Annotated in this window: 61 protein-coding genes and 3 pseudogenes (2 of these 64 only partly in view); 36 read left to right on the forward strand and 28 right to left on the reverse strand. The window is 68.9% G+C overall.

The features are described from left to right. From JHY01_RS07705 to JHY01_RS28065, 3 genes and pseudogenes are all read right to left on the reverse strand, one after another. Positions 1–506 carry the 5' portion of an isocitrate lyase/phosphoenolpyruvate mutase family protein gene (locus JHY01_RS07705; RefSeq protein WP_205325034.1) on the reverse strand. 304 nt of this gene lie to the left of the window's left edge, so only the first 506 of its 810 coding nucleotides appear in the window; its start codon is at positions 504–506; its stop codon lies beyond the left edge, outside the window. Between the two features lie 65 nt (positions 507–571). Then, positions 572–1,273, reverse strand: coding sequence for an alpha/beta fold hydrolase (locus JHY01_RS07710; RefSeq protein ID WP_205325035.1), 702 nt, complete (start codon positions 1,271–1,273; stop codon positions 572–574). A gap of 185 nt (positions 1,274–1,458) precedes the next feature. Then, a pseudogene (locus JHY01_RS28065) lies at positions 1,459–2,529 on the reverse strand (metallophosphoesterase); the annotation flags it as partial. Here JHY01_RS28065 and JHY01_RS26495 point away from each other — a divergent pair. Next, positions 2,450–2,638, forward strand: coding sequence for a hypothetical protein (locus JHY01_RS26495; RefSeq protein ID WP_240192508.1), 189 nt, complete (start codon positions 2,450–2,452; stop codon positions 2,636–2,638). The pseudogene JHY01_RS28065 and the gene JHY01_RS26495 sit on opposite strands and share 80 nt — an antisense overlap. 68 nt (positions 2,639–2,706) lie before the next feature. Here the strand turns inward: JHY01_RS26495 and JHY01_RS07720 are convergent, their stop codons facing one another. Next, a complete protein-coding gene (locus JHY01_RS07720; protein WP_205325036.1) occupies positions 2,707–3,432 on the reverse strand; it encodes an SDR family NAD(P)-dependent oxidoreductase in 726 nt (241 codons plus the stop codon). A 303-nt stretch (positions 3,433–3,735) separates the two neighbouring features. Next, positions 3,736–4,173, reverse strand: coding sequence for a VOC family protein (locus JHY01_RS28070; protein WP_205325162.1), 438 nt, complete (start codon positions 4,171–4,173; stop codon positions 3,736–3,738). Positions 4,174–4,769: 596 nt separating this feature from the next. Here JHY01_RS28070 and JHY01_RS07730 point away from each other — a divergent pair. Together JHY01_RS07730 and JHY01_RS07735 are read left to right on the forward strand one after the other, a co-directional pair. Then, positions 4,770–5,633, forward strand: a complete 864-nt coding sequence (locus tag JHY01_RS07730; protein WP_205325037.1) for a LysR family transcriptional regulator — start codon at positions 4,770–4,772, stop codon at positions 5,631–5,633. 129 nt (positions 5,634–5,762) lie between these two features. Continuing rightward, positions 5,763–6,986 carry a glycosyltransferase gene (locus tag JHY01_RS07735; RefSeq protein WP_205325038.1) on the forward strand — a complete coding sequence of 408 codons (1,224 nt, stop codon included), beginning with the start codon at positions 5,763–5,765 and terminating at the stop codon, positions 6,984–6,986. 375 nt (positions 6,987–7,361) lie between these two features. Here the strand turns inward: JHY01_RS07735 and JHY01_RS07740 are convergent, their stop codons facing one another. Then, complete coding sequence (locus JHY01_RS07740; RefSeq protein ID WP_205325039.1) at positions 7,362–7,847, reverse strand: cupin domain-containing protein; 486 nt, start codon at positions 7,845–7,847, stop codon at positions 7,362–7,364. A 96-nt stretch (positions 7,848–7,943) separates the two neighbouring features. On the opposite strand from JHY01_RS07740, the gene JHY01_RS07745 reads away from it, so the two are divergent. The 5 genes from JHY01_RS07745 to JHY01_RS07765 all read left to right on the forward strand — a co-directional run bounded on the left by JHY01_RS07745 (position 7,944) and on the right by JHY01_RS07765 (position 12,263). Beyond that, positions 7,944–8,675, forward strand: a complete 732-nt coding sequence (locus tag JHY01_RS07745; RefSeq protein WP_205325040.1) for a carbon-nitrogen hydrolase family protein — start codon at positions 7,944–7,946, stop codon at positions 8,673–8,675. Positions 8,676–8,834: 159 nt separating this feature from the next. Continuing rightward, positions 8,835–9,131: a hypothetical protein gene (locus JHY01_RS07750; RefSeq protein ID WP_205325041.1), complete on the forward strand. Its 297-nt coding sequence runs from the start codon at positions 8,835–8,837 to the stop codon at positions 9,129–9,131. A gap of 96 nt (positions 9,132–9,227) precedes the next feature. Then, on the forward strand, positions 9,228–10,415 hold the full coding sequence (locus JHY01_RS07755; RefSeq protein ID WP_205325042.1) for an NAD(P)/FAD-dependent oxidoreductase: 1,188 nt from the start codon (positions 9,228–9,230) through the stop codon (positions 10,413–10,415). A gap of 10 nt (positions 10,416–10,425) precedes the next feature. Continuing rightward, the gene (locus tag JHY01_RS07760) at positions 10,426–11,361 is read left to right on the forward strand and encodes a sigma-70 family RNA polymerase sigma factor (RefSeq protein WP_205325043.1); all 936 of its coding nucleotides are present in this window, start codon (positions 10,426–10,428) and stop codon (positions 11,359–11,361) included. A 62-nt stretch (positions 11,362–11,423) separates the two neighbouring features. Next, positions 11,424–12,263: a CPBP family intramembrane glutamic endopeptidase gene (locus tag JHY01_RS07765; RefSeq protein WP_307814308.1), complete on the forward strand. Its 840-nt coding sequence runs from the start codon at positions 11,424–11,426 to the stop codon at positions 12,261–12,263. A gap of 56 nt (positions 12,264–12,319) precedes the next feature. Here the strand turns inward: JHY01_RS07765 and JHY01_RS28075 are convergent. The 5 genes and pseudogenes from JHY01_RS28075 to JHY01_RS07785 form a co-directional block, all read right to left on the reverse strand. Next, positions 12,320–12,532: pseudogene (locus tag JHY01_RS28075) on the reverse strand (NAD(P)-dependent oxidoreductase); the annotation flags it as partial. 99 nt (positions 12,533–12,631) lie between these two features. Continuing rightward, positions 12,632–13,303, reverse strand: coding sequence for an alpha/beta fold hydrolase (locus JHY01_RS07770; RefSeq protein ID WP_205325044.1), 672 nt, complete (start codon positions 13,301–13,303; stop codon positions 12,632–12,634). Next, on the reverse strand, positions 13,296–14,270 hold the full coding sequence (locus JHY01_RS07775; protein WP_205325045.1) for an EamA family transporter: 975 nt from the start codon (positions 14,268–14,270) through the stop codon (positions 13,296–13,298). The genes JHY01_RS07770 and JHY01_RS07775 overlap by 8 nt, the downstream gene beginning before the upstream one ends. A gap of 60 nt (positions 14,271–14,330) precedes the next feature. After that, positions 14,331–14,957 carry a LysE family translocator gene (locus JHY01_RS07780; protein ID WP_205325046.1) on the reverse strand — a complete coding sequence of 209 codons (627 nt, stop codon included), beginning with the start codon at positions 14,955–14,957 and terminating at the stop codon, positions 14,331–14,333. A 47-nt stretch (positions 14,958–15,004) separates the two neighbouring features. Continuing rightward, positions 15,005–16,480 (reverse strand): serine hydrolase, encoded by a 1,476-nt coding sequence (locus tag JHY01_RS07785; RefSeq protein ID WP_205325047.1) that lies wholly within the window; start codon positions 16,478–16,480, stop codon positions 15,005–15,007. Between the two features lie 97 nt (positions 16,481–16,577). Between JHY01_RS07785 and JHY01_RS07790 the strand changes: the two genes are divergently transcribed. Then, positions 16,578–17,222 carry a TetR/AcrR family transcriptional regulator gene (locus tag JHY01_RS07790; protein ID WP_205325048.1) on the forward strand — a complete coding sequence of 215 codons (645 nt, stop codon included), beginning with the start codon at positions 16,578–16,580 and terminating at the stop codon, positions 17,220–17,222. Positions 17,223–17,311: 89 nt separating this feature from the next. Here the strand turns inward: JHY01_RS07790 and JHY01_RS07795 are convergent, their stop codons facing one another. Both JHY01_RS07795 and JHY01_RS07800 read right to left on the reverse strand, forming a co-directional pair. Further along, positions 17,312–17,857, reverse strand: a complete 546-nt coding sequence (locus JHY01_RS07795) for a putative glycolipid-binding domain-containing protein (protein WP_205325049.1) — start codon at positions 17,855–17,857, stop codon at positions 17,312–17,314. After that, positions 17,854–18,132 carry a hypothetical protein gene (locus JHY01_RS07800; RefSeq protein ID WP_205325050.1) on the reverse strand — a complete coding sequence of 93 codons (279 nt, stop codon included), beginning with the start codon at positions 18,130–18,132 and terminating at the stop codon, positions 17,854–17,856. Before JHY01_RS07800 ends, JHY01_RS07795 begins: the two co-directional genes overlap by 4 nt. A 51-nt stretch (positions 18,133–18,183) precedes the next feature. On the opposite strand from JHY01_RS07800, the gene JHY01_RS27665 reads away from it, so the two are divergent. Next, the gene (locus JHY01_RS27665) at positions 18,184–18,702 is read left to right on the forward strand and encodes a CGNR zinc finger domain-containing protein (RefSeq protein ID WP_205325051.1); all 519 of its coding nucleotides are present in this window, start codon (positions 18,184–18,186) and stop codon (positions 18,700–18,702) included. Between the two features lie 122 nt (positions 18,703–18,824). Here the strand turns inward: JHY01_RS27665 and JHY01_RS07810 are convergent, their stop codons facing one another. From JHY01_RS07810 to JHY01_RS07820, 3 genes are all read right to left on the reverse strand, one after another. Then, complete coding sequence (locus JHY01_RS07810) at positions 18,825–20,126, reverse strand: erythromycin esterase family protein (RefSeq protein WP_205325052.1); 1,302 nt, start codon at positions 20,124–20,126, stop codon at positions 18,825–18,827. Between the two features lie 202 nt (positions 20,127–20,328). Then, the gene (locus JHY01_RS07815; RefSeq protein WP_307814309.1) at positions 20,329–20,637 is read right to left on the reverse strand and encodes a DUF397 domain-containing protein; all 309 of its coding nucleotides are present in this window, start codon (positions 20,635–20,637) and stop codon (positions 20,329–20,331) included. After that, positions 20,573–21,496, reverse strand: coding sequence for a Scr1 family TA system antitoxin-like transcriptional regulator (locus JHY01_RS07820; protein ID WP_205325054.1), 924 nt, complete (start codon positions 21,494–21,496; stop codon positions 20,573–20,575). The genes JHY01_RS07815 and JHY01_RS07820 overlap by 65 nt, the downstream gene beginning before the upstream one ends. A 257-nt stretch (positions 21,497–21,753) precedes the next feature. On the opposite strand from JHY01_RS07820, the gene JHY01_RS07825 reads away from it, so the two are divergent. Together JHY01_RS07825 and JHY01_RS07830 are read left to right on the forward strand one after the other, a co-directional pair. Then, on the forward strand, positions 21,754–22,098 hold the full coding sequence (locus JHY01_RS07825) for a hypothetical protein (RefSeq protein WP_205325055.1): 345 nt from the start codon (positions 21,754–21,756) through the stop codon (positions 22,096–22,098). After that, positions 22,091–22,387: a hypothetical protein gene (locus JHY01_RS07830; RefSeq protein WP_205325056.1), complete on the forward strand. Its 297-nt coding sequence runs from the start codon at positions 22,091–22,093 to the stop codon at positions 22,385–22,387. The genes JHY01_RS07825 and JHY01_RS07830 overlap by 8 nt, the downstream gene beginning before the upstream one ends. Positions 22,388–22,492: 105 nt before the next feature. Here the strand turns inward: JHY01_RS07830 and JHY01_RS07835 are convergent, their stop codons facing one another. Together JHY01_RS07835 and JHY01_RS07840 are read right to left on the reverse strand one after the other, a co-directional pair. Beyond that, positions 22,493–23,065 (reverse strand): permease-like cell division protein FtsX, encoded by a 573-nt coding sequence (locus JHY01_RS07835; protein ID WP_205325057.1) that lies wholly within the window; start codon positions 23,063–23,065, stop codon positions 22,493–22,495. 77 nt (positions 23,066–23,142) lie between these two features. Beyond that, positions 23,143–23,385 carry a hypothetical protein gene (locus JHY01_RS07840; protein WP_205325058.1) on the reverse strand — a complete coding sequence of 81 codons (243 nt, stop codon included), beginning with the start codon at positions 23,383–23,385 and terminating at the stop codon, positions 23,143–23,145. Positions 23,386–23,696: 311 nt separating this feature from the next. On the opposite strand from JHY01_RS07840, the gene JHY01_RS07845 reads away from it, so the two are divergent. Together JHY01_RS07845 and JHY01_RS07850 are read left to right on the forward strand one after the other, a co-directional pair. Further along, positions 23,697–24,446: a phosphotransferase gene (locus tag JHY01_RS07845; RefSeq protein WP_205325059.1), complete on the forward strand. Its 750-nt coding sequence runs from the start codon at positions 23,697–23,699 to the stop codon at positions 24,444–24,446. Positions 24,447–24,469: 23 nt separating this feature from the next. After that, positions 24,470–25,249 (forward strand): SDR family NAD(P)-dependent oxidoreductase, encoded by a 780-nt coding sequence (locus JHY01_RS07850; protein ID WP_205325060.1) that lies wholly within the window; start codon positions 24,470–24,472, stop codon positions 25,247–25,249. A 9-nt stretch (positions 25,250–25,258) separates the two neighbouring features. Here JHY01_RS07850 and JHY01_RS07855 read toward each other — a convergent pair whose 3' ends face one another. After that, positions 25,259–25,774 (reverse strand): hypothetical protein, encoded by a 516-nt coding sequence (locus JHY01_RS07855; RefSeq protein WP_205325061.1) that lies wholly within the window; start codon positions 25,772–25,774, stop codon positions 25,259–25,261. A gap of 311 nt (positions 25,775–26,085) precedes the next feature. On the opposite strand from JHY01_RS07855, the pseudogene JHY01_RS07860 reads away from it, so the two are divergent. From JHY01_RS07860 to JHY01_RS07880, 5 genes and pseudogenes are all read left to right on the forward strand, one after another. Then, positions 26,086–26,313 (forward strand): annotated as a pseudogene (locus tag JHY01_RS07860) (transposase family protein); the annotation flags it as partial. Between the two features lie 47 nt (positions 26,314–26,360). Continuing rightward, positions 26,361–26,924 (forward strand): winged helix-turn-helix domain-containing protein, encoded by a 564-nt coding sequence (locus tag JHY01_RS07865; RefSeq protein WP_205325063.1) that lies wholly within the window; start codon positions 26,361–26,363, stop codon positions 26,922–26,924. Between the two features lie 325 nt (positions 26,925–27,249). After that, a complete protein-coding gene (locus JHY01_RS28080; protein WP_374199508.1) occupies positions 27,250–27,612 on the forward strand; it encodes a transposase family protein in 363 nt (120 codons plus the stop codon). Between the two features lie 21 nt (positions 27,613–27,633). Then, positions 27,634–28,152, forward strand: coding sequence for a hypothetical protein (locus JHY01_RS07875; RefSeq protein ID WP_205325065.1), 519 nt, complete (start codon positions 27,634–27,636; stop codon positions 28,150–28,152). A 296-nt stretch (positions 28,153–28,448) separates the two neighbouring features. Next, entirely contained in the window at positions 28,449–29,654 is a 1,206-nt protein-coding gene (locus tag JHY01_RS07880; RefSeq protein WP_205325066.1) for a sulfotransferase, read from the forward strand. Positions 29,655–29,707: 53 nt separating this feature from the next. On the opposite strand, the gene JHY01_RS07885 is transcribed toward JHY01_RS07880, so the two are convergent. Continuing rightward, positions 29,708–29,968 (reverse strand): hypothetical protein, encoded by a 261-nt coding sequence (locus JHY01_RS07885; RefSeq protein WP_205325067.1) that lies wholly within the window; start codon positions 29,966–29,968, stop codon positions 29,708–29,710. A gap of 469 nt (positions 29,969–30,437) precedes the next feature. On the opposite strand from JHY01_RS07885, the gene JHY01_RS07890 reads away from it, so the two are divergent. Continuing rightward, positions 30,438–31,187 (forward strand): SDR family NAD(P)-dependent oxidoreductase, encoded by a 750-nt coding sequence (locus JHY01_RS07890; RefSeq protein ID WP_205325068.1) that lies wholly within the window; start codon positions 30,438–30,440, stop codon positions 31,185–31,187. 38 nt (positions 31,188–31,225) lie between these two features. Here JHY01_RS07890 and JHY01_RS07895 read toward each other — a convergent pair whose 3' ends face one another. Continuing rightward, positions 31,226–32,269, reverse strand: coding sequence for a glycoside hydrolase family 43 protein (locus tag JHY01_RS07895; RefSeq protein ID WP_205325069.1), 1,044 nt, complete (start codon positions 32,267–32,269; stop codon positions 31,226–31,228). 186 nt (positions 32,270–32,455) lie between these two features. Here JHY01_RS07895 and JHY01_RS07900 point away from each other — a divergent pair, with 186 nt between their 5' ends. Further along, entirely contained in the window at positions 32,456–33,202 is a 747-nt protein-coding gene (locus JHY01_RS07900; protein WP_205325070.1) for a methyltransferase domain-containing protein, read from the forward strand. 108 nt (positions 33,203–33,310) lie between these two features. Beyond that, positions 33,311–33,742: a hypothetical protein gene (locus tag JHY01_RS07905; protein WP_205325071.1), complete on the forward strand. Its 432-nt coding sequence runs from the start codon at positions 33,311–33,313 to the stop codon at positions 33,740–33,742. A 129-nt stretch (positions 33,743–33,871) separates the two neighbouring features. On the opposite strand, the gene JHY01_RS07910 is transcribed toward JHY01_RS07905, so the two are convergent. From JHY01_RS07910 to JHY01_RS07925, 4 genes are read right to left on the reverse strand one after another with little or no spacing between them, the layout of a single operon-like run. Further along, on the reverse strand, positions 33,872–34,774 hold the full coding sequence (locus JHY01_RS07910) for an ABC transporter substrate-binding protein (protein ID WP_205325072.1): 903 nt from the start codon (positions 34,772–34,774) through the stop codon (positions 33,872–33,874). After that, entirely contained in the window at positions 34,771–35,487 is a 717-nt protein-coding gene (locus JHY01_RS07915) for an ABC transporter permease (RefSeq protein WP_205325073.1), read from the reverse strand. The genes JHY01_RS07910 and JHY01_RS07915 overlap by 4 nt, the downstream gene beginning before the upstream one ends. After that, entirely contained in the window at positions 35,484–36,152 is a 669-nt protein-coding gene (locus JHY01_RS07920) for an ABC transporter permease (protein ID WP_205325074.1), read from the reverse strand. Before JHY01_RS07920 ends, JHY01_RS07915 begins: the two co-directional genes overlap by 4 nt. After that, positions 36,149–36,961 carry an ABC transporter ATP-binding protein gene (locus JHY01_RS07925; protein ID WP_205325075.1) on the reverse strand — a complete coding sequence of 271 codons (813 nt, stop codon included), beginning with the start codon at positions 36,959–36,961 and terminating at the stop codon, positions 36,149–36,151. Before JHY01_RS07925 ends, JHY01_RS07920 begins: the two co-directional genes overlap by 4 nt. A gap of 76 nt (positions 36,962–37,037) precedes the next feature. Here JHY01_RS07925 and JHY01_RS07930 point away from each other — a divergent pair, with 76 nt between their 5' ends. The 3 genes from JHY01_RS07930 to JHY01_RS07940 all read left to right on the forward strand — a co-directional run bounded on the left by JHY01_RS07930 (position 37,038) and on the right by JHY01_RS07940 (position 40,634). Continuing rightward, positions 37,038–37,568, forward strand: a complete 531-nt coding sequence (locus tag JHY01_RS07930) for a PadR family transcriptional regulator (RefSeq protein WP_205325076.1) — start codon at positions 37,038–37,040, stop codon at positions 37,566–37,568. A gap of 123 nt (positions 37,569–37,691) precedes the next feature. Continuing rightward, the gene (locus JHY01_RS07935; protein WP_205325077.1) at positions 37,692–38,510 is read left to right on the forward strand and encodes an NmrA family NAD(P)-binding protein; all 819 of its coding nucleotides are present in this window, start codon (positions 37,692–37,694) and stop codon (positions 38,508–38,510) included. Positions 38,511–38,660: 150 nt separating this feature from the next. Continuing rightward, a complete protein-coding gene (locus JHY01_RS07940; RefSeq protein WP_307814311.1) occupies positions 38,661–40,634 on the forward strand; it encodes a KUP/HAK/KT family potassium transporter in 1,974 nt (657 codons plus the stop codon). Between the two features lie 48 nt (positions 40,635–40,682). Here JHY01_RS07940 and JHY01_RS07945 read toward each other — a convergent pair whose 3' ends face one another. Next, positions 40,683–41,549, reverse strand: coding sequence for an SDR family oxidoreductase (locus JHY01_RS07945; RefSeq protein ID WP_205325079.1), 867 nt, complete (start codon positions 41,547–41,549; stop codon positions 40,683–40,685). 97 nt (positions 41,550–41,646) lie between these two features. Here JHY01_RS07945 and JHY01_RS07950 point away from each other — a divergent pair, with 97 nt between their 5' ends. From JHY01_RS07950 to JHY01_RS07970, 5 genes are all read left to right on the forward strand, one after another. Further along, positions 41,647–42,039 (forward strand): helix-turn-helix domain-containing protein, encoded by a 393-nt coding sequence (locus tag JHY01_RS07950; protein ID WP_205325080.1) that lies wholly within the window; start codon positions 41,647–41,649, stop codon positions 42,037–42,039. Positions 42,040–42,130: 91 nt separating this feature from the next. Next, entirely contained in the window at positions 42,131–43,420 is a 1,290-nt protein-coding gene (locus JHY01_RS07955) for a PP2C family protein-serine/threonine phosphatase (RefSeq protein WP_205325081.1), read from the forward strand. Positions 43,421–43,451: 31 nt separating this feature from the next. Next, complete coding sequence (locus tag JHY01_RS07960; protein WP_205325082.1) at positions 43,452–46,397, forward strand: RICIN domain-containing protein; 2,946 nt, start codon at positions 43,452–43,454, stop codon at positions 46,395–46,397. Positions 46,398–46,686: 289 nt separating this feature from the next. Further along, positions 46,687–47,280 (forward strand): 3'-5' exonuclease, encoded by a 594-nt coding sequence (locus JHY01_RS07965; protein WP_205325083.1) that lies wholly within the window; start codon positions 46,687–46,689, stop codon positions 47,278–47,280. A 234-nt stretch (positions 47,281–47,514) separates the two neighbouring features. Further along, complete coding sequence (locus tag JHY01_RS07970) at positions 47,515–48,105, forward strand: hypothetical protein (protein WP_205325084.1); 591 nt, start codon at positions 47,515–47,517, stop codon at positions 48,103–48,105. A gap of 57 nt (positions 48,106–48,162) precedes the next feature. Here JHY01_RS07970 and JHY01_RS07975 read toward each other — a convergent pair whose 3' ends face one another. Continuing rightward, complete coding sequence (locus tag JHY01_RS07975) at positions 48,163–49,107, reverse strand: aldo/keto reductase (protein WP_205325085.1); 945 nt, start codon at positions 49,105–49,107, stop codon at positions 48,163–48,165. Between the two features lie 138 nt (positions 49,108–49,245). Next, complete coding sequence (locus JHY01_RS07980) at positions 49,246–50,022, reverse strand: SDR family oxidoreductase (protein ID WP_205325086.1); 777 nt, start codon at positions 50,020–50,022, stop codon at positions 49,246–49,248. A gap of 167 nt (positions 50,023–50,189) precedes the next feature. On the opposite strand from JHY01_RS07980, the gene JHY01_RS07985 reads away from it, so the two are divergent. The 6 genes from JHY01_RS07985 to JHY01_RS08010 all read left to right on the forward strand — a co-directional run. Beyond that, positions 50,190–51,041 (forward strand): helix-turn-helix transcriptional regulator, encoded by an 852-nt coding sequence (locus tag JHY01_RS07985; RefSeq protein ID WP_205325087.1) that lies wholly within the window; start codon positions 50,190–50,192, stop codon positions 51,039–51,041. 119 nt (positions 51,042–51,160) lie between these two features. After that, positions 51,161–51,616: an SRPBCC domain-containing protein gene (locus JHY01_RS07990; RefSeq protein ID WP_205325088.1), complete on the forward strand. Its 456-nt coding sequence runs from the start codon at positions 51,161–51,163 to the stop codon at positions 51,614–51,616. Next, positions 51,613–51,963: a metalloregulator ArsR/SmtB family transcription factor gene (locus JHY01_RS07995; protein ID WP_205325089.1), complete on the forward strand. Its 351-nt coding sequence runs from the start codon at positions 51,613–51,615 to the stop codon at positions 51,961–51,963. Before JHY01_RS07990 ends, JHY01_RS07995 begins: the two co-directional genes overlap by 4 nt. A 12-nt stretch (positions 51,964–51,975) precedes the next feature. Next, positions 51,976–52,434 carry an SRPBCC domain-containing protein gene (locus JHY01_RS08000; RefSeq protein WP_205325090.1) on the forward strand — a complete coding sequence of 153 codons (459 nt, stop codon included), beginning with the start codon at positions 51,976–51,978 and terminating at the stop codon, positions 52,432–52,434. 113 nt (positions 52,435–52,547) lie between these two features. Next, entirely contained in the window at positions 52,548–53,093 is a 546-nt protein-coding gene (locus tag JHY01_RS08005; protein WP_205325091.1) for a hypothetical protein, read from the forward strand. Between the two features lie 29 nt (positions 53,094–53,122). After that, a protein-coding gene (locus JHY01_RS08010; protein WP_205325092.1) for a bifunctional 2-polyprenyl-6-hydroxyphenol methylase/3-demethylubiquinol 3-O-methyltransferase UbiG crosses the window boundary here: on the forward strand, positions 53,123–53,698 show its 5' portion. The gene runs 123 nt beyond the window's last position; 576 of the gene's 699 nt are visible here — the first part of the coding sequence; it begins with the start codon at positions 53,123–53,125; its stop codon lies off the right edge, out of view.

Consider the following 53,698-nt stretch of genomic DNA (forward strand, 5'->3'; position numbering starts at 1 on the left):
CGAGCCACCGTCGCGTCGAGCCGCTCGGATGCCTCGCCGATCCCGGCCAGGTACATGTCGATGCGCGCGTTGATGAACAGGTCCGGCCCGGCGCCCTCCCGGGCCGCGCCCAGTCGTTCCACCTGATCGGCGACCTCGCGCAGGGACCCGGGGGCCTCGGCCGTGGTGTCCTCGATGTTCACGCCCACGGCACCGGTCTCGGCCACCGCCGCGAGTGTCGCGGCCACCTCCTTCGGCGTCGCGCCGAAACCGGACTCGATGTCGGCGGTCACCGGCACGTCCACGACGCGCACGATCCGAGCGATCGCGTCCACCGCCGCATCGCGGTCGAGCGCGTCACCGTCGGGACGGCCGAGGCTCCACGCGATCCCCGCACTCGTGGTCGCGATCGCGGGCGCGCCGGCGGCGGCGATGACCGCGGCGCTGGCGGCGTCCCAGCAGTTCGGGAGGCGCAGTGCCGGGGTGGCGTGGAGGGAGCGGAAGCGGGCGGCGGTCGGATTCGTCATGGGGACAATGAAAGCAGGGATGTCGCCTCGTGTCTGGCCACGAAGCGACATCACCGTCGATCGCGTCAGGCGGGCCCGATCGCCGAGACGATCGCGTCGGCGAGTTCGGCCGGCTTGGTGAACTGCGGCCAGTGGCCGGTCGGCAGGTCGATGTAGGCGACCTCCTTCACCGCGGCGATCTCCTTCACGAACGGCACGCCCTGCTCGATCCAGGCGCGGACCATGGCGCTGCCGAACTCGCAGCAGATGAGGGTGACCGGCACGTCGAAGCGGCGCTCGTCGCCGAGCACCTGCTTGTCGAAGGCGACGCCTCGCGGCGTGGGGATGGCGCTGGCGCGGAAGGCCTCGCGCAGGTCGTCGTCAAGGTCGACCAGGTCTTCGTCCTCGAACACGTTCCAGTCCGGGAGCGGGATCTCGCCGTCGACGACCGGCAGCTCGTCGTTGATGACGCCGCCGGGGCCGAGCGGTGCGGAGTCCACATAGACGACCCGGGCGATCCGGTCGGGTCTGGCGTCGGCGACCGCGTGCGCGACCGCGCCGCCGCCGGAGTGGCCGACGAGCACGACCGGGCCGTCGAGGGCGTCGACGGCGGCGACCACCGCGTCGACGTGGTCGCGCAGGCCGATGCCGCTGCGGTCGGCGTCGCGGGATTCCATGCCGGGCAAGGTGAGCGGATGGGTTCGGTGCCCGGCCTTCTCGAGTGCGGGTGTGATATCGCTCCATGACGACGCGTCGAGCCAGAAACCGGGAATGAGGATGACGTCCATCGCCCGACGATAGCGGCGGGCACCGACATCGGGCCTAAGTCTCCCGCGCGCAGGGTCATCACCGTGATGTCGGCGTCCGCGCCGACCCTGATCGGCGGGCCGTTCGTGCCCGCGCCGTTCGTCACGTACACCTGCGTGTCCCCGTGCCGTTCAAGACCGGTCACCTGGCCGCTGCGGATGAGCGACGCGTAGTGGACGGGCCACATCTGCCCGCCGTGGGTGTGCCCGGAGAGCTGAAGGTCCACGCCGTACTCGGCGGTCCGGTCGATCGCGCTCGGCTGGTGGGCCATGAGGACCACCGGGCGCGCGGGGTCGCGGTCGCCAAGGGCCGCTTCGAAGTCGGGGCCGGTCTCGTCCGCGATGTGGCGCTGCTCGACGATGAGGTCGTTGACGCCCGCCAGGTCGAAGCCCGCCAGCTCGACGCGCGTGTTCGGGAGGCCGATCATGCCGAGCTCGGCCACGCGGTCGTACCATTCGTCGGCGCCCACGTAGTGTTCGGCGTTCCCGGCCACGAAGTAGGTCCCGTCGCGTGCCTGGAGTCCCGCGAGCGGGTCGGTCGCGTCCCGGATCTGGTCGGCCTCGTTGCTGGCGAGGTCGCCGACGAACGCGATGAGGTCGGCCTGGGCCCGGTTGATCTGGTCGACGACGCGCTCGCAGTAGCCGCGGCCGCGGATCGCCGAGAAGTGGGTGTCGCCGACGACGGCGATCCGGTAGCCGTCGAACTGCCGCGGGAGGCGGGCCAGGGTGACGGTGACCGGTTTGAGCGGCGGCGTGCGATAGCCCTCGTACAGGCCGTGGCCGACGGTGGCGACGGCGAGTGCGGAAGCGCTGAGTCCGATCGCGCGTGACATCACGCGACGTCGCGACTGACCGGTGCCATGTGATGTATTACCCGTGCCGGGGGTCGCGGTTTCCTCGACCGTGTCAGTGGCGTGTGACGCATGAACGGTGTCGGCCTTCGGGTCTCGGTCCGATGCCGCTGGTCTCGGGGTCGACTCGGTCGGCGGCGCCGAGGGCCGGGGCCACAGTCTGAGCTTGATGAGCATCGAGTGGAGGTGGTGCCAGAAGCCGTCCGCGCGGTCGGCGGCGATCTCGGCTTCGGACTTCCCCCGCCGGGCCCGGCGGATGAGGACGAACCGCAGCGCCTCTCCCACGACGAGCAGCCCGAACAGGTACATGAAGATCCCGAACCAGATCCAGCCCGGCCAGCCTACGAGCTCCTGGAACCGCATCGACGCTTCGGAGGGCGCGTACATCCGCGCGAGCAGACCGAGCACCGTCAGCACGCCGAGCAGGACCGCGCCGATCGGGCGCCACTTCGAACCCGGCTTCGTCGTGTCGCGGCAGAGCCGCCACCACAGGTAGTAGTGCAGGGCGGCGAACCCGACGGTGACGGCGAGGAACCGGACGACGAACCACGCGAAGGCCATCGGCTAGCGCCCGGCCAGGGCGCCGCCGTTGGACTGGACGATCTGCGCGGTCACGTGCCCGGCTTCGGGCGCGGCGAGCCAGTGGGAGAGGTCGGCGATGTCACCGGGATTGCCGGCCCGGCCGGTGACGGTCTGGCCGATGAGCCTGGCGCGGCGGGTCTCGGTCATGCGGTCGCCGAAGAACTCGGTGTCCTCGATGTAGCCGGGGGCGATGACGTTCGCCGTGATCCGCTTGGGGCCCAGTTCGGCCGCGAGGTCGATCGCGTAGGGGTGGAGGGCGGCCTTGGAGGCGCCGTAGTAGCCGTTGCCGGAGCCGCGGTAGGCGGCGATGGAGCTGTAGAGGAGGATGCGGCCGTCGTCGTTGAGGTGGGGCTTGAGCGCTTCGACGAGGTGGACGGCGGTCATGACGTTGAGGCGTAGGTTGTCCAGCCAGGCTCGGGAGGCGGCGGCGAGTCCGTCCCCTGTGGAGGCGGCGATGCCGCCGGCGCAGGCGGCGATCACGTCGACCGAGCCGTAGTGTTCGGCGGCGAAGGCGGCGACGCGTTCGGCGCCTTCGACGGTGGCGAGGTCGGCGGCCACAAAGGTGGCGCGGGCGCCGATTCCGGCTGCGGCGGAGGCGAGCACGTCTTCGCGGCGGCCGACGAGGATGACGTTGTCGTCGGTGAACCGGGAGGCCACCGCCAGGCCGATGCCGGTCCCGCCGCCGCTGACTACCACTGTGCGCGTCATGATCTGCCTCCTCGTGTTCCTGGTCGCAGCCGCAAGTCTAGAAGCCCGGTACAACGCTGCCGCAGACCAGCCCGCGATCCGCCGCTACGCCTCCGGACCCGGTGCCGCCGCCCTTCGCGCGAAAGCGGCCGCCGTCCAGAGACCGGTGGGTTGTCGCCCATGAGATGGCTCCTTGCCGGCGTGGTGCGGCTTCCACATCGATCGGGAACGGCCGCCTGGAGCCGCGCTCGCCGGCTCCGCAGCCGTTCCCGATCGACCCGTCGTTCGTTCACCGGAGGACCGGGTTCGCGGATCCGTTGCGTGTCAACGCAGCTCCTGGACGAGGCCGATGATGACGCCGGCGGGGCCGCGGACGTAGCCGTAGCGGACGTAGTCCTCGTACTGGGCGATCTCGCCGACGAGTTCGGCGCCATGCGGGCGCAGCGCCGCGAAGGTCTCGTCGACGTCGTCGACGACGAACGCGAGGCGCGGGATGCCCGGGGTGCTCACCGGCTCCCACGGCGCCGGCGCGGTGGCCTTGGGGCTGTGGATGACCGACAGTTCGACCTGGCTGTGGCCGTCCGGGGTCCGCAGCATCGCGATGTCCGATCGGAGGCCTTCCAGCGCGGTGAGCTTGTCCGCCCATTCGCCGCTGACCGACGCCTGGCCGACCAGCTCCATGCCGAGGGTGGTGAAGAAGTCGATGGCGGCCGGGAGGTCGTCGACGACGATGCCGGTGTGGTCGAGTCGTTTCAGTGCCATGGCTGGTCTCATTTCTCTTCGTAGTAGCGGCGGGCGCTGCTGCCGACCCGGTTGAGGTCGGTGCCGTAGACGTGCAGCGAGATCGCGGTCTCGCTGCCGGTGTTGCGGATGCGGTGGAGGTCGCCGGGCGGGGCGAAGCCGCTGACGTCGCCGGGCCGGTTGTCGTTCTCGCCGATCGGGTTGAGCCGTTCGTCGAAGATCTTCGTGCTCGATGCCTTGGAGGACGCCGACGACGCACCAGGTGATGTGGTCGTGGATCCGCGTGGTCTGGCCGGGCCGCCAGATCACGGCGGTCACGGAGAAGCTGCCGTCGGGTTCGGTGTGCAGGACGTGGCCGGTGGGTCCGTCGGGGGCGCCGAGTCGCTGTTCGGGCGTGAGGATCTCGGGGCCGGGCAGGATCGGGCGGTGCCCGTCGGCGACGAGTCGGGCCGCTCCGGGCCAGTCGGTGGGGTTGCGGAGCGCGGCGCGGACCGCGCTGGTGACCCCGGTCAGTGCGGGTGTCGCGGTGATGGTGGCTGTCATGGCTCCAGGGTCCCCCGGATCGATTCATAGGTCCAATGCCAGATCCTGTGGAAACCCATAGATAGCATTGATACATGCTCGATATCGTGCGGCTTCGGGTCCTCGCGGCGGTGGCCGCCCACGGCTCGGTCACCAAGGCCGCCAGTCACCTCCACTATGCACAGCCGTCCGTCAGCCATCACCTCGCCCGGCTGGAGGCCGAGACCGGGGCGCGGCTGGTGCAGCGCGTGGGCCGTGGCATCAGGCTCACCCCTGAGGGCGAGATGCTGGCGCGGCGCGCCATTGAGATTATCGGCCGTGTCGACGCCGCCGAGGCCGAACTCGAGGCGATGGTCGGTCTGCGGACGGGGCGGGTGCGGGTCGCCGGGTTCCAGTCGGCGCTGAGCACGATCGTCCCCGAGGCGGTGTCGGCGATGCGCGGGGAGCATCCGGGGATCCGCGTCGAACTGTTCGAGGCCCACCCCGTGTCGGCGCTCGCGATGCTGCGCGCCGGCGAGGTCGACGCGGCAGTCGTGTTCCGTTACGAGGAGGACCTGCCCGGGGACGTGCGGGGCGTCCACCTCTTCGATGATTCGATGTTCCTGGTCAGTCTTCGCGAGGGCGACACGCTGCTCGATCACCGCGATTCGGCGTGGATCGCCGGCTGCGAGCGCTGCCGCGAGGAGCTCCTGGAGGTGTGCGATGCGGCGGGTTTCACGCCCGAGATCGCCTTCACCAGCGACGACATCATCGTCCAGCAGGCGCTCATCGCGACCGGTCTCGGCGTGACCACCAATCCGGGCCTCGCGCTCCGGACGCACCGCCGTTCCGATGTCGCGGTGACCGAGATCGAGCGTTCCCGCAGGGTCTACCTCGTCACGTACGGCGAACCGCCGGACCCTCCCGCGACCGCGGCGTTCATCGCGGCGCTGCACGTCGCCGCACGACGGTACCGGTGACCGGGCGGCGCCCCCGCCCCTTTCATTGTGTATCACCGCGAGTGCGGAGCGACTGCCACCGGGACCGTGTTCGGCCGTTGACCTGGGGCAGAATCGTCGGTCTACACGTTCGAGCAGAGGAGTCAGGGAATGCGCGTGCTGCTGGCCTCCCGCGGATCGCGCGGTGACATCGAACCGCTCGCCGGACTCGCCGCCCGCCTGGTCGCCGAGGACGTCGAGGTGGTGGTCGCCGCCCCGCCGGATCGCGAGTTCACGGAGCTGCTCGACCGCGCCGGCGCACGGCACTTGCCGGTGGACGCGCCGATCCGCGCGATGGTCCAGTCCATCGCCAAGGGCACCGGTCCGAGCATGCAGCAGCACATCGGCGAGATCGTGGCCTCGCACGGCCCGGCGTTCACCGCTGTGGCCGAATCCGGTTGCGACGCGGTCGTCGCGACTGGGCTGTTCCCGGTCGTCGCCACCGCGCAGGCCGTGGCCGAACGGTACGGCATCCCGTTCGCCAGTGCCGCTCTCCAGCCGACGACGCTGCCGTCGCACACCCGGCGGCCCTTCCCGATGCCCGGTTGGCCGCTTCCCGAGGGCCTGGGCAACCGCGAGCTCTGGGAGTGGGACAAGCGGAAGACGCAGGGGGTCTTCGGCGGGCCGGTCAACGCCTTTCGCGAGTCGATCGGATTGCCCTCCACTGAGGACGTGCGTACCCGGACGCTGACCGGGCATCGCTGGCTCGCGACGGATCCGGTCCTGAGTCCGTGGGAGCCGACCGATCTCATCGAGGTCGTCCAGACGGGCGCGTGGATCCTTCCCGACGACCGGCCGCTTCCGGCCGACTTGGAGGCGTTCCTCGACGCGGGCGAGCCGCCGGTGTACTTCGGCTTCGGCAGCATCCCGGTCCGCGGCGCCGAGGACGCGGCGCGAGCCGTGGTCGAGTCGGTTCGCGCCCACGGTCGCCGTGCGGTGCTCGCGCGCGGTTGGGCGGGCCTGGCCCCGGTCGACGAGGGTGCGGACTGCTTCGCCGTCGGCGAGGTGAACCAGCAGGCGCTTTTCGCGCGGGTCGCCGCGGTCGTCCATCACGGCGGGGCGGGCACCACCCACGCTGCGACCCGTTCCGGTGCACCGCAGGTGATCGTGCCGCAGATCGTGGACCAGCCTTACTGGGGCGGTCGCGTCGCGGCGCTCGGGGTCGGGGCGCTCCACGAGGGTCCCGTGCCTACCGCCGAGACGCTCACGGCCGCATTGGCGATCGCGCTCGCCCCGGAGACGCGGCGGCGGGCCGCCGAGGTCGGCCCGGCGATCCGCGCCGACGGTGCCGATACGGCGGCGGGTCTGGTTCTCGGCATGGCCGCTTCGCCGTGACCTCGCCGCGGTGAGCGTTGCGGGCGTTGACGGGTCGCTGCGGTCAGGGTCTGGCGATCTGCGCCGGGTCGGGGGTTCCGGCCTCGGCGTGCCAGGAGGGCCGGGCCCTGCTGGGGCATACCCCGGCCGACAGGAGGGCTATGTCATGGCCGCCTAGGGCTGCGAGTTCACCGAGACCCGGTTCTGTGAGCTGGTACCGCAGGACGGCGGGGTCTACACGATCGCCACCGGCGCCTCGGGAGGGTGCGTGGGCATCCTCGGCAGCCGCTCGGCGCGCCGAGGAGCCGACCGCGACCGGCACCTGCGACGCGGGAGACGCGCTCCAGCGCTTCGCCCTGGCTTGAGACGCCTGCGCCGCTTGGAGTCCGAGGGGCGTCAGGCTTCTTCGACCCAGTAGTTGTCGTGCTCGATGAAGAACGCGGCGCGCTCTTCCTCGGTCATCTCGGCGACCGTGGCGAGACCCTCGAAGTAGGGTTCGCGGACCGCGCCGGGGGTGAAGAGCAGCAGCATCGAGGCCGGTTCGTCCGTGTCGTTGCGGAAGCCGTGCAGGCCGCCTTGGGGCACGTACACGAAGTCGCCCTTGCTCATCGGGGCCCATTCGTCGCCGTTGTAGATGGTGATGGTGCCGTCGAGGATGTAGAAGGACTCCGAGATGGTCTTGTGGAAATGCGCTCCGGGGCCGCCCTTCTTGGGGCCCATGTTCCAGCGGTAGAGCCCGAACTCGCCGCCGGTGGACGCGCCTTTGGCGAGGTAGTCGGCGTGGCCGTTGTCGAAGAGGATGTCGGCGGGAGCGTCGCCGCGGCGGACGACGGCGGTGGTCTCACCGGTGTCGCCGAAGTACTTCGGTTCGGGGTATGACATGCGAGGGTGCCTCTCTCATCGCGGCTTCGTAACGGTTGTTCGAGCGTACTTCCGCGAGAGGGGCGCTCCTGGGGGAGGTCCGGATACGCTTGGGGCGTGAGCGAACGCCCCGCGCCGTTGACCGTCGCCGCCGCCCAGCCCGAGTTGCGCGCCGGTGAGCTCGCATGCAACGCCCGCGCGCACGCCGAGGCGATCCGCGCGGCCGAGGCGCGGCTCGTGGTGTTCCCGGAGCTGTCGCTCTCCTCGTATGCGATGGCGGCTCCGGCTGTGGCCCTTGAGGATCCGGCGCTCGGTGTGATCGCGGCGGCCTGCGCCGAGACCGGTGCGGTCGCCCTGGCGGGCGCCCCGCTGCGGGAGGGCGAGGCCGAATACATTGCGATGCTTCGGATCGACGCCGAGGGTGTCGAAGTGGCCTACCGCAAGATGCACCCCGACGAGGAGGAATCCCGACGCTTCCGGGCCGCGACCGATCCGGCCGTGCTGGAGCTGGACGGCTGGCGGCTCGCTCTGGCGGTCTGCCGCGACTCCATGATGTTCGAGCACGCCCCGGCGACCGCCGAATTCGCGAAGCGGCGCGGGCTGGGCGGCGTCGACGCGTACGTCGCGGGTTCGCTCTTCACCCCGAAGGGCTTGGTCAGGCGCGATAAGCGGATGCCGCAGCTCGCGCGCGGCTACGGCATGTGGGTGGTGCAGGCGTGCTTCGCAGGGCCGGGCAGCGACTACTCGGAGGTCGCGGGGAACTCGGCGGTCTGGGCGCCGGACGGCTCGGTCGCGGTGCGCGCCGATGAGCGTCCGGGTCGGATCATCAAGGCCGAGTTGCGGTTCTAGCTTTTCGCCCGCCCGTTGCCCCACTATCCGAAAACGACGTCGCCGCCGTCGCCGCGCTCGCCCTCACCGAGGACTGGCACGACGGCAAGGACTGCACGATCACCGGGTCCGCCGCGGTGAGCCTGCGCGAGCAGGCCGCGGCGATCAGCGAGGCGATCGGTGAGCCGGTGCGATTCCAGGAGCGCACCCGCGACGAGGCGTTCGCACTCGGCGCCGGCGCCGCAGTACGCGGCTCTGTGCGAGGGCTTCGCCGAGCTGGCGGCGACGCTCGAGTTCGGCGACCCCGCCGCCGCGGGCCGCGGGATCCTGCGACTGGCCGACTCCGGGCATCCGCCGCTGCGCACGTTCTTCGGCGTCCAGGGCGGCCCGATCGTCGAGGCCGTCTACGCCGAGAGTCTCGCGACCTGGGCCGACTGGCAGGACCTCGCGGTGGAGGCCCACGGCGAACGGACCTGAACACCAGCAGTGATGCAAGACACATTCTCGCTTCGTCATGGAATCCGCCGCCGCCCCGTTCAAAGGGCGTCAAGCGAACCAGACAGGAGCGAGACCATGCAGCACCGCATCATCGTCCTCGGCGCGGGGTACGCCGGAGCCTTCGGCGCCGGCTACCTCGCGCGCCACCTCCACACCGACGACTTCGAGATCGTCGTCGTCAACGCCGAACCGGACTTCGTCGAGCGCCTGCGCAACCACCAGCTCGCCGCCGGGCAGACCCTCAAGCACCGGCCGCTCGCGACGATGTTCGCGGGCACCGGCATCCGACTGCGCGTCGCCCGGGTCACCTCGGTCGACCCCGACCACCGGACGGTCGCCGTCACCGACGACAACGGCCTCGAACTGCTCGAATACGACACGCTGCTCTACACGCTCGGCAGCACCGCCGCCGACCACGGCGTCCCCGGCGTGAGCGAGCACGCCTTCCACGTCGCCGCCCGGCCCGCGGCCCTGCGTCTGCGGTCGCGCCTCGAGGAGCTCAGCGGCGGCGGCACGGTCCTCGTCGTCGGCGGCAACCTCACCGCGATCGAGACCGCCACCGAACTCGCCGAAGCCCACCCCGAGCTCAAGGTCGTCCTCGCCACCCGCGGCGATCTCGGCGGCTGGCTCGGCCCGAAGGCCCGCGCCCACCTTAGGCGCGCCTTCGACCGGTTCGGCATCGACATCTACGAGCACACCGCGATCGATCGCGCAGCGGCGAACGGAGCGTTCACTGCGCAGGGCGGTTTCCTCGCCGCCGACGCGACCGTGTGGACCGCGGGCTTCGCCGTCCACCCGATCGCCGCCGCCAGCGGCCTCGCCGTGCAGGAGAACGGGCAGATCACCGTCGACGAGCACATGCGGTCGGTCTCCCACCCGGAGGTCTACGCCGCCGGCGACGCCGTGTTCGCGATCTGCGAGAACGGCAAGCCGCTGCCGATGTCGTGCGCCTCGGCCGGACCGACCACCAAGCGCGCCACGTCCGCGATCATCCACGGGCTCACCGGCCGCAAGATCGCGATCCCCGCACTCAGCTACGTGGGCAACCACATCAGCCTCGGACGCAAGGACGCGATCTTCCAACTGGTCGACGGCGACGCGCAGTCCAAGCGCGGGGTGATGTGCGGCCGGACGGCCGCGCGGCTCAAGAACGACATCCTCAAAGGCGCCGCCCTGGGCGCCGCGCACCCGACCTTCGGGATGCCGTCCCGCAGGCTCCACCGCGCGGCCGCGCCTTCGGCTTCGGCGAGGGCCGTCGCCTAGAGTGGCGCCCATGGACACCGCGACGGTGGAGCGCTTCGAGGCCGACCGGCCCCGGCTGGCCTCGTTGGCGTACCGCCTCCTCGGCTCCGCCGCCGATGCCGAGGACGTCGTGCAGGACGCGTTCCTGCGCTGGCAGGCCGCCGACCGCGACCGCATCGAGGTGCCCGAGGCGTGGCTGACCAAAGTGGTCACCAACCTCGCGCTCGACCGGCTCCGGTCGGCGCAGGCGCGGCGTGAGCGGGCGGTCGGCGCGTGGCTGCCCGAACCGCTCCTCGACGGCGACCCCATGCTCGGCCCGGCAGCGACCGTCGAGCAGCGCGAATCGGTGTCCCTGGCGGTCCTCATGCTGCTCGAGCGCCTCCCGCCGACCGAGCGGGCCGTCTATGTCCTCCGCGAGGCGTTCGCCTATCGCCACAACGAGATCGCGGAGATCCTCGGCATCTCGGTGTCCGCGAGCCAGCAGCACGCGCTCCGCGCCCGCCGGCACGTCGCCGCCGAACGCAACGCCGGCGAGGTCGACCGCGAGGCCGCCCGCCGCATCGTCGAGGCCTTCATGGCCGCCGCAGCCTCGGGCGAGACGGATCGCCTGGTGTCCTTGCTGACCGACGACGCCACGGCCGTCACCGACGGCTTCGGCATGCTGGAAAAACTCCGCTACGAGTCGGTCCCCGACCGGATCGCCGCCGTCATCCGGGCCGGGTTCAAACCCACTCCGGCCAAGCGCGGACTCGCGGGCGGACCGCTGTCGGTCCATGCCGTGGTCGTCAACGGCAGCCCGGCGGCACTGGCCGTCGTGGACGACCGGGCGGTGGGCCTGGTGGTCCTCGACCCGAAGGGCGACAAGATCGCCGGGCTCGTCAGCATGGCCTCACGGGGGCGACTCGATCGCGTCACGGAGCAATGGCGGCGCGGCGAGCATGAAGCGCCGATCCTCGAGAACTGGTGAACCGCAAGGGTTCGACGCCCTGTCAGCCTCCACTTTCAGCGAGACAGCGCCACGACAGGGCGGTGACAGCGCGGACGGCGAAGCTCGACGACATGAACAACGAGCACACGCCCACCGCCACTGCGGAAGCCACCGAGACCAAGGGCTTCGTCGCGAAGCTCCTCGCCGACCGCCACTCGATCCCGCTGTCCATCGCCCTCCACCTCGTCCCCGGCGCCCTCATCGTCGCCGTCTACGCGTTCGCCGCCGCACCGCTCACCCGAGCGATGGGCGTCCCGATCTTCGCGGCCTGGGCGATCGCCCTCGCGGTCGTCCTCTTCCCGCTCATGTACGGCCTCATGTGGCTCGGCAAGCAGCGCACCGGCAGCTACAACCTGCGCAGCGTCCTCGGCTACATGGGGAAGCCGTTCTCCAGAGGCAAGATCACCTGGATCGGCATCGGATTCATGCTGTACATGACCGTCGTCTCGCAGGCGCTGCTGCCGCTGGACACCCTCGTCTACGACACCTTCTTCACCTGGGTCCAGTTCGAGGGCTCCGGCAGCTCCGGCACCACCTACCTCGACGGCTACTCCAAGTCCGCGGTCCTGGTCACCATCGCGATCTGCGGTCCCTTCACCGGGTTCATCCTGCCGCTCATCGAGGAGTACTACTTCCGCGGTCTGCTCCTGCCCCGCCTCCCCCAGCTGGGCCGCTGGGCCCCGCTGTTCAACACCGCCCTGTTCTCGGTCTACCACTTCTGGGCGCCCTGGACGGTCCTGTCGAAGCTCGCGTTCCTCCTCCCGGGCATCTGGTTCGTCTGGGGCAAGAAGGACATCCGCGCCTCGATCTGGATGCACCCTGGATCGGCCCTCCTCGCCACGGTCGTCGGCATCACCGCCTACTCCCTCGGCCTCATGTAGTCCCGCAACCCTGAAGGGCCCCTCGCGCTGCGTGGGGCCCTTCCCGTATTGCCCGCTCAATAGCCGACGGTGAAGCGGCGCTTGACGTGCCGCGCGGTCTCGGCCTCGTCGACGGCCGCCACGGCCAGGTCTTCGAGGCTGATGTCGCTGGTGCCCTCGGCTCGGACCAGCAGCTGGTCGCCGCCGATCCGGAACCGGCCCGTCCGCTCGCCGGGCTCGTTGAGGCCGGCGGACGGGCTGATGTAGGTCCAGTTCCGGTTCGAGGTCCGGTACTCATCGCTAGTACGTCAGCGTTCGCGATGGTCTCGGGAATGTCGCGCCCGTTGATCGCGTTCGCGACCACGTCGAGCCCGCCGGTGTTCTGCGCTTCAGCGCGGCAGGTCGGTCCAGTACGCGTGCAGCCGTTCGGCCAGTTCGCGGGGCCGGGCGAGGGCGATCATGTGGCCGCCGTCGATCTCGTCGGGGACGATGCCGAGGCGGTCGCGGACCATGCCGCGCATGAACTCGGGCGGGAAGAACAGGTCGTCGCGGCAGAGCAGGAACCGGGTCGGCACGTCGGGCCAGGCCGTGAGCGGCGACGGCTCGCCGTCGCGGGCTCCCGTCTGCTCGCGGCCGCGCGCGTTGCACTCCTCGGCCAGTGCGGCGGGCACGCCGTTGTAGAACACGTCGGTCTCCGAGTCTCCCGACTCCAGGTCGCTGAAACCGCTCGCACTCCACCAGTCGTTCGGCGCCTCGCCCGGGACGGGCACCATCGCGGTCACGAACACCAGCAGCTCGGTGTCGATGCGGGAGCTGACGATCGGGGCGACGAGCCCACCCCACGAATGCGCGACCACGACCAGGTTCGGCCGGTCGCCACAGGCTTCGACCACGGCGTCGGCGTACTCGGAGACGCCGGTCGCCTTGTCCTCGATGGGCAGATCGACCGCGATCGCCTCATGCCCGAGGGCTTCCAACGCAGGCGTGACGAGATGCCAGTCCCAGCTGGTGCTCCCACCGCCGTGGATCAGCACGAAGGTCGCGGTCTCGTTGTCAGCCATGGTCGGGCTCCTTCGCGATCGATTGCTTCCGCTGCGGCCGTTCAGTGCTCACCACGAGCATGACGGCCGCGATGACGATCGCCCCGCCCGCGACGATCGGCAGCGTCACCGCCTCGGCCAGGACCAGCCAGCCGAGGAACACCGCCACCAGCGGGTTCACATACGCGTACGTTGCGACGAGCGAGATGTTCGCGGCCTGCAGCAGCCACACGTACGCCGAGAACGCGACCACCGAACCGAACACTACAAGGTAGACCCAGGCAGCCCACGACCTCGCCGAATACTCGACCGGATCGAACCGCTCGCCGGTGCCGAACCCGACTGCCAGGAGCAGCGCCCCGCCGATCGCCATCTCATAGACGGCCGCCACGAACGCGTCGCGCGGCATCTTGAGGCGGGGCTGCAGCCACGACCCGAACGCCCACGAAGCCGACGAGAACACCACCAGCGCGATGGTCCAGAACGGGAAGCCGCCTCCGATCCCGTTGGTGGCGAGCAGCAACGCGAGCCCGGCGAAGCCCATGAGCACGCCCAGGACCGTGGCCCGCTTCGGCCGCTCGCCGGAGAGGACCCGGTACATCAGCACGAACAGCGGCACCGCCGCGATGAGCAGGGCGACCAGACCCGAAGGCGCGCCGCCGTTCTCGGCGACCGTGACCATGCCCTGCCCGAGGACGGGCAGCAGCAGGCCGATCAGCGCGCACGAGAGCAGTTCGGCCCGGCTCAGCGCCAGCCTCGGCAAGCCGCCGCGGGCCGTCAGGATCAGTCCGAGAATAGCGGCAGCGCAGAGGAATCGGGCGCCGGCGGCGATCATCGGCGGCATGTCCTCGACCATGATCCGGATGCCGAGGTAGGTCGAGCCCCATACGACGTAGACGATCGCGAGCGCGAGCCCTACGAGGACCGGCCGCGAAGGCATCGCGCGTCGCGACCGCCCGCCCGGCTCGACTTGCGTTGCTGCGGTCATGTTGACACGGTAGGCGTCAACGCCCGGATTGGGAAGCGGGTAAGTCGCGCCGCCGGCCGCTCACCGCTCGACGGCGATGGTGACGCCGAGGCCGATGAACACGGTCCCGGTCGCGGCGTCCATCCGCCGCCGCACGACCTCCCGCGCGCGGAGCCAGCGGCCGATCCTGCCCGCCAGCACCCCGACAGTCCCGTCGGCCAGGAACTCCAGGACGATCAGGACGGCACCGAGGAAGGCGAACTGCATCCAGACCGGCCCCGCTGCGGGATCGATGAACTGCGGCAGGAACGCGGCCATGAACGTGAACGTCTGCGGATTGGCCATCGAACACACCGCGCCGTTGAGGAAGGCTCGGCGTCCGGGCATCCCGCCCGCCACCGCATCGTCCTGCTGCCGCTTGCGGTTGCGGATGATCTGGACGCCGAGGTAGATGAGGTACGCGGCGCCCGCGACGCGCAGCACGGTGAACACCACCGGGAACGCCGTCAGCAGCACCGCCAGCCCGGCGGCGGCAGCGGCGATGTAGAGCGCGTCGCCGGTGATCACGCCGAGTGTGGCGAGGAGTCCGGCGCGGGCGCCGCCCTTCATGCCGCAGCCGAGGACGAACAGCATGTCGGGGCCGGGGGTGACCAGGGCGACGATCGTGGCGACGGTGAAGAGGGCGAGCAGGTGCGAGTCGACTGGCATCGGACGATCTTCTCATTCCGCGCCGGTCGATGCCTCCCCTGCGCTCATCACCGCCCGCCGGGGCTGTCGCCCGCAGTGCGAGGCGCCCGCAGGCGCACCACGCCGAGCCACAGCCGAACCGTTGCGAGAACCAGCGCCGCGAACGCCACCGCGTACAGGCCCCATGCGAGGTCGGGTGCCATGAGCTGGAACAGGATTCGACTCGGCGCCATGCCCGGGACCGTGACGGCGGCGCCGTAGGCCACGGCCGCTCCGGCGACCGCCCAGCCGGCCATCGCCGCCCACACTCGCCAACGGCGGCCTGCGGCAGTGACCCCGCTGCGGAGCCGCCGGAACGTGCGGACCACGAGAACGACGCCGATCAGCAGCAGCGCGGCGATCGCGGCGAGAGCGGCCGGGTAGAGCCAATCGGTCTCGAGCTTGTATCCGTCACCTCCGGCCGCGACGCGCGCCGCCCCCAATGCAGTGCCGACCAGCGCGCCGTCCTGAAAATGGCCGTAGGCGTTCTGGGCGATGACCACGGCGCGGCCGTGCTCGGGCAGGAGGATGACGGCCGCGAAGTACCCGGGCGCACCGCCGGTGTGCCAGACGGTGGAGGTGCCGAGGTCGGCGTTGCGGTCGTCGATTTTCCAGCCCAGGCCGTAGTCGATGCGCTCGTTCATCGCGACGGCCGGAGTCTGCATGAGCGCCACCGAGTCCGGCGAGACCGCGCCCTCGCCTCCCGGGAGGCTGGCGGCGGCGAACGCCGCGAGGTCGGCGGCGCTGCCGCCGAGGTACCCGTAGCTGGGGCCGGTCGGGTCGAACGGCGCGTCGATGGCCACTGGCTGACCGAATGCGAAGGTGTGCCCGTGGGGCACGGATGCGGCGGCATCGGCGGCGGCGACGGCCGTGTCCATCCCGAGAGGGTCGAGGACGGCCGCTCGCAGGTAGTCCTCGTACGGCATGCCGGAGACGGTCTGGACGAGCGCGCCGAGCACGAGGTAGTTGGCGCTGGCGTACTCGAACTCGGTGCCGGGCTCGGCGAACGTCTCGGCGTCGGCCAGGTCGGCGAGGGCGTCCGCGTAGGGGTCGGGGCCGGGATCGAAGCGGTCGGTGATGCCGGTGCCTTCGGGGATGCCGCTGGTCTGCTCGAGGAGGTGGCGCACGGTGATCCGCTCGGCGCGGGTGGGGTCGGCGAGGGTGAAGTCCGGCAGGTAGGTGCGTACGGGTTCGTCGAGGCCGACGCGGCCGTCTTCGACGAGTGTCATGACGGCGGTGGCGGTCACGGGTTTGGCGACCGAGCCCCACAGGAACGGGGTCGAGTCGGTGACGGGCTCGCCGTCGCCGGTTTCGCCCCAGGCCGCGTGATGCTCGATGCCTTCGGCGGTGACGACGGCCCAGGCCGCGCCGGGGACGTTCGTTTGCTCTAGGCGCGTTTCGATGTAGGCGTCGATGTCGGCGATGTCAGTGGCGGGGGTTTGCGGTGGGGGGAGGGGGCCGGTTGCGAGCGCAAGCACTAGGGCGGCGAATGCGTTGGCGTGCATGGGTTTCCTTGCGGGTGGCCGCGGGGTGTCGCGGAGGGTCGGAATAACCATACGAGCATATGGCTTCCTCAAAACCATACACCGGTATGGTTAAACGGTGCCGAGGACCGCCGACCACGAACTTCGCCGCAGCCAGATGGCTGCTGCGACGCACAAGCTCATCGCCCACGCCGGGCTCGACGCCGCCACGATGGCCGCCGTCGCGCGGGAGGCGGGGTTCTCGGTGGGGTTGGTGCAGCACTACTTCGCTTCGAAGGACGAACTGCTGCTGTTCGCCTACAAGCAGATGACCGAGCACCAGCTGACGCGGGTGGCGCGCAAGGTGGCCGAGGGCGAGGCAGCGCGGCAACCGATCCGGGCGATTCTGCTGGACTGCATGCCGGAGCTCTGGCCGCTTGATGAAGCGCGGCGCGGTGAGTATCGGGTGGCGAAGGCCTTCCACGCCAGAGCGCTTGACGTGCCGACCGTGGCCGAGGTGGCCCGCGAGACTGCCACCGTAGTGCGCGGTCAGATCGCCCGCGCGGTCGAGAACGGCAAGGAGTGCGGGGAAGTTGAGGTGCAGACCGACGCGGAACGTGCGGCGCTCGAACTGTCGGCGCTGATCGCGGGCCTAGCCGACGAACTCTACAGCGAACCCGTCGGCGGTCAGGGGGCTCGGGCGCTAATCAAGGCCGCGGAGGCGATCCTCGAAGACCGACTCGGTTCGTACTTTCCAGGGGAGTGCCACCACCACGACCGGTAACCGCAGGGCCCCAACGCGACGAATTCCGCGTGACGCTCGAGCGGAAGCGGGCTGCATGGATCAAAGGCAGCCCCGGCTTGCCAGAGCCGTTACACGGTCAGTTGTTCCATGGACCAGAGGTCGGGGTAGTGGGTGACGAGGCCTTCGCGGTCGATGGCCAGGTCGGCGCGGAATGTCCCGGACTCGTAGCGGTATCCGGTGTCGAGGCGGGTGTAACGCTGGGCTGCGGGCCCGATGGTCAGCTCGGGCTCTGGCTGGATGTAGACGACGTGCAGGTCTGCGGCGGCCCCGGGGCCGAGGCCCAGGCGGCGGATGGGAAGGGTGTTGGTGAACGGCGTCAAGGCGATGTCGACATCAATGCACCCGGTCAGGTCGGAGCGCTCGCGGCCGTTGACGAGCCAGTGGCCGTGCTCGTCGCGGGTGAGGGTCGTGCGGCCGAGGCCGTGGCGTTCGAGGGTGACCGATCGGGTGCGCCAGGCCTGGTCGCATTCGATCCGATAGGCCAGCCGGATCACCTCGCCCTCGGGCGCGGCGAGGATGAGGCCGTCGGCGACTATGCCGTCGTCGCTGACGCGCAGGTCGAGGTGCTCGCAGCCGGGCCATTCCCGGGCGGTCCACATGATCTGGCGCCTCATGAGGCCTCCGGCCTGCGGCGGGCGCGCATGTCCTGTTCGAGGCGCCAGTTGCCGTCGGCGTCTTGGATGCGGCCTTGCCGGTGGAAGGATTCGGGTGTGATGTCGGTGTAGTAGCGCCGCAGCGAGGTGCCGATGCTCCGCGCCCCGGTGCGGTCCTCGACCGCTCGCGGATAGGTCAGGACGTCTTGGACCAGGCCCGGTCCGAGTCCGGGGTGAGATCCGGTGGCTAGCAATGCCGCGAGCGGCGACGAACCCTCATGATAACCGCCTATCATGATGGCAGGTTAACACGAACATCTGCCGATGTATACCGGTATCATGATTGAGTGGTTAACACTTCAGGCGGTCAGGAAGCGCCGGGCGCCCTCGAATCGGTGCGGGCACTGCTCAACACCTGGCTGATCCCCAACGACACACGCCTTGCCGAGGACCGCTTCGACGCCTACGCCGGCCAGGCCCGTCTGCCCAGCACGCGGCGGCAGGAGCTCCGAGCGCTGCGCGACGACCTCCGCCAGGCCGTGGAGGGAACCGCCGACACCGCCGCGATCGTCAACGACTGGGTCGAACGCCTCGAGATCCGCCCCCGGGTCGTCGGCGGCACCATCACGTTCTCCGATCAAGGGAGCCTCGCCGCCGGTCACGTCGCGGCCGTACTGGAGGCGATCGCAGCCGGCCGCTGGCACCGGCTCAAGGCGTGCCCCGACTGCCGCTGGATCTTCTACGACCACAGTCGCAATGCCAGCAAGCGCTGGTGCCTGATGACCGCTGGCGGACCCGACGGACGCTCCTGCGGCGGCATCGCCAAAGTCCGCGCCCACCGCGAACGCCACCGCGCCACAAGGTAACCGCCGCCCGATCATCCCCCGGCGACACCGCGCCACAACACGACCAGAAGCCGCTCGCCGACGTGTCGACTCAAGATGCAAGAAGCTCATTGCGCGCGTCTCGCTCGCGGGAAACGCCGAGCTCATCCGGGACCCGGCGACCCCTCCCCGTCCGGTCCGGGCAAGGCGAAACCGGTGGTGGAGGTGCGGCTGACAAGGGCGACTGCGTCGAACGCCTCGAAGGCCGGATCATCGAGGAAGTAGTCGGACATCCGAGTTGTCTTGAACGACTTGGCATCATCGACCTCGGAAGCGGCGGCCCGCAGATCGGCCAGCGTCCATGGAACCTCGGTCGGGAACGCCGCCTCGATGCTGTCGGCGGCGGGCTCCGGCAGCGGAGCGTCGATGAAGGCGATGTCCTCCGGGTCGTCAGGGTTCGGCCCGACAATGGCGGTGCGGCCGCCATGGTGGGTGATCGCGATGGCGCGGTAGTCGTCGCCCAGCGCCTCCGCCAGGTGGTATCCGGCCGTCAACAGCGGCGCGGCGTTTTCTTGGACGTCAAGGGTCTTCTTGATGTGCCAGTTGTGTGCGGCCAGCACGATCCGGGTTCCGGACGGACTGGTGTCTAGGATCCGCTGGACCGATCGGGCAATATAGGCGTCGCGGAAGGTCGAGGCCGACTCGAAACCGTCAGTGAGGTTACTGCGGTGCAACTGGTCGAGCATCCACGCGCCGCGCAGGTGGTGCAGTGCCTCCTCGTGGCGGTCGCCTTGGCCGTTCCCGCGATGGAATGAGGCTGACCGCTCCATACGTGCCAACAGCCGCGACAGCGCAATGGTGAGCGCATCCCGCTGCGCCGCATCGAGAACGGCGTATCCGGACATCGACTTGATCATGGAGGGGTTGTCGAAGCGACGGGCGGGCTCGGCGGCCTCAGCCAACATCGGCAATGCCCCTGGATCAACCTTACGGAGATACGGCTCGATCGCAGCGAGCACGGGCAGCGGTGACCCGGCCGAGCCGGGCAGGTCGGCGCCCACGCATCGCAGTTGTACATCAGTGGCGTTGCGCTCCCTGATCCATTCCAGTGCCTCATGCAGTTCGGCGCAGTCGCCCAGATTCGCCGCGATGCCGGCTGCGGCGACATCTTCGACTGTTCCCGGGCCGCCCTGTGTCCACGAGTCGAACAGGTGGCCTTGCGTGAACGGCGCCTCGAGCATGTAGACGCTGAAGCCGCACCGCTCGGCCAGGAAACGCATCATGCGGTGCCTGACCTGGTAGAACTCCCGGACATGATGCGAGCTTTCACCCAGCGCCACGACCCGGGCCCCTCCCACGATCTCGCGTAGAAGTTCGAGCTCGTCTAGGTCCTCGTTCAGGCCGAAAGACTCCATCGCACTGCCGTGCTGACGTACCCACTCGGCGAACCTGGTCCGATTGTCCACTGCGGTCAGTTCTCTCCGATCCGACGGCTCCCAGCATCTCCCAGTGGAAGGTCCGAATCATCCACCCAGCGAAGGCTCCCGGACGTAAACCCGCAGGAGTAGCTTCACTCCGGACCTCTCTGCAGCGCAAGCAAACGCCCCCGACTCCGGGACGGGAGTCGGGGGCGACGCGTTTGCGGCAGCTTCGCGGAGACCGGGCCGATCAGGCGCGGTCGGCGACACGCAGGAGGCCGGTGAAGTCCGAGGAACTCAGGTCGAAGACCGGGGAGTCATGTCCAAGTTTCGAGTCCCGAACCTGGAAGCCGGAGTCCGTATTCCTAGCCTCGACGCAATCAGCCTGGGCAGAGTTGTTGCTCCGGGAGCTCTTCCGCCAGGTCTGGCGGCACTCCACACAGTCAGCCTGAGCGGAATTGGCGCTCCGGGAGCTCTTCCGCCAGCTGGTGAACTCAGCCATCGAGGAACCTTCCGATTCGGCTCGCGCCATCCAACATGACGCTCGAAAACCGATCATACAAGGCGATCTTCTCCGGCTCGACGATGTGACGGCTCTGGTCGATCGTCTCGACGAAGACGAAGTCCGGCCCAGCCCCGGGCCGCTCGTCAGGGCGGAAAATATCGAAAGCATGGATCGCCAGGTATGGCCGCTCAACCACATAGACGTCGCAATTCGACAAGCTGTCGATCTCAAGCAGCCGGTTGAGCTGTGCCTGCCTCTCGGACCCCGTGAGGCATTTCGAGCCCATCACCTCATCAACAGGCAGGAGGAACCTTGTTCGCGGCAGATCGCTCCTCCGGAAGAAGTCAATCTGCCGACGTTCCTTTCGCAACCAGTGCTTGATCTTGGTCGCAGGCCCTTCGAACGGATCAGCCAGCTCCTTCATGTGGTAACTCTCCGTCTGGCACAGCCCCGGGAGCTGGAGCGGGTCCCACTTAATGATCTCGCCGTATCGCCGCTCGGCGCTCTCGACGATGAACAGGTTGCGCTTGTCCAGATCCGAGATGAGGTCCGGCCCTTCGTTGAGCTGTTCGATGACATGCTCCAGGAAGGCGCCGCGCGCTGGCTCTACTTGGAGGATGCGGCAGATGAGCGCGACATTGGCTTTGTCAGGGAGCCGGTCGCCGATCTCCCATCCTCGGATCGTGTTGGCGTGCTTGCCGATCGCCCCGCCGAGCCTGGTTCGGGACCAGCCTCGCTCCTCTCGGATCGAGATCAGCTCGGCCGTTACGAACGCCTCGATGAGGTCCGAGTAACGAAGAGACCCCATAGCGATGCTCCCCTGCGCTGGGTCGATGACTGGTGGTAATCGATGATCCCATGTTGCGGCGCAGAGAAAACCGCCGACACGGCAACCAATTTTCTTGCACAACAACGTCGCACAATACTTTCGTTCAAATATTGTGCATCGACGTTGCGACACCATCGTTGAACGACGACATTTAAAGGGCCGCAGACCTATTGAACCGCTGGAACATCGCCTATGTTGGATTCATCGCGGGTCACCTCCCGGCTCGCGAGCGGTGGGAATGCCGGGGAGTCGCTGCCTCGCAATGCACTTGCCGAGCTCTTCGTGGGCTCCTAGGCACTCCTGCTGTCGGCTATTTGACACTCTCTTCATTGGAGGTCGCGATGTACAACCGAGCCGCGAAGCCGAAGCCCGACAATCACCAATCCGTCTCGGACCCGCTGCAGCGGGGCCGGTTCAGCGACGGCCGCCGCATCTTCGTCGTCCGCGCCTCCAGCGCTACCGACCCCGACTCATTCCAAGTGCACACCAAGGGAAATCAGTCCGACGTGATCCTGGTCGTCTCCGGCCTCAGCACTGGGAACCTCCACGCCACCTGGAGCGAACAGTGGCGCACCTCCACTCCCGAGTGGCGCGAGTGGGCGCGCAACAATGCCTTCAAGGCCTTCCACACCGTCGCCGCTGCCACCCCTTCCGCCCTCGGGAAGATCCGGTTCTGCCGTGGCTGACACGACCTTCGACGACCCGCCCGAACCCGAGGGCGAACACTGCCTCGGCAAGTTCCGACGCCACCCGGTGGAGTTCTCCGTCATCTTCGAGTCGACGCCACCGGGCACGTCCGACGTCTACCGGGTCGACTGCGACGACGGCGTTGGGCCCCACGAAGTCTGCCACTTCGGCGACGCCCCCGAGGAGCCCGTGATCTGGCGCGGCGCGTGGCAGAGCGACCAGTGGTGCCCGTGGATTCTCAAAAATGCCCGCGAGTTGGTCAACCAACCCAGCCGCTTCGACTTCTAGACTTGCCTCCGAGGCCGGTCGGACTAGGTGGAATCCGACCGGCCTCACCTCTACCCAGGGCATGGTGACCGCAGTGGCATGGCGCGGACGAGTTCCGAGCAAGTCTCAGAAGTCGTCGTTAACGAATCTGCTACATGCCTGCTCTATCTCATAGAGAATCGATTCAGTGTCACCCTCGGCAGGGCTGATCCCCTCATCCTCGAACTCAATGCAAGCCGGCTCATAGTACCGAAAGAGCTCCATAAGGTCGCTGACCTGGTATACACCATCAACATCCTCGAATTCTTGAACGAATTCCTCCGACCGATCGCTATCGGTCAGTCTGATTCGGAAGGCGGATGGCAGACTATCGGCGTCCACCGTATCCACGAGGTCAGGCTGTTCTGAGAAGGTGTCCTGGAACCTCTCATAGGCTTCCGCCTGGGACTCGAACTCGAACTGCTCAATCAGTGGATGATCTTGGAGCGCAGATTCAATCTGCTCCAGGACGTCGTCATCGACGTCGCGATCAAGATAGATGATCACATGATGATCGCCGGGAAACTCATGGGTCGCAACCTGTTCTCCGCGAACCAGAAAATACACGAGCACCCCTGCGACCGCGACCCCCACGCACAGGGCCGCAATCGCGAGTTTTCGGCCGAGGGGCATCTTCGCAGTTCCAGTACTCGTAGACATGTCTACAGGATACTGAGCAACGGCAAGTCCCAGGGTACGGACGAAGGCCTGCAACGCTTCCTTGCCGTTGCTCCGCCTCAGCTCTGAACGCTGATCGACCCGTGGATCTGCTCGACCGTCGCGATCTCGCCGTCCTCGGCCCTCAGCTCCCGCTCGGGCACCAACACACTGCCGTACATCATCGAGACGCCCTCCCCCACCTCGATCACGGTCACCCGGACCCAGAGCTGCAGGTCCACGTCCCCTTCTTCCTGGTACGTGCTCGGCACAGTGCCGTAGGCGGCGGCCGTGGCGGCCTCGTGGCCGTCAGAGACCGTCACCGTCCCTTGCGAAGGCTGCGACGAGCACTTCTCCGGCTGCCTTTGCCAAGCGGTGATTCCCATCGGCGGCAGCAGGATCGCCTGGCTGAATCCGGAGGACCGGCTCGTCTGCGCCGACCTCGCTGCCGATCCTCCTACGGTGCAGGAGACACCGGCAGTCGTGAGTTCGCCTGCGCGACGGTCACACTCGTCGACGTCGCCTCCGGCACCGGTGCGACCAGTCCGGTCGCACCCGCAGCCTCGGCCGCCTTTCGCTGAGGCCGTCCCGTATCTCAGTTGCGTGCACGTCAGGGCCAAGGGAAACTCGCTGGATGGTCGATGAGATACCGCTTGCTGGTGGGTTCATCAACGAGGTCGTCTTGAAGGACGGCAGCGTGCGTCGACCAGTCGGCCCGCACTCACCGTTCACCCACCGCCTGCTCGAGCACTTCGAGCGTTGTGGATGGCAGGGAGCACCGCGTCTGCTGGGCCTCGACGAACAGGGCCGGGAGATCCTGACCTTCGTCGGCGGCCACGTCCCCTACAATCTGGACCGCTCCCCGTACGCCGAAACCGATGCCAGCCTGAATCGGTTGGCCACGATGGTTCGCCAGTTCCATGACCTCACTGCCGATACGGACCTCTGCGGTGACGCCGAAACGGTCTGCCACAACGACCTGGCCCCGCGGAACACCGTTTACACCGACGAGGCCCAGAGTGCGCTGCCGGTGGCGTTCATCGACTGGGACGCTGCCGCGCCCGGTGAGCGGATTCATGATGTCGCTCATCTTTGCTGGCAGTACCTACGACTCGGCACGATGGTCACTGATCTTCCTGAGACCGCTCGGCGCATGCGTCTGGTCGCCGACGCCTACGGCCTGGACCGGCATGGGCGCGCCCGCCTGGTGGATGCGGTGCTGTGGTGGCAGGATCGCTGCTGGCGCGGGATCGAGGCCGAGGCTGCCGCTGGTGACGCGGCCAAGATCATGCTCGTCGAGATGGACGTGCCCGGATGGATCCGCACGACATGGCAATGGGTCTGCGATCATCGCTCTGAGCTCGACGCGGCCCTCACCGAATAGCGGAAGGCCTCTAGGGTTCGGGCATGAGCGCACAGGACTACCTCGCCGATCTGTTCTCGTTGGAAGGCCGCGTCGCCTTGGTGACCGGCGGGAGTTCCGGCATCGGCAAGGCCATCGCAGCGGCTCTGGCGAACGCGGGCGCGAAGGTCGTGGTCGTCGCGCGCGGCCGGGATGCCTTGACCGCCACGGTCAATGAACTCACCGGCCAGGGGTGCAAGGCGGCCTGGGTGAGCGCCGACCTGAGCGGCCGTGACGACATCCGCGACGCGGGAGAAGAAGCCGCTGCAGTCTTCGGCGAGCCGGAAATCCTCGTCAACTCGGCCGGGATCAACCTGCGACCGCCGATGGGCGACATCGACGAAGCGGTCTGGGACACGACCATGACCGTGAACCTCGAAGCGCCCTTCCTGCTCGGCCAGCGCTTCGGTCCGGGCATGGCCGAGCGCGGGTTCGGGCGGATCATCCACGTCACCTCCCAGCAGGCGCACCGGGCGTTCGTCCAGAGCGGCGCCTACGGCGTTTCCAAGGGCGCCTTGGAATCCCTCGCCCGGTCGCAGGCCGAGGCGTGGTCCCCGCACGGCGTCACCTGCAACACGCTGGTGCCGGGGTTCGTGATGACGCCGCTGAACGAGCGGCTCGCCTCCGATCCCGAGCAGGTGTCGGCGCTGGCCGCGCGGACGATGACCGGCCGCAACGGTCTGGCGGAGGACTTCGCGGGGGCGGCCGTGTTCCTCGCGAGCCGCGCTTCCGCGTACGTGACGGGCCAGTCGATCTTCGTCGACGGTGGCCTGTCCGTCCACTAGGACCTGTCTTCAGGCTGTGTGGATGTGGTTCCTTGAGTTCTGCACTGCCAGCAGGATGACGACGAGCGTCGATCCGACGGTCAGCAATGACAGCGAGATCCACTGCAAAGCAGTGAGCCAGGCGGGAGTGGCTTCGAGGACAGCGCTCGATATTCGGTCGTTGTACGGTTCGCCGATGGGCGACATCCCGCCGAATGCCCGAAGGGCGATGCCACCGATGCCGCAGAAGCCCAGGGAGATGCCTGCGAGAATCAAGCCGAGGATCCTCGCAGAGCGCTTCCCGCGGTGGTCGAGTGGCCCCAGCACGAGGTGGAGCGCCGCCAGGAGGAGGTATGTCCAGGCGGTGATCTTCAACTGGGCGATCGCGATCGTTGCGTCCATCCCCGCCGAGAAGTCGGCGACGGCAGAGGACGAGTCGGCCGTCAGTTCTTCACCGACGGCGTCGTCGATGTCGCCTTGCATCACGAGCAGGCCGATGCCGGTGGCGAACAGGGTGAGCGCGGTGAGGTACATCGTCAATGGCACGGCCCGGACCAATGCCGGACGCGGACGCTCCCGTTGCGGCAGTGTCGGCGGAGACGGTGGCGGCGGTATATCGGCCATCTCGGACTCCTTCGAGGTCGTGGGGCCTTGCGCCAGCGTACGAAACCGGCGCTTTGTAGGGGTGACCGGCGACGATCAGGTCGGATCCGGTCGATCCGTTCTGCTTTCGGCCCAGTGAGCCTTTCCCGGCAAGGCCCCTCTTGCTTTCCGTGATGAGATCTCCTGAGGCGCAACAAAGCCCCCTCCTGAACAATGGAGTTACCACCCAACATCGTTGCGCCAGAAGAGCTGATGTCCTGGCCGCCCAGGTACCCTCGCTGGCCGAGGTGATCGAAGCCGGGCACGAGCATGTGGGCCTGGACGGGATCCTGATCCCGATCGACAAGGCGCACGTTGAAGGGCCCACGAAGGGCGTTGACCTGTGGTGGTCGGGCAAGCACGCCGCGCACGGCGGCAATATCCAGGTGGTCTCCGCCCCGGACGGGTTCCCGATGTGGGTCTCCGACGTCCGCCCCAGCCGCTACTGATCTTGTAGTTTCGGGGTCTGATGGCGTGTCCGTTTGGCGCGGTGTTCGTTGATTCCTGTGTGAGGTACGGGGATGGCGGCGGTTTGAATGCCGCCGCGCGGGCGAAGCGCGAGGCGGTCCGGATGGAGGCCGCGGCGATGTTCGCTGCGGGGGCGCATCCGCTGGAGGTCGCCCGGCGGTTCGAGGTGTCGGACAAGACCGGCTATCAATGGCATCGGACCTGGAAGACCGGTGGCGCGGAGGCGTTGGCGTCCAAAGGCCCTTCGGGTCCGGACTCGCTGCTTGATGCCACGCAGCGGCAGGCTCTCGAACAGGCGCTGGAGGCCGGCCCCGCGGCCGCCGGGCTCGGTCAGGACCAGCGGTGGACGCTGGTGCGCGTCCGCGCGCTGATCGATGCGATGTTCGGCATCACCTACAGCCTCAAGGGCGTCGCCCTGGTGCTCCATGCGATGGACTGGACGGTACAGGTTCCCGACGCAAAGGCCTCGGACCGCGACGAGGAGGCGATCACCTCCTGGCGCAACGAAACCTGGCCTGCGGTAAAAGGACGGCGCGCAGGCTGGGCGCGTGGATCTGCTTCATGGACGAGTCCTCGCACACGCTGATACCAGCCCGGTCCCGCACCTGGGGCCGTCGCGGGAAGACTCCGGTCATCAAGGTCCGCAAGCGAGGCTCGGGCCGGGTCTCACTCGCAGGACTCTGCGCCCACCGACTTGGTCACTGCTCAAGCGCCGCATCGCCAACACCCTCATCGAAGGCGTCGACCATCTCCTCGCTCTGGTCCGAGAACACTTGAACCACATACAGGCCCGCACCGACCTCATCGACGGCATGTTCGCCGGCACCGGGATCAGACCCCCGTAACCAGCCAGACCCCGAAACTACAAAGTCAGTAGTACGACTCGACCGCCGCCATCGCCGCCGGACTCGATGTCTGGTTCGCCCATCTCAACACCGAGGACGAGGCCAGGCGGCTGTTGGTCCTGGTCGGCCTGGGGTGAGCAGTTCGCCGATGCCGAGCCGGTCCGCTTGCCGCACAAGAAACCCAAGGGTCAACTGACTGTGGATCAGCGGCAGTACAACAAGGCCCTCGGCGCGCTCCGGGCCATGGCTGAGAAGGCCAACGCCGATTTGAAGATGCGCTTCCGCGCTGCGCCGGATCGGTCTCAATCCCTGACGGATCGGTGTCATCGCCCGCGCCTGCCACGCCGTGTTCCAGCACGAACACGCCCGGATCGCGTGAGATTCACCGGAAGCAACGATCACCGCGCACAGGATGCCCCACTGTCATAGGCATCTGGCAGGGTGCAGTTCATGAGCGATGATCTGCAAGGCCAGCGCGCCTACGTTCTGGAGAAGACCTACACCGGTCAAATGGACTGGAGCTTGTTCTTCGTTTACAGTCGGCGTGAGCACATCCGCTCTCTGCTACGGGACTTGTTCCTCGACAATCCAGATCCGAACGTGATCGCCGGCCAGATCAGCATGCATGACGATGGTGAGAGCGCAGATCTGTGGCTGATCGAGCACGGCCGTCGCACCGGCCAGGTCGACCTGCGCCCGTTCATCCAGGAGAGTAATGAAGGGGGGATTGATATCGACTGGCCCGCATTCGACGCTGCGGTACCCGCCGCTCTGGCTGGAACTCCGCTCCAGCATGGTGAAGCGCTCCAGTTGCGGGAGGCGAAGATGGACTTCCAGAACACCATCAGCGAGCTGGGAAACCTCTACCCAGACCACCCCGTTAGCTATGGGATGCAGGTATGGGTGGACGGAGTGATGTCCAATCAGCCTTACGAGGTCTACACTGACCCCGATCCAGAATCTGCGTAACACGGGCTTTCTGAGCCGCTCACGGGAAGACGACCGTGCAGTCACGAGCGCGACCTCCAGGTGCTATCTCCCAAAGGGAGCCTATGCGTCTACCGGGGGTGCACCACGCCCCTGGCTCGCTGCGCCCAGCGCGAACATGGCCAAACCGCAGAAACCTCACTGAATGCAACGAATGCCTTGCAGGGAAAAGCTCAGTGTGCTGCGGCCGGCCCCTGGCCGGCGCGGGTCGGCGATAGTAGTCTGTGCCGGACCATCTGTCACCTTGCGGGCCTTGCGCTCCGAAAGGAACCCCCTCAATGAGCCGGACCACCCTTACCGCCGCGTTCGTGAACGCGATGCTGCGGCCCTCTTTCAAAAGCCGCAAGCGGCCCCTCGAGACCTGGCAGCGGACGGTCGCGGCCGTCGAGAAGTCAACCGGATGGTCCACCGCCGGAGACGAGGAGTTCGCCGCCGACCTGGGCTTCCACCTGCAGTGCCTTGCCGAGGAGCGGCAGCTGACGCCGCTCGGCTGGCAGTCGGCGATCGAGGACGCCAAGAAGCGCCTGGAAAACCGGCTGCGGATCCGCCAGCGGATCATCGAGCACCCGGAGATCGCCGACGAGAAGATCGTGTCCCCAGTGTTCGTCGTGGGCCTGCCGCGTACAGCGACCACGCTGGCGCACAAGATCCTCGCGGGCTCCGACGCGCACCGCGGCCCGCTCATGTGGGAGATGATGCACACCGACCTCCCGCAGCACCGCGCCGCGGCCGAGAAGACCATCAAGACCATCGAGTCCGGGACGCGCATGATGGTCAAGTTCTCACCGTCATGGGAGGTCATTCACCCGATGCGGGTGCACTCACCCGAGGAGTCGATGCTGCTCCTGCCGCACGGCACGTATCACCTGATCCTGCGCGCGGGGCTGCCCGAATACCGGCGCTGGCTGAGCGGGCGGGACTGCACGGCCGACTACCTGTACTTGAAGCGGGCGCTGCAGGTGCTGCAGCACGGGCGCGAGCCGAAGCGCTGGATGCTCAAGTACCCGGCGCACCTGAACGACCTCGACGTGATCCGGAAGGTCTTCCCGGACGCGACGATCGTTTGGACGCACCGCGATCCGACCACGGTCATGGGCTCGGTGTGCTCGCTGATGGAGACCTCTTGGTCGCTGTACCAGCGCCGCCTGGACCTCGACGAGATCGGACAGGTGGCGCTGACGCTGCTCGTCGAGTCGATCGAGCGGGGCCGGCAGTCGCGCCTCAGGCTCCCGAGCGAGTCCATCGTGGATGTTCCGTACCACCGGCTCAACTCGGACCCGGCGAACGAGGTTCCGAAGCTGTACAAGGCGATCGGCGCCGAGTGGACCCACAAGGACGCGGGGAACCTCGAGAACGTGCTGGCCCGTCCGGTGCGCGACCGCCGCCACGAGTACTCGCTCTCGCGCTACGGCCTGTCGATCCAGGGGGTGGAGGACGCCTTCGGCGACTACACCCGCCTGTGCGGCACTCTCAACTCCCGATGACGTTCGCGAGGGGCGGCCGCATCCGGTGGATGCGGCCGCCCCTTGCGATGCGGTCAGAGACCGGTCTGACCCCGGAAGTCCTCGACGGACCCCTGGGCGCCCTCGACGCCTTCCTGCACTTGGCCCTGCGCGTTCTCCACGCTTTCCTGGGCCTGCCCCTGGAAGTCTTCGGCGGCTCCGCCCACCTGCTCGCCGAGCTGGTCGACCGGTGCGTCCGCGACGCCGCCGATCATCTCCTCGGCCTTGCCTTTGACGTCTTCGACGGCCCCCGAGAACATGTCCTTCAACTCGTTGAACTTGTCCGCAAAACCCATGGCGTACCCCCTTGTTCGCGTTGGCATGTCCAACTATAGGGGTTTGCGCCGAAAAGACGAAATCCTCCGACATGAAACGTCACGGCCCGCTCCCGAAGCGGAGGCGGGCCGGTTTTCGCGGTGGTCATGGCGACCATAGTGGTCGCCGCGAGCACGAAGCCGCTCACGCCGACCACGACCGCGGTCTTGGTTCGTGTTCTGGACAGGTGGAGTCGCTCCTTCAAGGGCGTCGCTCGGATCGGGGCGCGCCCAATCGGACGCGGCCTCGTCGTCACATCGCCACTATGCATGCAAATGCGAAAAAAACGCGATTTGTCCACCGAGCCGAGGCAAGGGGTTTCCACATGTCAATATGTGAATGCGATCGATTGCCGCGAAGTTCTTTCCGAGCACCCGTCTGGTTTCCGCCCCGCCGCCCGTCAGCACCAGTGCAAGGCCGAACCACTCCAGACAGCGAAGGAAGACAACGATGGCAGCCAACCAGACCACCCCCACCACGGTCCTCATCACCGGCGCGAACAAGGGCCTCGGCCTCGAAGCGGCCCGCCGCCTCGGCGAGATGGGCTGGACCGTGTTCCTCGGATCCCGCGACCTCGACCGCGGCCGCGCCGCCGTCGACAAGCTCGAAGCCGGCGGTGCGAACGTGATCCTGGTGCCGCTCGACGTGACCTCGGACGAGTCCGTGGCCGCCGCCGAACGGCTCGTACGGGAGCACACCGACCGGCTCGACGTGCTCATCAACAACGCGGGCAGCCCCGGGCACATGGTCGCGCCCGCCGAAGCGACCGCGGAAGAGCTCCACGGCGTCTACGACACCAACGTCTACGGGCCCGTCAGGGTCACGCACGCGTTCCTGCCGCTGCTGCAGGAGGCCGAGAACCCGCGAGTCGTCATGGTCTCCAGTGGCGGCGGCTCGTTCACCGTCGTCACCGACCCGGAGCAGGGCATCTCGAAGATGCACGAGATCGCCTACACCTCTTCGAAAGCTGCCCTGAACATGATCACCGTCCGGTACGCGCAGGCGCTGCCAGGGATCAAGTTCAACCTGCTCACGCCCGGGGAGGTCGCCAACCGCAAGTACACCGCGACCGACATGAACAACCACACCGGCCAGCTCACGGTCAACGAGGGCACCGACCCGTTCATCGAGCTCGCGACCCTCGGCGCCGACGGCCCGAGCGGGACCTTCATCGACCGCCTCGGCCCCGTGGCGTGGTAGCGCGCGCCCGGTCGCTCCATCATGGAGCGACCGGGCGCTCAGTCGCCGTCGAGGTCGGTGCGTTGGCGCACGACGCGGAGTTCGTCGCCGTCCCAGGCCATCTCGTAGAGCTTGCCGCGCGCCCCGGTGAAGGGACGGTGGAGGACGAGCATGAGTTCGCCTTCGAACGTGGTGAACAGCATCCCGTGGCCCGAGTCGCCTCTGACGAGCGGTTCCCTTTGCTCCCAAGGGCCTTCGAGGCGGCCGGAGGGCGACACGGCCCAGGTCTGGACGTAGTCGCCGTCCACCCCGCCCGGGGTGATCCGGTTCTTCTCGTAGGTCGACCACAGACAGACGAGCGCACCACCGGGAGCGCGGACCAACTGCGGGCCGTCCGTGACGTACGGGGCGAGCTGATGCGGCACCCCGGCCGGAATGTCGCGGGTGAGCCAGGGGGCGTCGGAGCCCTTGAACAGCATCACCGCGCCGCCCGACACCGCGTCCAGGGCGTCCGTCAGAGGGAACGCCTCGATCGTGCCGTCGATGCGCTGGAGCCATTCGTTCGCGTAGACCATCCACGGGCGGCCCTCGTCGTCGGTGAACAGCGTCCCGTCGAGGGTCATGAGCTCGGGCGGCAGGATCGGCGCTTCGGGCCTGAGCATCCGGAAGGGGCCGGTGAGCGAGTCAGCGACCGCGACGATCGTCGACCGGCGGTAGTTCGGGACCGGGAACGGCGTGCCGAACTCCCCCGGTTCCGGCACCGGCAGTGCGGCATCGGTGTTGTGGAGCGTCGTGAACAGGTACCAGCGGCCGTTCCAGCGGTGCACCTCGGGCGCCCAGGCGCCGTGCACCGCCCAGGGCGAGGCCTCCTCGGCGACGCGGAACACCGGCACGGGATCGGCCCACTCGAGCAGGTTCGGGGACCGGTAGCACAGCGTGCCGACCCCGGCGCCCGACAGCGGCCCGGTCGCTCCGGAGGTGAAGCCCTGGTTGGCGGTGTACAGGTGGTACAGGCCGGACTCGGCGTCGGCGACCACGTAAGGGTCGTGCAGCGGCATCTCGGGCAGGCGCAGCGGGAAGGCGGACGGCATCGGCTCGCTCATGCCGCAAACGCTATCAGCGTGCCGGCAATGCGCTGGACACGACGGCCGCTCGTGTCGTACGGTGCGGCGACAATCGCAGGCGAACGAGCTTTGGAGATGGTTTTTTGAAGGTCCAGGCGTATGCGGTCGGCCGCGGCCGACCACTCTTCGACACCGTCAAGAATTCATCGAAAGCAAAGGACCACAGTGGATCTCCCACTTTCCATCGTCATCGGCGAGAGCAGCCACCGCATCCACAACCCCGTCGATAGCCGCAAGCTGGCCGACCTGGGCGAGGCACTGCGCCTCGAGCCCGGCGCACGCATGCTCGACCTCGCGAGCGGGTCGGGCGAGATGCTCTGCACCTGGGCCCGCGATCACGGCATCGGCGGCACCGGCGTCGACATCAGCACCGCGTTCACCGCACGGGCCCAGGCCCGAGCGGCCGAACTCGGTGTGGCCGACCGCTGCGAGTTCGTGCACGGCAACGCCTCCGGCCACGTCGCGAGCGAACCGGTCGACATCGCCGCGTGCATCGGCGCCACCTGGATCGGCGGCGGCACCGCCGGCACGGTCGCGCTCCTCGAGCAGAGCCTGCGGCCGGGCGGCCTCATGCTCATCGGCGAGTGCTACTGGCGCCAGGACCCGCCTGACGAGGCCACCGTCAAAGGCTGCTACGCCCAGAGCAAGGACAGCTTCTTCTCGCTCCCGGACCTGTTCGGCCACTTCGACTCGCTCGGATACGACGTCGTCGAGATGGTCCTCGCCGACCAGGACAGCTGGGACCGCTACGCGGCCCCGCACTGGCGCAACATCCGCCGCTGGCTCGACGACAACCCGGGCCACGAACTGGAGGACGAGATGCGACACAAGTTGCGGACGGAACGGATCAACCATGTTCGCTACCAACGCGATTACCTCGGCTGGGGCATCTTCGCCCTCATGAGGCGGTAGCAGCGGGTCCGGTACTTCGGTGCCGGACCCGTCTGCGCCCCAAGGGACAGGTCGGGTCCACCAGAATCGACCACAATCGAGAAGGACGGCCCACCATAGGATCGCGGCATGACCTCTAGCGAACGCGTCACCCGCTCCGACTTCCGGGTACTCCATCCGATCGCCGCTCCGAAACCGCTTTCGGAGCTGCCGGAGCGAATCTGGTCGGACGAGGACTGGGAACGGCTGCAACACGGCTTCCGAGCCCGTGAGATGGAAGAGAAGTGGAACGTCTTCACCGAAGGCGACGTCGTCTACCTCCACCGGAGCTGGACCGGGTTCGGCGTCTTCGCCGCGACCTTCGCGGCCGCGCCCGAAGGCGGCAGGCGGATAGTCCGAGCCGAGGTGGAACGCGACCCCGAGCGCTACCGCGGCGATGACGACGAACACGACAGCCTCACGCTGGAGATCGTGCTCACCGGCACGGTGCTCGGGGAATCGACGATGGGGCTCTTCAGGAGAATGCGGGAGATGGCGGAGCGCGAACACGGCAGCGATTGAGCGCGTGTCGCAGTCGGCACAGCAGCGCGATTACCTCGGCTGGGGTGTCTTCGCCCTGATGAAGCAGCAAAGAGCACAGCGAAGCGCCTCCCCCGCCGCGACGACGGGGGAGGCGCGATCGTGTCGGGACTATCCGAGGTTCGCTTCGGCGAGCCAGTCCTTCGCGATGGTCTCGGCCGGCAGCTCCTCGTTCACACTGCGGGAGTTCATGGCGATGAGGTCCTCCGGGGTCATCGCGGCGCTCACCGCGTTGATGATCTCGGCCGCCTCGTCGTTCACGTTGTCGCTCGCGAGCGGCACCACATGCGAGGCGAGGAACAGGCCCTTCGTGTCCTCGAGCGACACCAGGTCGTTCGCGGCGATCGACGGGTCGGCGGTGTAGATGATGGCGAGCTGGATGTCGCCGTCGTTCAGCGCCTGCACCGTGAGCGGGCCGCCGCCGTCCTCGATCGGCGTGAAGCCGACCTCGACGCCGTACGTGTCGAGCAGGCCCTGCGGGCCGTTGGGACGGGTCTCGGCCTCCGAGTTGGCGCCCATGGTCATCGACGTCGTCACGTTCGCCAGATCGTCCACTGTGGCGATCGACCATTCGTCGGCGAACGCCTTCGTCACCGTGTAGGAGTCCTGGTCGGTGGCAGGCGACTGGTCGAGTACGCGCAGGCCGTCGGGAGTGGCCCCCTGGAGCGCGGCGTACACGTCATCGCTCAGCCGCGCCTCGGTGTCCGGCACCCAGTACTGCAGCAGCGGGCCCGTGTACTCGGGGAAGAGGTCGATCGAGCCGCCCTCGATCTCCGGCAGGTACGCCTCGCGCTGGCCGATGCGGAACTGGCGGTCCACAGTGAACCCGGCGTCTTCGAGGGACTGGGCGTAGATCTCGGCGATGATCTCGCTGGAGTAGTAGTCCTGCGAGCCGATCACGATCGTGTCGCCGTCCGATTCGCCGCTGGAGAGGGGGTCTCCGGACGAGCAGGCCGTGGCGGTCAGGACGGCCGCGAGCGCGAGCGCACCCAGGGCCTTGGTGCGGGTGTTCATACGGGTTCCTTCTCTCGGGGACTGTCGGATTCGGCCGCGCCCTTCTCGTGAGCGGGTGCGGCGATGCGCTTCGCCGCCAGGCGCTGCCCGGCGGCGAAGAGGAGTTCGAGCAGGAGGGCCAGCGCGGCGACGAGGAGCGCTCCGGCGAGCATCTCGGCGTAGTCGCGGGACTTGAGGCCGGAGAACAGGTAGCGGCCGAGGCCGAAGTCGGCGGTGTAGGCGGCGAGGGTGGCGGTGGCGACGACCTGGAGGGTGGCGGCGCGGAGGCCGCCGATGAGGACCGGTGCGGCCAGCGGGATCTCGACCTGGAAGACGATCTGGCGGGGGTTCATGCCGATCGCGCGGGCGGCGCCGGTGATGGCGGTGTCGACGTTCTGGACGCCCGCGTAGGCCCCGGCGAGGACGGAGGGGACGGCGAGCACGATGAGCGCGATGAGGGGTGCCTTGAGTCCGATGCCGAGAGCGAGGCCGAGGAGGGTGAGGAGGCCGAGGGTGGGGATGGCGCGGGCGGCTCCGGCGATGGCGCCGACGAGGCCGGCGCCTTTGCGGGTGTGTCCGATGAGGACACCGGCGGGGAGGGCGAGGATCGCTGCGGCGGTGACGGCGGCGAAGGTGATGGCGAGGTGCTGGAGGACGCGGGTGGGCACGCCGCCGGGGCCGGTCCAGTGCGCGGGGTCGGTGAGCCAGGCGAGTGCGTCGAGGAAGAGGTTCATGTCGTCTCCTCCTGCGGGAGCGGGCGTTCGTGGCGGATGGTGGCCCAGGGGGTGAGGGCGCGTCCGGCGGCGACGAGGAGGGCGTCGAAGAGCAGGGCGAGGGCCATGGTGGCGATGATGCCGGTGGCGACTTCGGCGGGGATGCCGCGTTGGAAGCCGTCGGTGAGGAGGGTGCCGAGGCTGGGGACGCCGATGAGGGCGCCGATGGTGACGAGGCTGACCGTGGAGACGGCGACGACGCGGACCCCGGCGAGGAGGACGGGGACGGCGAGGGGGAGGTCGACGCGCCAGAACACGCTGCGGGGCGAGTGGCCGACGGCGACTGCGGCTTCGCGGACGCGGGGGTCGACGGAGCCGAAGGCGTCGGCGGCGGTGCGCACGAGGAGGGCGACGCCGTAGACGGTGAGGGCGATGACCATGGTGGCGGGCGAGCGGAGGGGGACGCCGAAGAGGGCGGGGATGATGATGAGCAGGGGGAGGGCGGGGATGGCGTAGAGGAGGCTGGCCGCGCCGAGGAGGGCGCCGCCGATGCGGGGGCGCTGCTGGGCGAGTCGTCCGATGGGGACGGCGATGAGGACGCTCAGCAGGAGGGCGGGGGCACTGAGCAGCAGGTGGTCGCGGGTGAGCTCGATGACCTGCGGCCAGTTCAGGCTGAGCCAGTTCAAGGCGCGAGCACCCCCACGGGCCGGCCGGTCCCGTCGACCGCGATGGAGCGTCCGTCGACTGTGGTGATGTGGAGTTCGCGTTCGGCGCGGTCGGCGCCGACGAAGTCGCGCACGAAGTCGTCGGCGGGGGCGCCGAGGATCTCGGCGGGGGTGCCGCGCTGGGCGATGACGCCGCCTTCGCGGAGGACCACGACTTCGTCGCCGAGGAGGAAGGCCTCGTCGATGTCGTGGGTGACGAAGACGATGGTCTTGTGGAGTTCGGCTTGGAGGCGGAGGAGTTCCTCCTGGAGTTCGCGGCGCATGATCGGGTCGACGGCGCCGAAGGGCTCGTCCATGAGCAGGATGTTCGGGTCGGCGGCGAGGGCGCGGGCGACGCCGACGCGCTGCTGCTGGCCGCCGGAGAGCTGGCCGGGGTAACGGCGGCCGATCTTGGGGTCGAGGCCGACGCGTTCGAGGAGTTCGCTTGCGGCCGTGCGTGCTCGGCGCTTGGGGGTGCCCTTGAGGACGGGCACGGTGGCGATGTTGTCGAGCACGGAGCGGTGCGGGAGGAGGCCGCCGTGCTGGAGGACGTAGCCGATGGAGCGGCGCAGCGCGACGGGGTCCCGTTCGCGCACGTCCTCGTCGTCGATGAGGACGCGGCCGGAGGTGGGTTCGACCATGCGGTTCACCGTGCGCAGGAGGGTGGACTTGCCGGAGCCCGAGGAGCCGACGAGCACCACGGTGCGGTGCGAGGGGACGACGAGCGAGAAGTCGGCGACGGCCACTGACTGGCCCGGATAGGTCTTCGACACCGTTTCGAACTCGATCACAGCGGCTTCCCTGGATGAGGTGGGCAAAGCGGTCACGGCCAGTCTATACAGCGAATCGAGGTATAGGATAGTACCTGTGATCGAACTGATGATCCTGGGTTTTCTGGCGGAGGGACCGCTGCACGGCTACGAGCTGCGCCGCAGAATGGCTCAGCTGCACGGATACGCCCGGACCTTCAGCGACGGCACGGTCTACCCGGCGATCAACCGGCTCGTCGCCGCCGGCGCGCTCGCGCGGGAGATGCGCCCCGGTCAGGGGGCGGCGCAGAAGGGCATGCTCAGGCTCACCGAGACCGGGCGGGAGCGGCTGCGAACGCTGCTGCGGGACGCCGACGGGTACGACATCACCGACACGGGACGGTACTTCGTGGTGCTGGCGTTCCTGTCGCAGCTGCCCGATCCCGAGGAGCGGCGCGCGGTGCTGCGCCGCCGCCTCGATTTCCTCGACCAGCCCGCGAGCTTCTTCTACGACGGGACGCATCCGCTGCGCGCCGAAGAGATCGAGGACCCGTACCGGCAGGGGATGCTCCACATGGCGAAGGCTGCCAAGCAGACCGAACGGGCCTGGTTGCGCGAGCAGCTCGACACCGCCCCCGAGTGGTCCTAGGACCAGCGACGTACCCGCTTCCGCGCCGCTGGTCCGATGCCGTTGCGCCCCATTGCCCCTACCGTTGGGCGGGCCGCCACAGGGGCCGAGCCGACGGCCCCGGCGAACCGAGAGGGAGCAGCCATGACCATGCTCATCACCGGAGCGACCGGCAACGTCGGACGACACCTCGTCCAGCGGCTGCGCGCCGCGAACCGGCCGGTACGCGCCCTGACCCGCGACCCCGCCACCGCGGATCTCCCTGCGGGCGTGGACGTCCGAGCCGGGGACTTCACCGACTTCGCGAGCCTCGAAGCCGCGCTCGAAGGCGTCACCGCCATGCATCTCATGACCGCCTTCGGGCCCGGGAACGACACGGTTCCCGACAGCCGCGAGCTGGTCGCCGCCGCCGTCAAGGCCGGGGTGCGGCGCGTGACGCTCTTGTGGAACGGCTACACCGGGCCGGTCGAGGCGGCGGTCGAGGACTCCGAACTGGAGTACACGCACCTGCGGCCCGGCGAGTTCATGTCGAACGCGCTCGGCTGGGCCGAGACGATCCGCACCGAACGCGTGGTGCGCGAGGCCTACGGCGAGGTCGGGCACTCCCCCGTCGACGTGCGCGACATCGCCGCTGTCGCCGCCCTCGCACTCACCGAGGACGGCCACGCCGGGCGGGTCTACACCCTCACCGGGCCCGAAGTGCTCACCGTCCCCCAGCAGGCGGCCGCGATCGCCGACGCGCTCGGCGAGGACGTGCGCTACGAGGCCGAGGACCCCGAGGGCGCGAAGGAGCGGATGCGCGCCATCGGCATGGAGGAGCACGCCATCGACTACGTGCTCGACTGGCGGGCGAACCCGCCGGCGTTCGCACGCGACGTCTTCACCACCGTCGCCGACGTCACCGGCCGTCCTGCGAGGACCTTCGCCGACTGGGCCCGCGACCACGCCGACTCGTTCCGGTAGCCCGCGGTACCCGCTCCCCACCCGAGGCGGACCCGCAGGTCGCAAGGCGTTCTCGGATTGCCTCACTCAGAGGCTGGGCAGCCGTCTCGCGCGGTATCGTCCACCGGTCGGGTCGGACCGCCGATGCCCGATCGCCGAGAAGGAGCCGCCGTGACCTCCCAGTTCGACGCCAGTGCACCGGATCCCGCCTCGGCACCGGAGTCGCCCCCGCGCAGCCCTGCCTCCCCGCGCGGCGCCCTGCGGCTCGCGCTCATCGTGGGCGCACTCGGCGTCGTCTTCGGCGACATCGGCACCAGCCCGATCTACGCGCTTCAGACGGTGTTCAACCCCGCCGACCCGCACCCGGTCCCCGTCAACGACGCCAACGTCTTCGGGGTCGTATCGCTCGTCTTCTGGTCGATGATGATCGTCGTGACCGTCTTCTACATCACGCTCGCGATGCGCGCCGACAACGACGGCGAAGGCGGCATCATGGCCCTCATCACCCTCATCCGCCGCCACGGCACCGGCCGCGGCCGCAGGACCGCGCTCCTACTCGCCGGACTCGGCATCTTCGGGGCCGCCCTGTTCCTCGGCGACAGCATGATCACGCCCGCCATCTCGGTGCTCTCCGCAGTCGAGGGCCTCAAGGTCGTCGAGCCGCGACTCGAAAACTGGATCATCCCCGTCACCGCGGTGATCGTCCTGCTGCTGTTCGGGTTCCAGAGGAGGGGCACCGCCCGTATCGGCCGTCTCTTCGGACCGATCGTGATCGTCTGGTTCCTCTCGCTGGCCGCGTGCGGCATCGGCGGCATCGCCGACCACCCCGAGATTCTCAAGGCGCTCTCGCCCACCTACGCGATCGCCTTCCTGGCCGGCAACTTCCACATCGCGTTCTTCGCCCTCGCAGCGATCATGCTGACCTTCACCGGCGCCGAAGCCCTCTACGCCGACATGGGCCACTTCGGCCGCAAGGCGATCACGAGCGGCTGGATCCTCCTGGTGTTCCCCGCGCTCCTGTGCAGCTACATGGGCCAAGGCGCGCTCATCCTCGCAGACCCCTCGAACGTCAGCGGCGCGTTCTTCCTCCTCGCCCCCGAATGGGCGAGGGTGCCGCTCCTGCTGCTCGCCACCGCCGCGACCGTAATCGCCTCGCAGGCCGTCATCACCGGCGCGTACTCGGTCGCCTCGCAGGCGACGAAGCTCGGATATCTACCGCGCCTGCGGATCGCCCACACCTCCGAACAGCAGATCGGGCAGATCTACATGCCCTGGATCAACTGGCTGCTCATGGTCTCGGTACTCACCCTGGTCTTCGCCTTCCGCAGCTCCGCGGCCCTCGCCTACGCGTACGGTATGGCCGTCATCGGGACCATGACCATCGCGGCGCTGCTGTTCTTCTACATCGCCCGCACCCAGTGGGGCACCCCGAAATGGCTGGTCCTCACCGGCGGTGGACTGCTGATCGGGTTCAACCTGCTGTTCCTGGCGGCGAACACCACCAAGATCATCCACGGCGCGTGGTTCCCCCTCGTCTTCGGCGTCACCGTGTTCACCGTCATGGTCACCTGGCAGCGCGGCCGCGAGATCGTCACCGCTGAACGTGAGAGGCGCGAGGGCGAGCTGCGCCCGTTCCTCGAGCAGCTGCGCCGCGGGGAACCGAAGGTCGCGCAGGTCCCCGGCACCGCAGTGCTCCTCAACCGCGGCCTCGAGACCACACCGCTCGCTCTGCGCGCCAACATGGAGCGCAACCACGTGCGCCACGCTCAGATCGTGATCCTCTCGGTCGAGACCGAACCGGTGCCCCGGGTCCCGCTCGACCAGCGCATCGAGGTGGACGACCTCGGCTTCTCCAAAGACGGGATCATCCACGTCACCACGAAGTTCGGATACATGGACGCCTTGGACGTGCCCGCCGCACTGCGGCTGGTCGATGCCGCCCAGTCCGAGGGACGCAGACTCAGACTCGACGACGCCACCTACTTCCTCTCGACCATCCAGCTGCGCGCCGGCCCCGAGCCGACCATGGCGGCCTGGCGCAAGCGTCTGTTCATCGCCACCTCCCACATCACCGCCGACGCCGCCGACCACTTCAGCCTGCCGCGCGAGCGCACCGTGACCATGGGCGCCCACATCGAGGTCTGAGACGCGAAACGGCCCGCGGGAACCCCGCGGGCCGTCGCTCGAATTCCGCTACGCCTGAGCGGCCTGGAGGCCCTCGGTGATCGACTGCGCGATCGGCGTCGTCGGACGCCCGATGAGCTTCGACAGGTCGCCGGTCTGCACGGCCAGCAGGCCGCGCGAGATCGCGTCCTCGACGCCGACGAGGATCGCCGCGAACGGATCCGGGACGCCCGCGCCGACCAGGATCTCGCGGTGCTGCTCGGCCGGGACGCGGTTCACCGCGACCTCCTTGCCGAGCTGGCGCGAGACCTCGGCCGCGTACTCCTCGTACGTCCAGGCGTGGTCGCCGCTGAGCTCGTACTCGCGGTTCTCGTGGCCCTCGGTGGTGAGCACCGCGACCGCCGCCGCGGCGAAGTCGGCGCGGGTGGCGCTGGCGATCTTCGCGCCCTCGACCGCGCTCGTGAGGACGCCGCCGTTGGCCAGGACCTGGCCCAGTGCGCCGGTGTAGTTCTCGTGGTACCAGCCGTTGCGCAGCAGCACGTACGGGAGGCCCGAGTCGATCAGGTACCGCTCGGTGATCTGGTGCTCGCGGGCGAGCTCGAAGTCGGCGGCGGGACCGCCCAGGATGCTGGTGTAGCCGAGGAGCGCGACGTTCGCGGCCTTCGCCGCGTCGATGACCGCCTTGTGCTGCGGCACCCGCTGGCCGACCTCGCTGCCGGAGATGAGCAGGACCTTCTCGCCTTCGCGGAAGGCGTCCGCGAGGGTGGACGGCTCGTTGTAGTCCGCGACGCGGACCTCGACGCCGAGCTCGCCGAAGCGGACGGCCTTGGCCGGGTCGCGCACGACGACGGCGATCTGCGCGGCGGGGACCCGGTCGACGAGGCCTTCGACGACGAGCTGGCCGAGTTGCCCGCTGGCACCGGTGACGACGATCATTTCTTGCTCCTTCAACTGTCGGTTGCGTCTACCATTTCACTTACCAAATGAAAGCACAATCGTTTGGAAAGTACTGTAGCGGAGGTAACATCGCTTCATGAGCACCCAGCCCACCGAACTCGTCCCCGGCTTCGAGGTGCAGGCCGCGGGCTGCGAGTCGCGCACCATCCTCGACCACATCACCGGCCGCTGGGGCACGCTCATCCTGCTGGCCCTGCATGAGGGACCGATGCGGTTCAGCGAGATCCGGCGGGCGGTGGAGGGCATCAATGAGAAGGCCCTCGCCCAGAGCCTCAAGCACTTCGAACGCGACGGCATCGTCGATCGGCTCGCACCCGAGGACGGCTATCCGTCCCGCGTCGAGTACCGCCTCACCGAGGTCGGCGCCGGACTCGAACAGCGCCTCCGCGACCTCGTCGCGCACCTCTACGACGAGATGCCCAAGGTGCTCGACTCGCACGCCGCATACGACGCCCGCCGTGCGTCCTAATTCTTCACTCAACCTGTTCGAAACCGCAGGTCGCGGTGCCCGGTACGCCTAAACTCGGGCCATGGCTGCGCAAGTCCCGCGAGCGGACGAGTTGCGGCCGGGCACGGCCATTCCGCGGTGGGTCCGGCTGCTGCCGCTCGGAGCCCTCTTCATCGCCTCCGCCCTCCAGCTCTTCCGGTCCGACCCGCTCCACGCCGGAATCGCGACGGCGGTGGTGCCGGTGCTCGCCGCGTTCGTGCTCGGACCTGGCTGGACCACGGTCATCGCGGCACTCGCCTTGGCCATCGTCGCCGCGCCGATCCCGTTCTCGCGCGCGTTCGACGGCGACGACATCGTCGTGGTCGGCATCGTCTTCGTCACGGCCATCGGCATCTCCTGGGTCCGCCAGCGCTTCGAGGCCGGCCTGGTGACGATGATCAGCGTCTCCGAGGCCGCGCAGCGGGCCGTGCTGCCCGACCTGCCCGACCGGGTCGGCGACCTCGCGTGCGCGGGGCTGTACCACTCGGCGCAGCGGGGCGCGCGGATCGGCGGGGACTTCTTCGACATGCGGCAGAGCCCGTACGGGACGCGGATGATCCTCGGCGACGTGCAGGGGCACGGGCTCGACGCGGTGGGGACCGCTTCGATGCTGCTCTCGGTGTTCCACGAGGCGATCCTCGACGAGGCGGACCTGGGCCGGATCGCGTGGCGGCTGGAGCGGCGGTTGCTGGAGGACGCGGCGCACGGGTACGTGCCGGAGCTGTTCGCGTCGGTGCTGCTGGCGGAGTTCGCCGAGGAGGAGGACGAGGTGCGGCTGCTGTCGTGCGGGCATCCGACGCCGCTGCTGCTGCGGGGCGAGCGGGTGGAGGAGATCGATCTGAAGCCCGCGCCGGTGCTGGGCCTGCGGCTGGCGGCGCCGGTGAAGCCGAGCGGGACGGTGTCGGTGCCCTTCGGGGCCGAGGACACGCTGCTGGCGTTCTCCGACGGGCTGGTCGAGGCGCGCGACGATGACGGGAACTACTATCCGCTGGCGCACCACTTGGACGGGTTGGTGGTGCCGGCTTCGCCGCGGCGGCTGGTCGAGTTCGTGTGGGCCGACGCGGAGCGGTTCGCGTCGCGGATGGCCGACGACGTGAGCATCCTGGCGATCACGCGGGTGCCGCGGAGTCTGCGGCCGGCGCCGCCGGAGGAGTTACGGCGAAGGCGAGCGGAGTGTCTGGGCATTTCGGACAGCTCTGCGAATCGGCGACTCGGAGGCTGCGCCGAAACCGGACCCCCGGTCGGAACCCCGACGTATGGGTGCGATATTCCGAGGTTGCGGGAGCGATTCCAGGTCAGGGTTTTTCAATCCGTTAGACAAAGGGTGTTCACAAGCGTTGGTTTCTGTGCAATATTCAGATAACTCGATTGCACCCCCTTTGAAGGAGACAACGATGTCATCTCCCCGACCGAGGCGCGGGCGCCCACTGGCCGCGGCCGGTGCGGTAGGCCTCGCCGCCGTGATCGCCGCGTCCGCGCTGCCGCTCCTCAACGCGGGCGCCAACGCGCAGGAGGGCCCGGCGACCGCCGTGAACGTCACCCTCGACCCGTCGTACCGCGGCCAGCAGTTCGAAGGCTGGGGCACCAGCCTCGTCTGGTTCGCCAACGCCACGGGCGGCTACCCCGACGAGATCCGCGACCAGCTGGTGGACATGGTCTTCGGCGACGAGGGCCTCAACCTCAACATCGCCAGGTACAACATCGGCGGCGGCAACGCCCCGAACATCGACAACGAGTACCTGCGCGGCGGCGCCTCCGCCGTCCCCGGCTACTGGGCCGCTCCCGAGGGCACCACCCACGAGGACAAGGACTGGTGGGACCCCGAGAACCCCGAGCACTGGAACTGGGACGCCGACGCCAACCAGCGCTGGTGGATCGACCAGATCAAGGACGACGTCACCCACTGGGAGGCCTTCTCCAACTCCCCGCCGTACTTCCAGACCGTCTCCGGTTACGTCTCCGGCGGCTTCGACTCGAACGCCGACCAGATCCGCGCCGACTCGGTCGACGAGTTCGCGATCTACCTGACCGAGGTCATGGAGCACGTCGAGGCCGAGCACGGCATCGAGTTCGACACCGTCGATCCGCTCAACGAGCCCAACACGAACTACTGGGGCACCCAGCTCGGCGCGGACGGCGTGCAGCCGACCGGCGGCGGCCAGGAGGGCGCGCACGCCGGGCCCGAGCTGCAGCAGCTGGTCGTCAACGCCCTCGCCTCCCAGCTCTCGGAGTCCGAACTGGACGCCGTGGTCTCGGCGATGGACGAGACCAACCCGGGCCGGTTCACCACGAACTGGAACGCCTACACCGAGCAGTCCCGGGCGAACGTCGGCCAGATGAACGTCCACACCTACGGCACCGGCGGGCGCACCGGCGTCCGCGACCTCGCCAAGGGCAGCGACAAGCCGCTGTGGATGAGCGAGGTCGGCGGCGCCTGGACCAACGGCCAGGACTACACGTCGATGGAGAACGGCCTGGGCATGGCCACCCGCATCACCGACGACCTGCGCGAGCTGGAGCCGTCGGCGTGGGTGCTGTGGCAGCCGATCGAGGACAAGAACCTCGGCCACAGCTGGGGCTCGATCCAGCTGCCGTTCGACTGCACGGCCGAGGACACCCTCGAGACCTGCAGGATCGAGACGAACACGAAGTACCACACGATCCGGAACTTCACCCACTACATCGAGCCGGGCGACTACATCATCGGCACGAACGACACCTCGACCACCGCCGCGGTCAAGGACTCCGAGGACGCGGCGGTCGCCGTGTACACCAACAACGCCGAGGCTCCGGTCCAGGTGACGCTCGACCTGTCGAAGTTCGGCTCGGTCGACTCCGGCACGACGGTGACCCCGGTGACCACCAGCGCCGACGGCGCGCTCGTCGAGGGCGAGCCGGTCGTCGTGGACGGCACCGCCGCCACGCTGACCGTGCCGGGCAAGTCCGTCACGACCTTCAAGATCGACGGCGTCTCGGGCGTCGCCGAGGACGCGGCGATGGTGCAGGACGGCCACGTCTACCGCTTCGACGGCGTGCAGAGCGGCAAGTCGATCGCCCCGTCCGAGGACGGCTCGGGCATCGTGCTCGCGACCGACGACGCCTCCAGCGCTGAGCAGCTGTGGGAGGTCGAGCGGCTGACCGACGGCTACTCGAACCGCGAGCTGTACTCGATCGTCAACGCCGCCACCGGTACCCGCCTGGCGGTGGCCGACGGCAGGGCGGTGCTCGAAGCGGCCGGGGACGACCCGTCCGATGCGGCGCAGTGGTACCTGTCGACCACGGGCGACGGCACGTACGTGCCGGTGAGCAAGGGCACGGGCCTGGTGCTCGACGTGTGGGGCGAGGCGACCGCCGACGGTTCGCCGGTGCAGACGTACACGCCGACCGCGGCGAGCAACCAGCGCTGGGGCCTGATCGATGAGACCGTGCTCGGCACCGCCGACGTCACCACGTACACCGTTCCCCGTCACACTCCGGTCCTGCCCGACACCGTCCCGGGCGTCTACCGCGACGGCACGCGCGGGGCGCTCCCGGTCGTCTGGGACCTGCCTCCGGACTCCACTTGGAACAAGGTGGGCACGGAGACCGTGCGGGGCAAGGCGACCGACCCGCTGGGCAATACGTTCCGCACCAGGGTGACGGTCAGCGTCGACACGTTCGCCGAGACCGCTCCGGCCTCGGCGAAGACCTACCCCGGCTTCACCCCGGACCTGCCGGAAACGGTGATCGCCTTGGGCGGCCGCGGTACCGAGGCGACGGTGCCCGTGACGTGGGAGGAGCCGCCCGCGGGCGCCTTCGACGACTACGGGACGGTGACGTTGAACGGCACTGCGACGCTCATCGACGGGACCGAGCTGCCGGCCACGATCGATATCGAGGTGACCGACCCGATCGAGCTCAACGTGGCCACTGAGGACGGCGTGACCACTTCGGCGACGTTCACCGAGCCGGGCTATTCGACCGAGGCCCTGCGGAACGGGAACCTGACCGACAAGGGCTGGTCGAACTGGAAGTCGGGTCCGTTCAACACCGAGGACACGATCACCGTCACGCTGCCGGAGACCCGCGACGTGACCCGCGTGGTGTCGTACTTCTGGAGCGACGGCGGCCGCAACAGCTACGCCGACACGCTGCAGGTGCAGTACCTGGACGCGGAGGGCAACTGGCAGAACGCGGGCGACGTCGTGGACGTGCCCACCGGCGAGGCGCCGATCATCGACGTGGAGGTGAACGCCGCGACCTCGGCGGTCCGGGTCGCCATGACCGCCGGGACCGGCGGCACGGTCGGCTGGATCATCCTCAGCGAGATCGAGGTCTACGCGAAGGCCCCGGCCGTCTAGGGGATCGAGAATGAGCGGGGCCCTTACCGCCGTTCGGCGGTAAGGGCCCCTTCGCCGTCCCCACTCGCGCCCGGGCCTCAAGGCTCGGTGTTCGAAACCCAGAGAACGAGCAGGAGGACCACCACGGGAAAGGACCAGAGCAGGAACAGCCGCAAGGTGGTCCCGTCCGGCGCGGGTCGGCGGTTCCGCGCGGCGATGCGCGCTTCCCGGTTCGGGTCCGACTGCGATGACCTTCCTTGACGCTCGCCACCCGATGCTAACGTCAGCCGTCTCGGATGAAGGGTGGCGGATGGACTCTTGGGTGGCGATCGACTTCGAGACCGCCAACGGCAGCAGGGCGAGTGCCTGCTCGGTGGCGGTCGCGCGGGTCAAGGGCGACGAGGTCGTCGACCGGTTCGCGACACTCATCCGGCCGCCCGCCGGGCATGACCGGTTCGAGTACCGCAACACCCAGATCCACGGTGTCCAGGCCTCCGATGTGGTCGGAGCGCCGAGGTGGCGGCAGGTGTGGGCGCGCCTGGAGGAGTTCGTCGGCGGCGATCCGCTGGTGGCGCACAACGCCTCCTTCGACACCTCGGTGATCCGGGCCGCCAACAGCGCGGCCGGGCTTCCGTGGCCGACCATGAAATACGCCTGCACCATGGTGATCGCCAAGCAGACCTGGCCGATGCCCTCGTACCGGCTCCCCGATGTGGCCGCCGCCGCGGGCGTGAACCTCGCCCGGCACCACGAGGCCGCGTCGGACACGCTCGCCGCCGCCGGCATCCTCGTCGCCCAGCAGCGCGCCCACGGCGTCGACACGCTCGACGGGCTCCTCGAATCCGCAAGGGTCGCATGGGGCCGGATCTACGACGGCGGCTACGACACCTGCCGCCGCAGGTGAACCGAACGCGAATCGCAGGTTGAGGGCCCTTACCGCCGTTCGGCGGTAAGGGCCCTCAGCGCTCCTCCGACGCCCGGGTGCGGTGCTGCTCCCCCGCGAGGGGGAACGATGCGCGGCGCTCGGGGGAGGCGGCGCCCTCGGCGGTCGAGCGACGCTCGGAAGCGTCAGCAGACGCGGGACACCGTTGCGCGAGCCGGGAACCCGCGATCGCCGCATCGAGCTCAGGAGTATCGGATGACCGCTTACCGATTCGCGGAACGCCTGCATGGTCGGACCGCGGCGGGCGTGCCGCGATGGGCGGTGTGGGCCGCTTACGCCACCGCGCTCACCACACTGCCGTCCGGCGTCTGGAGGATCGCGGCGAAGGCCGGCGCGCCCCTGGTCGAGACGGATCCCGTGACGCACGTCGACCCGAGCGCTCTGGCCGCGGGACCGTGGTGGTACATCATCGCGCTCACCGTGGTCAGCGAGGCGCTGGCGTTCCTGGCGGTCGGCCTGGTCACGGAGTGGGGCGAGGTCTGGCCCCGGTGGATCCCCGGATTGCGGGGCCGACGGGTGCCGGTCCCGGCCGCCGTCCTGCCCGCCGCGATCGGTGCGACGCTGCTGCTGTTCCTGCCGTACACCATGGTCATGTACGGCTTCGGCCTGGGGGTCGACGGCGATGCGACCCGACTGATCCTCAACGGCTGGCAGAACGTCGTCTTCTGGGTCGCGTACGCGCCGCTGGCGGCCTGGCCTCCCCTGCTCGGCATCTTGACCGTCCACTATCATCGCCGCCGCACGACGGACCTCCGGATGCGGATCGCGGCCGAGGCGGCCCGGTGACCGCGCAGCCGAGGCCCTGACCGCCGATCGGCGGTCAGGGCCTCGGCTGCGCGAAGGTCAGACGCCGATGACGTCGGAGAGCGCGGTGAGCTCGTCCGCCTCGTCCCGGGTCAGCTCCAGTTCGGCCGAAGCCAGGAGCGGGCCGAGCTGGTCGGCGGTGCGCGCGCCCGCGATCGGCGCGGCGATGCCGGGCCGGGTGCGCGTCCACGCCAGCGCGACCGTGGCGATAGCGACGCCGCGGGCCTGGGCGATCTGGTCGAGCTTCTCGATGATCGCGAGGCCGGACGGGTTGAGGTGCTTGGAGGCCGAGCCGCCGCGGACGCTCTGCTTGAGGTCGTCCTCGGTCCGGTACTTGCCGGTGAGGAAGCCGGAGGCGAGCGCGTGGTACGGGAGGCCGCTGAGGTCCTCGGCCACGGCGATGTCGCGCAGGCCGGGCTCGAAGGTGCTGCGGCTGACGAGGCTGTACTTGGGCTGCAGGGCGACCGGTCGGGCCGCGCCGAGCGACGCGGTGATGTCGAGCCATTCGCGGAGCCGCTCGGGACTGTAGTTGGAGACCGCGATGTGGCGGATCTTGCCGTCGGTGACGAGGTCGTTGAACGCGGCGACGGTCTCCTCGAGCGGGGTGTCGGGGTCGTCGAAGTGGGCGTAGTAGACGTCGATGGCCTCGACGCCGAGGCGTTTGAGCGAGGCCTCGGCGGCGGCCCGGACGTTGGGTCCGGACAGGCCCTTGTATTCGGGGTGCTGGGAGACCTTGGTGGCGACGAGGACGTTCTCGTCCCTGTGCTTCGCGAGCCAGGTGCCGATGACGGTCTCGGATTCGCCGCCGGAGTTGCCAGGGGCCCAGGCGGAGTAGGAGTCGGCGGTGTCGATGAGGTTGCCGCCGGCGGCGGTGAAGGCGTCGAGGACTGCGTGCGCCTCGGACTCCTCGGTGTTCCACCCGAAGGTGTTGGTGCCCAGGACGAGGGGGTAGATCTCGATGTCGGTCCTGCCGAGCTTGGCCATGTCGAACCTCCGTGCTGTCTGTGCTTCCCGGGACGCGTGGCGTCCTGCTGCCGTTTTGCTCCGACGGCAATCCTGCCACGCGTCCCGCGGGTACTGCGCGCGTTTGTGAACGATCGTCCGAGAACGCGGCGCTATGCGTCAGTTGCCTTGGAAGGTCGGCATGACGGTGACCTGCTGGAAGTTGACGCGGCGCGGCTGGGCGGCGAGGAAGGCCACGGTTTCGGCGATGTCGCCGGCCTCCAGGACCTCGTGGTTGGCGAGTACGTCGTCGAGCCAGGCGTTGGTGCCGGCATGGTCGACGTGGCCCTGGAGCTCGGTGCGCACGATCCCCGGTTCGATCACCGAGACGCGCACGTTCTGGGGGCCGAGTTCGGCGCGCAGGTTGCGGGAGGCGTGCGAGACGAAGGCCTTGGATCCGGTGTAGACGGCGAAGTTCGGGAAGACGTTCTGCGCCGCGATCGAGGAGGTGTTGACGAGATCGGCGATGCCCTTGTCCGCGGCGGCCTCGACCAGTTGCGGGCTGAACGCGCCGATGGCGTTCATCAGGCCGGTGATGTTCACGTCGATCATGCGCTGCCATTCGTCGACGCGGCCCTCGGTGACCGGCGCGGCGAGCATGACGCCGGCGTTGTTGAACAGGAGGTCGGCGGTGCCGAGTTCGGCCTTGACCCGCTCGGCCGCAGCGTTCAGGGCGGCGGCGTCGGTGACGTCGACCGCGAGCGCCAGGGCGGCGCCGCCGTGCTGCTCGACGCGTTCGACCAGGGCTTCGAGGCGGTCCGCGCGACGGGCCAGGACGGCGACCTTCGCGCCGCGCTCGGCGAGGAGTTCGGCGGTGGCCTCGCCCAGGCCGCTGGAGGCGCCCGTAATGACGGCGACGCGGTTCGCGAGCGGCAGCTTGTCGTTCACAGTAGCCATTCGATTCCTTCGGTGTGCTTGTCGTTCAGGGCGGCTGCTCCGTCCTGCGATCAACTACAACACCGGTCGGGACCCGATTTCCGGGCTGAGAACGCCCTCTCGCGACTGGTACCGCGAGGACCACCCTTGGAGGGCCGAGGCGCCCGGGCCTGCGGCAGGATTGGCGCATGGACCCTCGCAGCGAGATCTCGGACTTCCTCCGCAGCAGGCGTGCGCGCGTGAGCCCGATGGACGCGGGCCTGCCCGACGACGGCCGCGTCCGGCGCGTGCCGGGTCTGCGCCGCGACGAGGTGGCGCGGCTGGCGAACATGAGCGTGGAGTACTACACGCGCCTGGAGCAGGGTCGCGCCCAGAACCCGTCACCGGAGGTCCTCGAGGCGCTGGCGGAGGCGCTGCGGCTCGATCGGTCCGAGCGCGACCACCTCATGGACCTGGCCGCCCGGCGACCCCAGCGCAGGCGCGGGCCGATCGCGGCGCAGCGGGTGCGCCCCGGGCTGCTCCTGACACTGCAGAGCCTGGAGCACGTGCCGGCGTTCATCGTCGGCAGGCGGATGGACGTGCTCGCGCAGAACCGTCTGGCGAAAGCGGTGCTCACCGATTTCGAGGCGAAGCCCGCGAAGCAGCGGAACATCGCCCGCTGGTCCCTGCTCGACCCGGAGGCGAAGGAGCGGGTGGTCGGCTGGGAGGCCATGGCCCGCGACAATGTCGCGGTCCTGCGGTACGAGGCCGGGAAGCACCCCGAGGACCGCCAGCTCGCCGACCTGGTGGGCGAGTTGACGCTCGGCTGCCCGGAGTTCACCACCTGGTGGAGCGACCACAATGTGCTGCGGCGCACGCACGGCGTCAAGCGGTACCGGCATCCGGTGGTCGGCGACCTGGAGTTCTCCTACGAGGTGTTCGCGCTCCCCGACGACCCGGACCAGTCGCTGTGCGTCTACAGCGTCGAGCCCGGTTCGACGAGCGCCGAGGCCCTGCGCCTCCTCGACAGCTGGACCGCCCCGGGTGTGCGGCGTTCGTGATTCACGGCTCTGACCAGGTGCGGCGTTCTCGCTTCCAACTTTAAGCAACAAATGGTTGCATGTATTCACCCCTTGCGGTAACGTGATGTGCAACCAAACGTTGCGAAAGGATGGCGATCATGGAACTCGGATCCATAGAGCGGGAGATCCGCATCGAAGCCTCGCCGGAGGTCGTCTTCGACGTGGTGAGCAGCCCCGAGCACCTCAAGGCCTGGTGGCCCGACGAAGCGGAACTCTCGCCCGACGGGCACGGCCGCATCGGGTTCGGCAAGGGCGGCGACGAGATCGACTGGGAGCAGTTCACCGTGGTCGACGCGATGCCGCCGCGGCACTTCTCGTTCCGGTGGACCCACCCGGCCGGCGAGCAGGCCGTCCCCGGCAACTCGTACCTGGTCGTCTTCGAACTCGAGCCCGCCGGCACCGGCACGGTCCTGAAGATGACCGAGACCGGCTTCCGCGAACGCGGCTGGGCCGAGGCCAAGGTCGCGGCCGAGCACGCCGACCACGTCACCGGCTGGGACCACTTCCTGCCGCGCCTGGCGCCGTACGCGGAGAAGGTCGGAGCGGGGCGATGAGCACCGCTGTCGACGACGACCTCTGGTCGGCGATCGGCGACCCGACCCGCCGCCGGATGCTCGACCTGCTGCTGGGCGAGGGCAGCGGCACGGCGACGAGCCTGAGCGTGCGCCTGCCGGTCACCCGTCAGGCCGTCGCGAAGCACCTCGCCGTCCTCGACCGCGTCGGCCTCGTGCACGCCGCGACCGCCGGGCGCGAGAAGCACTACCGCGTGGACGAGGTCCGGCTGGCGCGCGCCGCCGCCCAGCTCGAAGCGGTCGGATCTACATGGGACTCCCGGCTCCGGCGCATCAAGCGCCTCGCCGAGTCCATCGAGCAGCAGCAGGAAACCCAGAACGAGCAGTAGAAGGAGAAGGACATGGTCGACATCCTGCACCGCATGGGCGCCGAGCACACGACGCCCGAGCGGGCATATGAAGTGCTCACCACACTGGATGGCCTATCCGGCTGGTGGACCGAGCGGACCACCGGTGCGACCGGCATCGGCGACGTGATCGATTTCCGATTCGAGCGCGATGGCGCCGAACTCGGCTACTTCGACATGTCGGTCGTCGAACTCATACCGGGCAAACGCGTCCAGTGGGAGGTCGTGGACGGGCCGCCCGAGTGGATCGGGACCCGGATCCACTGGGACCTGCGCCAGGAGGGCGACTACACGGTCGTCCTGTTCAAACACGAGGGGTGGCGCGAACCGGTCGAGTTCATGCACCACTGCAGCACCAAGTGGGCCTTGTTCCTGATGAGCCTCAAGCAGCTTCTCGAGACGGGCAAGGGCGCGCCCGCGCCGCATGACGTGCGCATCGACGACTGGAACTGACCCTCGCAGGGGCACGGGGAGGGCCGCGGCCCTCCCCGATGGTCACTACCCGCGAGTAACCATGCGGTAGCGCTGCATGACGGGTTTGCCCCCACTGGTTATGATTCGCGACCATGACGACCATCTTCGAGGTGTTGACCTGGGGCCGTGAGGGAACCAAGGTCGACGGGCGGCTCACCCGCCGCCTCGGCGACGACACCCGGTTCCCGCGAGGGGCGGCGTTCGGCCTCCAGCTGCTCATGGACGCCTGGTTCCAGGGCTTCGGCACGATGGCACTCGACCCGGGCACCGCCAAGGAGTTCGAAGAGTGCTTCGAGCTGTTCCTCGGCAAGCAGGTCTGGACCGACGACGAAGGCCACCTCCTCGACCCGGCCACCAAAGAACTCGTGCGGCCCAAGGTCAAAGCCATCGAACACTTCGGCGACCGCCTCGACGGATCGAACGGCCGCTCCGGCGGCTACCGCTACCTCGTCCTCAAACCGCAGAACGAGGAGTTCCACCGCCGGGCCGCCGCGATCATCGCGTCCTTCGCGATCGAGGCCGAACCCGGCGGCGACAAGGCCCGGTTCACCGTCGAGGCCACCGATCCGAAGTACGTGGCCCACATGGAGGAGCACTGCTACTTCCAGACGGCCTTCACCGGCGGACTCCCCACCTGACCGGACGCCGCGGCGGCTAATGTCCGGCCATGGGCGACACCGGATATGAACGCGCGACGCGCGAACGATACGACCACCTCGCGGACGAGTACTTCGAACGGTTCAAGGACTCGATCCGGGAGCGCCACTTCGATCGGGTCATGATCGCGGCGTTCGCGGAGCTCGTCGAGGCCTCCGGGAACCCGCGGGTGCTCGACATCGGATGCGGGCCCGGCTATGTCACCGAGTACCTGCACGGCCTGGGTCTCGACGCGAGCGGCATCGACCTCTCCCCCGAGATGATCGCGCTGGCCCGCAAGGCGTACCCGGACCTGGCCTTCGCGACCGGGGACATGACCGCGGTCGACCTGCCCGACGGCGGCCTCGGCGGGGTCCTCTCACGCTCCTCGATCATCCACGTCCCGCCCGAGCGGCTGCCCGCCGTCTTCGAGGAATGCCACCGCCTGCTCGCGCCCGGCGGGCACCTCCTGCTGATGTTCCAGGCGCACACCGACACCTCGCAGATCGCCTGGGCGTTCGACCACTCGGTGACGACCGCGTACCGGCTCTCGATCGGCCGCGTCGGGGACCTGGTGGCCGCGGCGGGATTCCAGGAGGTGGCCCGG

Origin of the sequence: Glycomyces sp. YM15 (assembly GCF_016918015.1) — a bacterium.
In the GTDB taxonomy this organism is placed as follows: Bacteria; Actinomycetota; Actinomycetes; order Mycobacteriales; family Micromonosporaceae; genus Glycomyces.

Excerpts from the sequence above, each read along its gene's own strand:
- JHY01_RS07710 (WP_205325035.1), bottom strand. The coding sequence starts at position 1,273 with ATGGACGTCATCCTCATTCCCGGTTTCTGGCTCGACGCGTCGTCATGG.
- JHY01_RS26495 (WP_240192508.1), top strand. The coding sequence starts at position 2,450 with ATGAAGATCCCGAACCAGATCCAGCCCGGCCAGCCTACGAGCTCCTGG.
- JHY01_RS07720 (WP_205325036.1), bottom strand. The coding sequence starts at position 3,432 with ATGACGCGCACAGTGGTAGTCAGCGGCGGCGGGACCGGCATCGGCCTG.
- JHY01_RS28070 (WP_205325162.1), bottom strand. The coding sequence starts at position 4,173 with ATGGCACTGAAACGACTCGACCACACCGGCATCGTCGTCGACGACCTC.
- JHY01_RS07730 (WP_205325037.1), top strand. The coding sequence starts at position 4,770 with ATGCTCGATATCGTGCGGCTTCGGGTCCTCGCGGCGGTGGCCGCCCAC.
- JHY01_RS07735 (WP_205325038.1), top strand. The coding sequence starts at position 5,763 with ATGCGCGTGCTGCTGGCCTCCCGCGGATCGCGCGGTGACATCGAACCG.
- JHY01_RS07740 (WP_205325039.1), bottom strand. The coding sequence starts at position 7,847 with ATGTCATACCCCGAACCGAAGTACTTCGGCGACACCGGTGAGACCACC.
- JHY01_RS07755 (WP_205325042.1), top strand. The coding sequence starts at position 9,228 with ATGCAGCACCGCATCATCGTCCTCGGCGCGGGGTACGCCGGAGCCTTC.
- JHY01_RS07760 (WP_205325043.1), top strand. The coding sequence starts at position 10,426 with ATGGACACCGCGACGGTGGAGCGCTTCGAGGCCGACCGGCCCCGGCTG.
- JHY01_RS07770 (WP_205325044.1), bottom strand. The coding sequence starts at position 13,303 with ATGGCTGACAACGAGACCGCGACCTTCGTGCTGATCCACGGCGGTGGG.
- JHY01_RS07775 (WP_205325045.1), bottom strand. The coding sequence starts at position 14,270 with ATGACCGCAGCAACGCAAGTCGAGCCGGGCGGGCGGTCGCGACGCGCG.
- JHY01_RS07780 (WP_205325046.1), bottom strand. The coding sequence starts at position 14,957 with ATGCCAGTCGACTCGCACCTGCTCGCCCTCTTCACCGTCGCCACGATC.
- JHY01_RS07785 (WP_205325047.1), bottom strand. The coding sequence starts at position 16,480 with ATGCACGCCAACGCATTCGCCGCCCTAGTGCTTGCGCTCGCAACCGGC.
- JHY01_RS07795 (WP_205325049.1), bottom strand. The coding sequence starts at position 17,857 with ATGAGGCGCCAGATCATGTGGACCGCCCGGGAATGGCCCGGCTGCGAG.
- JHY01_RS07800 (WP_205325050.1), bottom strand. The coding sequence starts at position 18,132 with ATGATAGGCGGTTATCATGAGGGTTCGTCGCCGCTCGCGGCATTGCTA.
- JHY01_RS07815 (WP_307814309.1), bottom strand. The coding sequence starts at position 20,637 with ATGATCGGTTTTCGAGCGTCATGTTGGATGGCGCGAGCCGAATCGGAA.
- JHY01_RS07825 (WP_205325055.1), top strand. The coding sequence starts at position 21,754 with ATGTACAACCGAGCCGCGAAGCCGAAGCCCGACAATCACCAATCCGTC.
- JHY01_RS07835 (WP_205325057.1), bottom strand. The coding sequence starts at position 23,065 with ATGTCTACGAGTACTGGAACTGCGAAGATGCCCCTCGGCCGAAAACTC.
- JHY01_RS07845 (WP_205325059.1), top strand. The coding sequence starts at position 23,697 with ATGGTCGATGAGATACCGCTTGCTGGTGGGTTCATCAACGAGGTCGTC.
- JHY01_RS07850 (WP_205325060.1), top strand. The coding sequence starts at position 24,470 with ATGAGCGCACAGGACTACCTCGCCGATCTGTTCTCGTTGGAAGGCCGC.
- JHY01_RS28080 (WP_374199508.1), top strand. The coding sequence starts at position 27,250 with ATGTCTGGTTCGCCCATCTCAACACCGAGGACGAGGCCAGGCGGCTGT.
- JHY01_RS07875 (WP_205325065.1), top strand. The coding sequence starts at position 27,634 with ATGAGCGATGATCTGCAAGGCCAGCGCGCCTACGTTCTGGAGAAGACC.
- JHY01_RS07880 (WP_205325066.1), top strand. The coding sequence starts at position 28,449 with ATGAGCCGGACCACCCTTACCGCCGCGTTCGTGAACGCGATGCTGCGG.
- JHY01_RS07885 (WP_205325067.1), bottom strand. The coding sequence starts at position 29,968 with ATGGGTTTTGCGGACAAGTTCAACGAGTTGAAGGACATGTTCTCGGGG.
- JHY01_RS07890 (WP_205325068.1), top strand. The coding sequence starts at position 30,438 with ATGGCAGCCAACCAGACCACCCCCACCACGGTCCTCATCACCGGCGCG.
- JHY01_RS07895 (WP_205325069.1), bottom strand. The coding sequence starts at position 32,269 with ATGAGCGAGCCGATGCCGTCCGCCTTCCCGCTGCGCCTGCCCGAGATG.
- JHY01_RS07905 (WP_205325071.1), top strand. The coding sequence starts at position 33,311 with ATGACCTCTAGCGAACGCGTCACCCGCTCCGACTTCCGGGTACTCCAT.
- JHY01_RS07910 (WP_205325072.1), bottom strand. The coding sequence starts at position 34,774 with ATGAACACCCGCACCAAGGCCCTGGGTGCGCTCGCGCTCGCGGCCGTC.
- JHY01_RS07915 (WP_205325073.1), bottom strand. The coding sequence starts at position 35,487 with ATGAACCTCTTCCTCGACGCACTCGCCTGGCTCACCGACCCCGCGCAC.
- JHY01_RS07935 (WP_205325077.1), top strand. The coding sequence starts at position 37,692 with ATGACCATGCTCATCACCGGAGCGACCGGCAACGTCGGACGACACCTC.
- JHY01_RS07945 (WP_205325079.1), bottom strand. The coding sequence starts at position 41,549 with ATGATCGTCGTCACCGGTGCCAGCGGGCAACTCGGCCAGCTCGTCGTC.
- JHY01_RS07950 (WP_205325080.1), top strand. The coding sequence starts at position 41,647 with ATGAGCACCCAGCCCACCGAACTCGTCCCCGGCTTCGAGGTGCAGGCC.
- JHY01_RS07960 (WP_205325082.1), top strand. The coding sequence starts at position 43,452 with ATGTCATCTCCCCGACCGAGGCGCGGGCGCCCACTGGCCGCGGCCGGT.
- JHY01_RS07965 (WP_205325083.1), top strand. The coding sequence starts at position 46,687 with ATGGACTCTTGGGTGGCGATCGACTTCGAGACCGCCAACGGCAGCAGG.
- JHY01_RS07970 (WP_205325084.1), top strand. The coding sequence starts at position 47,515 with ATGACCGCTTACCGATTCGCGGAACGCCTGCATGGTCGGACCGCGGCG.
- JHY01_RS07975 (WP_205325085.1), bottom strand. The coding sequence starts at position 49,107 with ATGGCCAAGCTCGGCAGGACCGACATCGAGATCTACCCCCTCGTCCTG.
- JHY01_RS07980 (WP_205325086.1), bottom strand. The coding sequence starts at position 50,022 with ATGGCTACTGTGAACGACAAGCTGCCGCTCGCGAACCGCGTCGCCGTC.
- JHY01_RS07985 (WP_205325087.1), top strand. The coding sequence starts at position 50,190 with ATGGACCCTCGCAGCGAGATCTCGGACTTCCTCCGCAGCAGGCGTGCG.
- JHY01_RS07990 (WP_205325088.1), top strand. The coding sequence starts at position 51,161 with ATGGAACTCGGATCCATAGAGCGGGAGATCCGCATCGAAGCCTCGCCG.
- JHY01_RS07995 (WP_205325089.1), top strand. The coding sequence starts at position 51,613 with ATGAGCACCGCTGTCGACGACGACCTCTGGTCGGCGATCGGCGACCCG.
- JHY01_RS08000 (WP_205325090.1), top strand. The coding sequence starts at position 51,976 with ATGGTCGACATCCTGCACCGCATGGGCGCCGAGCACACGACGCCCGAG.
- JHY01_RS08005 (WP_205325091.1), top strand. The coding sequence starts at position 52,548 with ATGACGACCATCTTCGAGGTGTTGACCTGGGGCCGTGAGGGAACCAAG.